Below are 56,471 nucleotides of genomic sequence, written 5' to 3'. Positions count from 1 at the left end.
TCGCGAAGGCCAGCGGCATCGAGAACAGCGCCGGGTTGTCGTAGGGGAAGAGCGGGGCGGGATTGCCCAGCGTGGTCACCCACACGGCCTTCGACAGCACCACCATGATGACCGCCGCGAGCAGGCCGACGAGGCCGCCGGCGAGCGCGCCCCAGGTGGTGGTGCCGCGCCACAGGATCGACATGGCCAGCACCGGGAAGTTGCAGCTCGCCGCCACCGCGAAGGCGAGACCGACCATGAAGGCGACGTTCTGGTTCTCGAACACGTAGCCGAGGTAGATCGCCACGATCCCGATCACCACCGCCGAGATCTTCGACAGGTTGACCTCGTGCTTCTCGGTGGTGCGCCCGCGGGCGATCACCTGGGCGTAGAGGTCGTGGCTGATCGCCGAGGCCCCGGCGAGCGTGAGCCCGGCGACGACCGCTAGGATCGTCGCGAAGGCCACCGCGGAGATGAAGCCGAGGAAGTACGGCCCGCCCACCGCGTTGGCGAGGTTCACCGCCACCATGTTGGTGCCGCCGATCATGTCCTTCAGCTTGTCGAAGGCGCCGGCCGGCCCGAGCTTGAAGTAGACCGGGTCCGACATCAGCAGCGCGATGCCGCCGAAGCCGATGATGAACGTCAGGATGTAGAAGTAGCCGATCAGGCCGGTGGCGTAGAACACCGACTTGCGGGCGGCCTGGGCGTCCGAGACCGTGAAGAACCGCATGAGGATGTGCGGCAGGCCGGCGGTGCCGAACATCAGGCCGACGCCGAGCGAGATCGCCTCGACCGGGTTCGACACCAGACCGCCCGGCGCCATGATCGCCTCGCCCTTCGGGTGGACCTGAACGGCGCTGGCGAACAGCAATTCCGGGTTGAAGCCGTACTTGTACAGAACCGCGCCGGCCATGAAGGTCGCGCCGCCGAGCAGCAGGCAGGCCTTGATCACCTGCACCCAGGTGGTCGCCTTCATGCCGCCGAAGGCGACGTAGACGATCATCAGGACGCCGACGATGATCACCGCGTAGAGGTAGGGCAGGCCGAACAGGAGCTGGATCAGCTTCCCCGCGCCGACCATCTGGGCGATCAGGTAGAAGGCCACCACCACCAGGGTGCCCACCGCCGAGATGATGCGGATCGCGGTCTGGTCGAGGCGGAAGCTCGCCACGTCGGCGAAGGTGAACTTGCCGAGGTTGCGCAGGCGCTCCGCGATCAGGAACAGCACGATCGGCCAGCCGACCAGGAAGCCCGTCGAGTAGATCAGCCCGTCGAAGCCCGAGGTGTAGACGAGGCCGGAGATGCCGAGGAACGAGGCCGCCGACATGTAGTCGCCGGCGATCGCCAGCGAGTTGGTGCCGGCCGAGATGCCGCCGCCCGCCGCGTAGAAGTCGGCGGCCGACTTGGTGCCCTTGGCCGCCCGGTAGGTGATGCCGAGCGTCAGCAGCACGAAGAACAGGAACATCAGGATGGCCGGCCAGTTCGTGGCCGATTGCGCGACGGCACCGAGATCCGGGCCGGCCGCGTAGGCGGCGCTCGCGACGATCGTGGCGAGCGTCAGGCCGAGGAGGAGGCGGTTCATCGGGCCACGCTCCGCTTCAGGGCTTCGCTCAGCGCGTCGAAGCGCGTGTTGGCCCGGGCGACGTAGACCCCCGTGAGCGCGAAGGCGAACAGGATCACGAACACGCCCGCGAACAGGCCGAGGGAGGCGGTGCCGCCGACCTTCACGGCGAGGAGCGACTTGTCGAAGGCGATCAGGCCGATGAAGCCGAAATAGACGACCAGCATCAAGATCGTCAGGATCCAGGCGAAGCGGGTGCGCTCGTGAACGAGCTGCTGGAACTCGGGGGTTCGGGCGATCCGCTCGACCTGCGGATCGGCGGCGGTCTCGCGTGGGCGTGGTCCCGGGGGCGCCGCGCGCCCTCGGGTGTTCAGTGTCGTGCCGCTCATGGGTGTTCCTCCCGCGAGGGCCTGCTCTGGCCCCCCGGTTCTTCGCGTTGAGACTCGTGGTTCTTGTTGGGAGCGGGCGCCGCCCCGGCACCCGCCCCGGTCCGAACCCGCGCCGCCGGGGCGGCGCGGGTGCGATCAGCCCCGGTTCTGCCGGTTCTCGATCAGGTCGTCGACGACGGCCGGCTCGGCGAGCGTCGAGGTGTCGCCGAGCGAACTGAAATCGTCCTCGGCGATCTTGCGCAGGATCCGGCGCATGATCTTGCCCGAGCGGGTCTTGGGCAGGCCGGGCGCGAACTGGATCAGGTCCGGCGAGGCGATCGGCCCGATATCCTTGCGGACCCAGGTCACGAGCTCCTTGCGCAGGGCGTCGTCGCCCTCCTCGCCGTCGTTCAGGGTCACGTAGGCGTAGATGCCCTGGCCCTTCACGTTGTGCGGGTAGCCCACCACCGCGGCCTCGGCCACCTTCGGGTGGGCGACCAGGGACGACTCGACCTCGGCGGTGCCCATCCGGTGGCCCGAGACGTTGATGACGTCGTCGACCCGGCCGGTGATCCAGTAGTAGCCGTCCGCATCGCGGCGGGCGCCGTCGCCGGTGAAGTACTTGCCCGGGTAGGTCGAGAAGTAGGTCTGCTCGAAGCGCTCATGGTCGCCGTAGACCGTGCGCATCTGGCCCGGCCAGGAATCGGCGATGCAGAGATTGCCCTCGCAGGCGCCCTCCAGGACCTTGCCCTCGGCGTCGACCATCTCGGGCTTCACGCCGAAGAACGGCCGGGTCGCCGAGCCCGGCTTCAGGGCGGTGGCGCCCGGCAGCGGGGTGATCAGGATGCCGCCGGTCTCGGTCTGCCACCACGTGTCGACGATCGAGCAGCGCTGGTCGCCGACGACGTTGTAGTACCACTCCCAGGCTTCCGGGTTGATCGGCTCGCCCACGGAGCCCAGCACGCGGAGCGATTGCCGCGAGGTCTTCTTCACCGGTCCCTCGCCGCCGCCCATCAGCGAGCGGATCGCGGTCGGCGCGGTGTAGAAGATATTGACCTTGTGCTTGTCGACCACTTCCCAGAACCGGGAGGTCGACGGGTAGGTCGGGATTCCCTCGAACATCAGCGTCGTGGCGCCGTTCGCGAGCGGCCCGTACACAATGTAGCTGTGGCCCGTGACCCAGCCGACATCGGCGGTGCACCAGTACACGTCGCCTTCGCGGTAATCGAAGACGTACTCGTGCGTCATCGACGCGTAGACGAGGTAGCCGCCGGTGGTGTGCACCACGCCCTTCGGCTGCCCGGTCGAGCCGGAGGTGTAGAGGATGAAGAGCGGGTGCTCGGCCTCCACCGCCACGGCGGGGCACTCGTCCGTCACCTGCTCGGCGGCCTCGTCGTAGTAGACGTCCCGGCCCGCCTCCATGGCGACGCTGCCGCCGGTGCGGCGCACGACGATCACGTGGTCGACGAGGTCGGTCCCGAGACGCTTGATCGCCTCGTCGACATTGGCCTTCAGCGGCACCTTGCGGCCTCCGCGCAGGCCCTCGTCGGCGGTGATCACCACCTTGGAGCCGCAGCCCTGGATGCGCGAGGCGAGGGAATCCGGCGAGAAGCCGCCGAACACGATGGCGTGGATCGCCCCGAGCCGCGCGCAGGCGAGCATCGCGTAGGCGGCTTCCGGGACCATCGGCATGTAGAGCGTGACGCGATCGCCCTTGCCGACGCCGCGGTTGCGCAGGACGTTGGCCATCCGGCAGACCTGCGCGTGCAGCTCGCGGTAGGTGATGTGCTTGGATTCGTCGGGGTTGTCGCCTTCCCAGATGATCGCGGTCTGGTCGCCGCGGGTCTCGAGATGGCGATCGATACAGTTATGGGCGACGTTGGTCTTGCCGTCCTCGAACCACTTGATCGAGACCTTGCCGGGCTCGAAGCTGGTGTTCTTCACCGTCGAGAACGGCTTCATCCAGTCGATGCGCTTGCCGTGCTCGGCCCAGAACGCGTTGGGATCGGCGACCGAAGCCGCGTACATCTCCCGGTACTTGGCATCGTCCACGTGCGCACCCTCGCGCCACGCGGATTGAACCTCGATCACCTTGCCTACCATGGCGTCCCATCCCTGTTTTGGCGCCCGATCGTATCGCGGTCTCCGCCGCGCAGCCAGGACTTCCAAAGTAACGTAGCCGCCAATCTACGAGGACGATATCATCGCAGTTTGGCGCGCTCCTGCGCAGCTCAATTCCCGTGAATAGATTGGGCGCAATATAAGGGTTGATTGGGGCTTCGATGCTGCGCTGTCAAGCGCGCGCGCCCGAGGCCGCTGTCACCGGCGGCCCTCTGTTTCCGCCCCGCGGGGGTGGGGGGCGCTCACCCCTAGCCGTTGGCCGCCCGCCGCGCGGGCATGATGATCTCCACGAGCGTGCCGTCTTCCGGTCGGGCGGAGAGCTGCAGGCGCCCGCCATTGGCCTCCACGAGCGCCCGCGGCAGCGCCAGCCCGTCCTCGACATCGCCCTGCGGCGCTGCCGCCCGCGGCGCGTGGCCGGCGCCGGTCTCGCGCACCCGCACGGCGATCCCCGCCCGCTCGGCGGACCCGGTGGACACGATGATCTGGCTGCCGGCCGTGGAGCGTCGGATCGCGTTCTCGATCACCAAGCTGGCCGCGCGGCTGACCGAGCGCTCGTCGGCCTCCAGGTCGCCGATATCGGTCGAGAAGCTCGTCCGCATCACGATGCGCCCCCGCGCCGCCTCCGCCTGGAGCTGGGCGACACAGCTCGCCACGACGTCGTTGAGGTCGAGGGCGCGCGGCTCCAAGTGGAGCTCGCCGGCCTCGACGGCGGCGAGGTCCAGGAGCTTCCCGACGCGCTCCAGCATCGCCTCGCCCGAGGCCTTGATCTCGGCGAGGCAGCCCCGGTAGCGCGCGTCCCCGAGGGGGCCGAACGGTTCCTTCAGCATCGCGCCGGCCAGGTCGACGATCCCGGACACGGGCTCGCGGACGGCGCAGCCGAGCCGGTCGAGGGCATCGGCGCGGCCCGGCGCGGGCTCCGGGCCGCCCTCCGCGCTCCGCGCGAGGGCCTCGTCCTCGGCTCGGGCGATCTGGGCCACGCGCCGGCCCGCCGTCGCCGCCACAGTCAACGACATCGGAGCGCCGTCGATGCGCACGATCCGCCGCCCCGGGGCGGTGCCCCTCAGGGCATCGGCGACCGTCAGGACGCTCTCCCGGTCGAAGAGCGTGACGAAGCTGCTGCCGACGATCTCGCGCGGATCGCAGCCGAACAGGCCGGCCGCCGCGCGGTTCAGCGCGACGATGCGCCCGGCCCCATCGACCGTGACGACGCCCGTCTCCAGCGCGTCCAAAGTCGCCTCGGCGCTGGCCGTCCGCTCGGTCTCAGCGGCGCGGGCGAGGCGCTCGGCCGTGAGGGCGTCGGCGACCTCGGCGTCCTCGACCGGGCGCACGACCAGGCACGTCGCGGTCGCGCCCGACCAGGGGAGGGCGCCGGCCCGGATTTCGACGGGACGGGCGCCGTCGTCGGCCGTCGCGACGGTCGTCCGGCGCGCGGACGGGTCGACCGTCTCCGCCGGGGGGAGGCCGGGCAGCAATCCCGGGAGACCGAGGCGCTCGAGGCTCGGCAGGTCGGGATGGCCGGTCAGATCGAGGAAGGCGGGGTTCGCCGCGACGATCGCTCCGTCGCGATGGACCAGCACCGGCACCGGCAATCCGCCGAGGAGATCGAATTCCGGGGACGGCGGCGCGTCGGCGACCGGCTCGGTCTCCACCGGCCCGGTCTCGACATCGGGATCCGAGGCGGTCGCGCCGGTCTCCGCCGGACCGGCCTGCGGCGCCGGGAACGGCATCACCGCCCCACCCGCGGTCCGGGGCGACCCCGATCCGGCCTCGTCACCGGCGTAGCGGGCGCCCAGCGCGCGCGCGATCTCGCGGAACGCGGCGTGCTCGTCGTTCGACAGCGGCGCGGCGACGGGATCCGCGTCGACCGCGACAGGAATCGCGACAGGGATCGCGGCGTCGCCGGTCCCGGCCTGGCCAGCAGCGGGCTTGGCAACCTCGGACGTTGCCGGCTCCGGCGTCGCGGAGGGCACGGGCTCGGGAACGCGCTCGGGAACGCGCTCGGGCATGGGCTCCGGAATCGGCTCCGGCGTCGCGACCGGTCTCGGGCTGCCGGCCGGGGCGCTGCGGATCAGGCCGAAGCCGCCGAAGCCCGAGAAGGCCGCGTCGCCCCGCCCGAGCGGGGCCCCGGACAGGTCGACCCGGAACGCCCCGGTGCCGGCATCGAGGACCGCCGGTTCCCCGCGGAAGGTGCGCCGGTCGCGCAGGGCCGCCAGCACGGCGTCGGCGCCGGAGAGGCGCCCGCTCTCGGCCAGATCCTGCCAGCGCTGCCCGACCAGCCCGGCGAGCGCCTCCGGGCCTGTGAGGGTCGTCAGGACACCCGCGGCATCGAGGCGCCAGAGGAAGCGGTCGTCGCGCCGGAGCGGCGTCGCCGGAGGCGATTGCGACTCCGGGGTAAGCGCGCGCGCCGCCACCGGATGCCCGGGGGACGCCTCGACCGACGGATCGAGCGGGCGGATCGGACGCGCGCGGCCAGACGCCACCGGCGCGGTCGGCACGACGAGGATCGCGGGCCGGCCGTCGGCCTGCGCGCCGCGCGCCAGCCAGCACAGGACCGGCGGCGCGATCCGGCGGACATCGAGGCGCAGGCGCGCGAGGCGCGGCGCGGCATCGCCCGCCACCGCGGTCGCGATCTGCCGGGTCAGGTCGGCGAGGGCCGGGCCGTCCAGAACCGCGGCGAGACCCGCCGCCGCTTCGGACGCGGACAGGATCCGGGCCTCCGACGGATCGATCACGAGATGCACGGCGTCGCGCGCGCCCAGAGCGGCCGCCAGCGCGGGCAGGCGCACCCAGGTCGCGAAGGCAGTCCCCAGCCCGGGCGGGGCTGCAGCGGCCGTCGGTGTCACTGTCGTCTCCAAAGCCCGCGACCTCGAACCCTAACGCGATCCTGACGCTCAACGGTCCCGCTTTGCCCGAGAAACGCGCGCGACCGTAGCCCTATTGTAAACTCCCCCGCGCCGCGGCGCTGGACTCTCGGCGCAACCGTCACACGTTTACGTTATGTCAACCTTAACGCCGTGAGCGCGGGTGGCATATGGCGGCGAATCAGTTATTGTGCACCGCACAAAGCGCCATCCACAGGCCAATGAAGAGAGGAGACGACGTATGAGCAACCCCCCGAACTACGAAGTTCCGGCCGAGATGCGCGACTTCGCCGAGAAGAGCGTCGAGCAGGCCCGGAAGGCGTTCGACAGCTTCATCGGCGCGGCTCGCCGCACCGCCGACACCGTGCAGGGCTCGGCCGAGCTGGCGCGCTCCAACGCGCTGGACGCGTCCTCGCGCGGCTTCGAGTATGCCGAGCAGAACGTGAACGCGGCCTTCGACCTCGCCCAGAAGCTCGTCCGCTCCCGGGACATGCAGGAGGCGATGCAGCACCAGGCCGAGTTCGTCCGCAGCCAGTTCGCCGCCATCCAGGCCCAGGCGAAGGAGTTCAGCGGCCTCGCGCAGAGCGCGATGCAGCAGGGCGCCGAGCGCGCCAAGTCGGCGATGCAGCAGGGTGCCGACGAGGCCCGCAAGGCCATGGAGCAGGGCCAGGACGCCGCGAAGCAGACGGCCCAGAACGCCCAGGACGCCGCCGAGCGCGCGTCGCACTGACGCTCGCACCGACGAACGGGGCCGCGGCCCGCTCCCGATCCGGGGGGCGGGCCGTCTCGTTTTCGCCGGTATTGCCGCCGAGAGCCGCCGGGCGGACGCGTTGGGTCCGCGCCGAGTGAAGGGTTCAGGGATGCGCCTCACTGTTTCCGGCCGATCCGGCCTGCGTGGACCTCTCCGTCTGGCGGTCGCCGCCCTGGCGCTCGCCGCCGTCGCTCCGAGTAGCGCGGCCTTCGCCCAGTACTACGACGATCCGGGCTACGACGGCGGTTACCGGCCGGTCCCGCGCCGGGCGCAGCGCGCCCCGGTCGGCTACAATTGCGACGCCGTCCAGCAGGGAATCACCGGCCCGAAGCCGTATTCCTGCCCGCTGCCGGGGCCGCGGCCCCTCGGCGTGCGCTGCTTCTGCGACATGCCGATCGCCTCGTTCAGCCCGCCGCAGACGGCCGTCGGCCGCGTCGTTCCCTGAGGCACAGCCCCGCGCAGGCGACCGCACACGCGACGGGCCGCGCCCCCGGGTGGGATGACGCGGCCCGCGCGGCACAGGCGGGCAAGGGGCGCGGGTGATCCCGCGCCGCGCGCTCAGTTCAGGACGACGACCTTGGCGCCGACCTTCACGCGCTCGTACAGGTCGGTGACGTCGTCGTTGGTCATCCGGATGCAGCCCGACGAGACCGCCTGACCGATCGTGTCCGGCTCGTTGGAGCCGTGGATGCGGTACTCGGTGCTGCCGATATACATGGCCCGGGCGCCGAGGGGGTTCTCGATGCCGCCCGCCATGTAACGCGGCAGGTCGGGACGACGGGCGATCATGGCCTTCGGGGGCGTCCACGACGGCCACTCGCGCTTGGCGGTGATCTTGTTGGTGCCGCTCCAGCTGAAGCCCGGACGGCCGACGCCGACGCCGTAGCGGATCGCCTCACCGTTGCCGAGCACGTAGTACAGGCGCCGCTCGGCGGTGGAGACCACGATCGTGCCGGGCGCGTAGGGCGCGTTGAACGCGACGATCTCGCGGGGGATCGGCTGGACCTGCGCCTGCGGCGCGGCCTGCACGCCCTGGCCGTAGCCCGGGGCGTAAGAGCCCTGGTAACCGTACTGTCCCTGATCGGAGTAGTACTCGTCGGCATTATCCGTGCCGAAGGGATCGTACGACGAAGCGGCGAGGACGGGCGTGGCGGCAAGAACAGACACGCCCAGGAGCGCGGCGAGTGCGGTGACCGTGGTCTTCATGAGTGGCCTACCTGTGCAATAACCTTTGCCATTACAAGCGTGAGCATAGGCTGGCAGTTCCATACTTCCGCCCGGAATTTGCTGTCCGGCGGAATACGCAGGCCGGCTTGGCCGTGCGGTGCGCGATATCACGAACGCGTGCGCGGCTCAGGGGGCCTCGTCCGTGTGGACGTCGAAGCGCGCGAGGTGGGCGTAGCCGAAGTTGGTCGAGATGGCGCAGTCGGTGGCGTCGCGGCCGCGGGCCATGACGATGCGGCCGATGCGGGGCCGGTTGTGGCGGGCGTCGAACGTGTACCAGCGCGGCCCCTCTGGCCCTTCGAGGAAGACCTCGAACCACGCGGAGAAATCCATCGGCGCCGGGTCCTTCGGCACGCCGATATCGCCGAGGTAGCCGGTGGCGTAGCGCGCCGGGATGTTCATGCACCGGCACAGGGTGATCGCCAGGTGCGCGAAGTCCCGGCACACGCCCTCGCGCTGCATGAAGGCGTCGTGCGCGCTCCGGGTCGCGTCGGCGCGCTGATAGTCGAAGCGGATCCGCTCGTGCGTGTAGTCGACGATCGCCTGGACGCGGGCCCAGCCCTCCGGCGTGCCGCCGAACAGGGACCACGCGGTCTGCGAGAGCTTGTCGGTGTCGCAGTAGCGCGAGCCCAGGAGGAAGATCAGGACGTCGTCGGGCAGGTCCTGGACCGGGATCTGCCGGGCGTCCGGCACGACCGGATCGGGCTCGCCCGAATCCTCGACCGTGAAGTCGGCCGCGATGGTCAGCTGACCGGGCGGCGCGACGATGCGGTGGCAGATGTTGTCGAAGCCGTCCCGGTACGTCCGCGCCTCGAGCGGCGGATCGAACCCGATCGCGTGCGGGGTCAGCACGTCGTCGATCCGCGAGGGATGGACGCTCAGCATCAGGATCATCGGTGTCGGCTGCGACAGCGTGAAAGCGATATCGAAACCGGTCCTGATCTTCATCGGGGCCACCTTGCTCTGTCGCCGTCCGCGCGGAGTCGCCACGCACGCTCGTTCCGAGTCCGGGTGCGCGCGAACTCAACGCGCCAGGGTCGTCTCCGGCCCCTGCACGGTTCGGGCCGCCGGCCCGTCGGCAGGCAGTTCCACCACGTCGACGTCGACGCGCATGCCGAGATCGTCGCTGGCGAGGCCGAAGAAGGAGCCGTGCAGCGGCACGGCCTGGGCCGGATCGCGGGTCACCGCCACGCGTATCAGGTCGCGGTTGCCCACGATGCCGTTGGTCGGGTCGAACTCGACCCAGCCGGCGCCCGGCAGGTAGACCTGCAGCCAGGCGTGGGTGGAGCCGCCGCCGACGTGACGCGCCCGGTCGTTGCGCGGGTTGTAGAGGTATCCGGAGACGAAGCGGGCGGCCATGCCGAGCGCCCGGACGCCCTCCATCATCAGCACCGCGAAGTCCCGGCACGAGCCGAGCTTCGTGCGCAGGGTCGTGAGCGGGTCCTGCACGCCCTTCTCGGAGCGGGCGAGGTAGGTGAAGTTCGCCCGCACGCTGCGCGTCATCGCGGCCAGCAGCTCCTGCGTCGGGATACGGCCCTGCGGCGGCAGGAAGCTCCGCGCCCAGGCATCGACCTCGTGCCGCGGGTCCGGCCATTGCCGCTCGATGGAGCGGGCGAGGTCCGGCATGTCCTCCGCCCCGTAGCCGAACGGGTAGTGGGTCGCGTGCGGCGCCAGGGGGAAGACCGGTGCGTGCTCCGGGGTGTGGTCGAGGGTGATGCCGCAGTCGAAGGTCAGGGTCTCGGCGCGGGTGTCGAAGGTCGCGACCGCCACGCAGTTGCCGAACACGTCGAACAGCCAGCGCAGGGCGGCCGGCTCCGGGGCAATGTCGAGGGTCGCCGCGATCAGCCGCTGATCGTAGCTGTCGCGTGGCCGGAACATGATCCGGTGCTCGCCGAAGGCGACCGGACGCCGGTACCGGTAGGCCGTGCGGTGGCGGACGGAGAGGATCGGCAAGTCGCAGGCTCCGGGCTCGCGCCGACGCGGTCACCGGCGATGCAAGGGCCGGGCCCGGCCGCGCGGAACGCCTCAGACCACCGGCGGGGCCGGGTCGGCGGCGGCGCGCTCGGCCTCGACCAGCACGTCGAGGGGGCGCCACGGCTTGGCGATGAAGACGGCCTCGGCCGGCAGCTCGGGGCGGGGAATGCCGTGGCCCGAGGTGATCACCAGGCGGGCCCGGGGCCACAGGGTCGCCACCGCGCGGGCGAGCTGGAGGCCGTCCATCTCGCCGGCCAGCCGGACGTCGGCGAAGACGAGGGCGACGTCGCCCCCGCGCGCCTGGAGGACCGACAGGGCGGCCTCGGCGCTGTCGCAGCCGACCACGTCGAGCTCGGTTTCCTCCAAGAGGGTCTCGGCGAGTGCGCGGATCTCGGGATCGTCCTCCACGACGAGCGCGAGACGCGGCGGACCGGCCTCGGCCGCCACGACGCTCGGCGCGCCCGGGGCGGCCTCGTCGCCCTCGTTCTGCCGCACGCGGCGGACCAGGGCCGCGAGGTGTTCGGGCACGCCCTCGGTGACCAGATCATCGTAGAACGACGCCAGTTTCTGACCGATCTGATCGAGCGGAATACCCGGTGACAGCGTATCGGTGAGCGGCAGGGGTGCGCTCGTCTGGTGCTTTTTCAAGGACTCCCCCCGAAGTCGACTTCCGCGCCGCCCGAGGATGCGGCGCTCGAAGGAGGAAAGTCGGCAATCCGCCGCTGGTTGCGCCGGGCGTTCGGAATCCCGCCCGGCGTCACAGAGCCGTTACTGCGTGGCGAGCCCGGCGTCGGCGTCGGCATACGCCATGATTCCAGAGACTTGGCGGACGTTCTGGTAGCGCGTCCCGCGGGTGCTCATCATCGCCTCGAACTTCTCATGCACCTGCGCGACCGACAGGCTCAGGGGCTTGCGGTGGCGGCCGCGCCCGACGAAGCGCCCGGCGGCGAAGAAGATCGAGCGGTTGGCCCGGGCCGGCCCCGGGAGCAGGGCCGCCGCGGCGGCGGCCGGCTTGTTCACGACGTTGGCGAGGAACTCCTCGGCGTCGTCCGGTCCGAGGAAGTGGGCGAGGTAGACCTCGCCGAGGGTCAGCTCGCGGCCGATGCGCAGGGCGATGCGGGCCGCGTCGCGCTTCAGCATCTCGCCGGCCATCAGCGCCGAGAGGTACGGGTCGCGGCGCAGTTCCAGCACCCGGGCGCGCTCCGCCGGATCGGTGATCACCGGCCGGTCGTTGGCGTCGGAGGTGATCAGCGCCGCGTCCTTCTCCAGCCCGTACTTGGCGCCGAAGTCGCGAACCACGCCGAGCCAGGTCCGCTCGATGAACTGGTAGAGGCCCGTCGCCGAGGAGGTCTTGGCCTGGACCGCCGTGACGAAGCTCGATTCCTTGTCGGCTACTGCCATCAGCAGCACCGGATCGGTCTGGACTGCCTGGGCCGCCCGGACGATCGTCTGCACGAGGTGGCGCCGGATCTTCATCGGGCCGAACTCGAGGATGTCGTTCGGATCGCCGACGGCGCTCTCGGACAGCAGGAAGTCGTACGACACGCGGTCGACCGTGTTGGAGCCGAGCTCGGTGTCGAGGTCGTGCACCGGGGCGAAGCTCGCGGCAGCGCGCAGCGGAGTCTGCTCCAGCGGGGTGCTGAGGGCGACGGTGTGGATGCGCGGGCGCGGCATCGGGAGCTCGGTGGCGGCCTCCGCGACCGACACGGCCGGCGACAGGCCGACCTTGGCGAGGTCCACGCCCGACCCGATCAGCGCGGCGCTGAGGCCGCCGGCGATCATCGAGACGGTGAGCAGGGAGCGGAACAGCGCGGGGCGGCTGCCATGGGCACGGCCCAGCATGGGCTGTGCGGCGATCACGTCGGCGCGGCTCGAGCCGAAATGGCCCTGCTTGCCGGTGATGGTCCTCGGCGATCCGACCGTGCGGCCCTGCATCGTTATCCCGACTCTCCACACGCCGCTGTGGCGCTACGGACTCACCATCGCTTGACAGATGTGGCGACAACACGGCCGTGCTTGTGGCCGAGTTGGGGCGTCCCGAGGAGATTTCGGGGCAGGCCGCCCGTGACTCCCGCGGCATCCCTCCTTAAGAGGGCGCCATGCGGGCGCCGGGCGGATGACGCGCGGCCGCCCTTTCCCGTCCGTCCTGCCAGAGTCAGCCCCGATGAGCGGCGTCAACGAGATCCGGTCGACCTTCCTCGACTACTTCGCCAAGGCGGGCCACGAGGTCGTGCCGTCCTCGAGCCTCGTGCCGAAGAACGACCCGACGCTGATGTTCACGAACGCCGGCATGGTGCAGTTCAAGAACGTCTTCACGGGCATCGAGAAGCGCGCCTACGACCGGGCGACGACCGCGCAGAAATGCGTGCGGGCCGGCGGCAAGCACAACGACCTCGACAATGTCGGGTACACGGCGCGCCACCACACGTTCTTCGAGATGCTCGGCAACTTCTCGTTCGGAGACTACTTCAAGGACCGCGCGATCGAGCTGGCCTGGACGCTGATCACCAAGGAGTTCGGCCTCAAGCCCGACAAGCTCCTCGTCACCGTCTACGCCGACGACGACGAGGCCGCCGGCCTGTGGAAGAAGATCGCCGGCTTCCCGGACGAGAAGATCATCCGGATCGGGACCTCCGACAATTTCTGGCAGATGGGCGATACCGGCCCGTGCGGCCCCTGCTCGGAGATCTTCATCGACCAGGGCCCGGCGCTCCAGGGCGGACCGCCCGGTTCGCCGGACGAGGACGGCGACCGCTTCCTCGAGTTCTGGAACCTCGTGTTCATGCAGTACGAGCAGCTGGAGCCGGGCGTGCGCAACCCGCTGCCGCGGCCGTCGATCGACACCGGCATGGGCCTGGAGCGCATGGCCGCGATCCTCCAGGGCGTCCACTCGAACTACGACACCGACCTGTTCCGCGCCCTGATCGATGCCGTGGCCCACGCGGTCTCGCGGGCGCCGGAGCCCGCGACGCTGGCCTCCTACCGGGTGATCGCCGACCACCTGCGCGCGGCGTCGTTCCTGGTGGCCGACGGCGTGCTGCCGGGCAACGAGGGCCGCGGCTACGTGCTGCGCCGAATCATGCGCCGCGCCATGCGCCACGCCGAGATCCTGGGCGCCCGCGAGCCGACCATGTTCCGCCTCGTGCCGACGCTGGTCCGCGAGATGGGCCAGGCATACCCCGAGCTGATGCGGGCCGAGAGCCTGATCGCCGAGACCCTGAAGCTGGAGGAGACCCGCTTCCGCCGCACCCTGGAGCGGGGTCTGTCGATCCTCGACGCCGAGAGCCGTGAGCTCAAGGAAGGCGACAAGCTCTCCGGCGACACCGCCTTCACGCTCTACGACACCTACGGCTTCCCCCTCGACCTGACACAGGATGCCCTCAAGGCCCGCGGCATCGGCGTGGACACGGACGCCTTCGCGGCCGCGATGCAGCGCCAGAAGCAGGCGGCCCGCGAGGCCTGGAAGGGCTCGGGCGAGGCGGCCACCGAGACCGTGTGGTTCGGCCTGCGCGAGCGCGTCGGCGCCACCGAGTTCCTGGGCTACGAGACCGAGACCGCCGAGGGCATCGTGACGGCGCTCCTGCGCGACGGCGCCGAGGTAAAGACCCTCGAGGCGGGCCAGACCGGGCTCGTCCTCGTCAATCAGACGCCGTTCTACGGGGAGTCGGGCGGCCAGGTCGGCGATACCGGCCTGATCCTGGCGCCGGGCGTGCGGGCGCGGGTGACCGACACCCAGAAGAAGCTCGGCGACGTGTTCGTCCATCACGTCACCGTGGAGGAGGGGACGGTGGGCCTCGACCAGCCGGTCGAGTTGAAGGTCGACAACGCCCGCCGCAGGGCGATCCGGGCCAACCACTCGGCCACCCACCTGCTCCACGAGGCCCTGCGGCAGGTGCTGGGCGACCACGTCGCCCAGAAGGGCTCGCTGGTCAGCCCCGACCGGCTGCGCTTCGACATCAGCCACCCGAAGCCGATCGAGGCCGACGAGCTCGGCCGCGTCGAGGACATCGCCAACGCGGTGCTGCTGCAGAACGCACCCGTCGTCACGAAGCTGATGGCCGTTGACGACGCGATCGCGTCGGGCGCCCGCGCGCTGTTCGGCGAGAAGTACGGCGACGAGGTGCGGGTGGTCTCGATGGGGCTTCCGGTCGACGGCGCCGCCGCGCAACCGCGCGCCAAGAACTTCTCCGTGGAGCTCTGCGGCGGCACCCACGCCGCGCGCACCGGCGATATCGGGGCGATCACCATCGTGGCCGAGAGCGCGGTGGGCGCGGGCGTGCGCCGGATCGAGGCGCTGACCGCCGACGCGGCGCGCCGTCACCGGGCCGAGGAGGCCCGGACGCTGGCGGCGCTCGCCGGCATCCTCAAGGCGCCGGTCTCAGAGGCGCCCGACCGCCTGACCGCGCTGATGGAGGACCGGCGCCGCCTGGAGCGCGAGCTGGCCGAGACCCGTCGCAAGCTCGCCATGGGTGGCGAGGGCGGCCCGGGCTCGGGCGCGCAGCAGACCGAGATTGGTGGGGTGGCCTTCCGCCGCTCCGTCATCGAGGGGCTCGACATGCGCGACCTCAAGCCGATCGTCGACGAGGAGAAGAAGCGCCTGGGCTCCGGCATCGTGGCGGTGGTCGGCGTCGGACCGGACGGCAAGGCCGGGCTGGTGGTCGGCGTCACCGACGACCTGACCGCGCGCTACGACGCGGTCGGGCTGGTCCGGGCAGGGGCCGGGGCGCTCGGCGGGAAGGGCGGCGGCGGCCGCCGCGACATGGCGCAGGCCGGCGGCCCGAACGGGGCCGGGGCCGAGGCCGCCCTCGACGCCGTCGCGCAGGCCCTCACCGAGGCCGCCTGAGGCACGACGCGCCGTGGAAGGGCCGCACCCGTGACGGGTGCGGCCCGATCGTCCTCCGCGAGACCGGCGCGGTCGCCCCGAGAGGCTCCCGCGCCCGTTCCGGCCCCGGGCGAACATCGCGGCCCCCTCGCGGGTCCTGCGCCGCTCGGGTCACCGGGGATCAGGCGAGATCACCGGCTGCCGCCGCCGCCACCGCCCTGCGGCGCGACCCGCGACGGCTGGTTGGCGTTGCCCGCTGCCGCCGAGTTGTTGGAGATCGTGTCGGCCGGCCGGCCGGTGGGCGAGTAGCTCACGGCGGCTTCGTTCCCGGTGGCGTCGATCTGCTGGCTCACCACGCCCGGCGCGCCGGGAGCGGGCGCGACGGGCCGGGCCTCGACCTGGGCGCTGGCCGGCGCGACGGTGGCGAGGGCGAGAAGGGCGGCGAGACATGTCCGGGTCATGAGAATCCTTGCTGGTTCCAGGCCCAGGCAACCTCAGTCGCGCGCGATCGATCCCGCGTTGTTGCGACGCGGCACCGCCTCGCCCCGGCGCCCGCCGCGCGCGATCACTTCACGCGCGTCCAGGTCTGCCGCTTGCAGAACACGCTCATGACGCAGCCGGAGACCTCGAGCGAGTCGGGTCCCGTGAGCTTCAGCGAACCGGAATAGGTCTTGCCGTCGTTCGGGTTGTAGAGCGACCCCGAGAAGCCGCCGCCTTCGGGCTGTCGCGCGTCGAGGATCTGGACGCCGACGACGCTGCGGCCACGCAGGGCCGGATCCGGGTTCTTCGCGTCGAGCCCCTTCCCGGGTGCGCTGATGATCGTGCCGCAGAAGCCGCCGCCGCAGGGCGCGATGCGGACCTTCGAACTGCCGGTTTCCGTCAGCCATACGCCGGCCGGATCGGCCGCCAGGGCCGGCGCGCACGCCGCGCCCGTCGCGAGCAGGGCCAGAACCGCGCGACGAAACCTCGAACCCATACCTGTTCCTCCCAACCGAGAACGCGGCTGGGTTCTACCGCGATGCCTGCGGCAGCGCACCGCCCAGATACGTCTCGACGACCTCGCAGAACGGCTGCCCGGCCCCGGTCGACAGCACGGCGTCGATCTCGAAGAGCGGATCGTCCGGTCCGGGGGTGGCGCTCCGGACCGGCGCGCGCACCTCGACGGTGCTGCGCACCGGGGCGAGGGGACGCACGACCCGGCCGAAGGGCGTGCGGGTGGTGTCCAGCGTCGCGTTCATCTCCGGCGTGAGCCGGGCCGGCACGTACCAGTTATCCGCCTCGGACAGGACGCGGTCCCCGCAGGCGAGGCGGACGCGGCGGTAGCGCACCGGCTCGTCCGGGCCGATCGCGAGACGGGCGCGCTGCGCGGCCGTCAGGGGCTTGTCGGCGACCGGCACGCGTTCCGCCACGAGGTGAGGGTCCCCGGCGAGCTTGTAGTCGGCACACCAGCTCTCGAGGGCGAAGGTCGCGCTGTGCGCCGCGAGGATACGGCTCCGCAGCGAGGCGATGAGCGCCTGCGGCCCGTCGGCGGCGGACGGCGTATCGGCCGGCTTCGGCGCCTCGGCGGCATCGCGCGCCCAACTCGGCGCCCCGGTCACCGCGCCCGATCCCAGCAGCACGGCGAGGACCAGGGGCGGTACCCGGAACGCCTGTGCGGCCGTTGCGGGCCGCGGGGCCCCGCGCGCCGCTCGATCCCGTGCCAGTAATGGCAAAATGCGGACGGCATGGCGGAAAGACTTTCCGGTGTGCCACAGCATCTCGGATCATATCCTCCCAGCTGAACCACCAGATCTTCGCCACGTGCCGCCGCATCGAGGCCCGGCAGAACGCTCCGACCGGACGGCTTCCCGGCCGAGCCGGCGACGCGGGCCGAGATCTATACAAGACGCGGCGATCCGTCGAGCCGCCGGGCGGACCGGCCCGGCGCCGACGTCGTGTCTACCGACGGGCGACTGGCGGCAGGTCGGTGCAGAGGCCGAGCCCGGCCTCCGCCGCGAGACCGATCGTCTCGCCGAGGGTCGGGTGGGGGTGGATCGTCCGGCCGATATCGGTGGCGTCGGCGCCCATCTCGATCGCCAGCGCGACCTCGCCGATCATGTCGCCGGCGCTCGGGCCGACGATGGCGCCGCCGACGACGCGCTTGGTCTGCGCGTCGAAAAGCAGCTTGGTCAGGCCGTAATCGGCGCCGTTGGCGATGGCCCGGCCCGAAGCGGCCCAGGGGAAGCGCGCCACCTCGACGGCCCGCCCGGCCGCCTTCGCGGCCGTCTCGGTGAGCCCGGCCCAGGCGATCTCCGGGTCGGTGTAGGCGACCGACGGGATCACGGCGGCGTCGAACCCGGCCTTGTGGCCGGCGGCCGCCTCGGCGGCGACGTGGCCCTGATGCACCGCCTTGTGGGCGAGCATCGGCTGGCCGACGCAATCCCCGATGGCGAAGATGTGCGGCACGTTCGTGCGCATCTGGGCGTCCACCGGCACGAAGCCGCCGTCCAGCGCCACGCCGGCCGCGTCGAGACCGAGCGTCGCCCCGTTGGGCCGGCGGCCGGCGGCCTGGAGCACGAGGTCGTAGGTTCCGGACTCGGCCTTCCCCGAGAAGGTCACGGCGATCCCGTCCGGCTTCGCCTCGGCGGAGACGACCTCGACCCCCGTCAGGACGCGGTCGAAACGGTGAGCGTTGCGCTTCGTCCAGACGCTGACGAGATCCCGGTCGACGCCCTCGAGCAGGCCGGGCAGGCGCTCGACCACGTCGACCCGCGCGCCGAGCGCGCTGTAGACCGTCGCCATCTCCAGGCCGATGATGCCGCCGCCGATCACCAGGAGCCGGCGCGGCACGGCGGGAAGTTCCAGCGCCCCGGTGGAATTCACGATCCGCGGATCGTCCGGGAGCATCGGCAGGGCCACCGGCGCGGAGCCCGCCGCCACGACGGCGCCCGTGAAGGTGACGTCCCGCGTGCCGCCGTCGTGCAGCGTCACCGAGACCGTGTCGGGCCCGGTGAAGCGGGCTGTCCCGCGGACCACCTCGACCTTGCGCTGGCGCGCCATCTGGGCGAGCCCGTCGGTGAGGCGGCGGACGGTGCCGGCCTTGAAGGTCCGCAGCTTCTCCAGATCGACCGTCGGCGCGCCGAAGCTGATCCCGTGCGCGGCCAGCCGGACGGCCTCCTCGGTGACCGCGGCCACGTGGAGCAGCGCCTTCGAGGGGATGCAGCCCACGTTGAGGCAGACGCCGCCGAGGGTCGCGTGGCGCTCGACCAGGATGACCCGCTGCCCGAGATCGGCGGCCCGGAAGGCAGCCGAGTAGCCGCCCGGTCCTCCGCCGATCACCAGGAGATCGCAGCCAGCGCCGGCCTGCGGCTTCGGCGGCGGCGCGGCGGGCGTGGGGGTCGGGGCCGAGGCAGGGGCCGGTTCGCCGCGCGCGTCGGTCGCCTCGACCGCGAGGCGGGCGACGAGGGTGCCGGCCGAGACCGTGTCGCCGAGGCCGACCAGCATCTCGACGAGGCGGCCCGCCGCGGGGGAGGGGATGTCCAGCGTCGCCTTGTCGGATTCGACCACCAGCATGGTCTGATCCTTGGCGACCGGCTGGCCGGGCGCCACCGGGATCTCGATGACGGGCACGTCGGCGTAGTCCCCGAGATCGGGGACGCGGATGTCGAGGGTCTCGGGCATGGCGGCGGTCACAGGAGGGCGCGGCGCAGGTCCGACAGGACCGAGGCCACGTGGCCGAGGAAGCGGGCGGCGGCGACGCCGTCCACGACGCGATGGTCCCAGGACAGGCTGAGCGGCAGGATCAGGCGCGGCTGGAAGGCCTTGCCGTCCCACACCGCCTCGGTGCGCGAGCGCGCCGCGCCCAGGATCGCGACCTCGGGGGCGTTGATGATCGGGGTGAAGCCGTCGCCGCCGATGCCGCCGAGCGACGAGACCGAGAAGCAGCCGCCCTGCATGTCGGAACCCGGGAGGGTTCCGGCCCGGGCCTTCTCGGCCATCGCGGCCATCTCGGTGGCGATCTCGATGAGGCCCTTGCGGTCGCAGTCGCGCACCACCGGCACCATCAGGCCCTTCGGCGTGTCCACCGCGAAGCCGACATGGACGTAGTCCTTCAGGACGAGGTCGCTGCCCTCCAGGGAGGAATTGAAGCGCGGATAGGCGCGCAGCGCCGATGCCGCCGCCTTGATCAGGAAGGCCACCATGGTGACCCGGGCGGGCGGCGTGCGCGTCTCCGTGTTGAGGCCGACCCGGAACGACTCGATCTCGGTGACGTCGGCCCGGTCGAAGTTGGTGACGTGCGGGATCGTCAGCCAGTTGCGGCTGAGATTGGCCCCCGAGAGGCTCTGGATTCGCGACAGCGGCTCGCGCCGCACCGGCCCGTACTTGGCGAAGTCGACCTCCGGCCAGGGCGGCAGGCCGGCGCCGATGCCGGACGCGGCGGCGGGCGCCTGGGCCGGCGCGTTGAGGGCCGCCTTGACGAAGGCGTGCACGTCCTCCCGCAGGATCCGCCCCTTCGGGCCGGTGGCGGCGACGCGGTCGAGCCCGACGCCCAGCTCGCGCGCGAGCTGGCGGACCGACGGGCTGGCATGCACGTCGCCGCTTGTCGCCTGGATCGGGTCGGCCCGCGTCGGCTCCGGCGAGGCGCGACCGGCTCCCCCTCCCGTGCGGGCGAGGGCTGGGGTGAAGGGGTGGCCGTCTCCGGACAACCCGGATCCTTCACCCTGTCCCTCTCCCGCACGGGAGCGGGGACCCGCGCCCTGCCCGGAAGCCGACGGCGCTGCGGCCGCGGCAGGCGGTGCCGCCGGGGTCTCGACCCCGCCGCCCTCGGCAGGCTCCACCGTGAGGATCGGCGTGCCCTCGGACACTTTCGTCCCCACCGACACCAGCAACTCGCGCACGATGCCGGCGACCGGGGAGGGGACCTCCATGGTGGCCTTGTCGGACTCGATGCTGAGGATCAGGTCGTCCACCGCGAGGCGGTCGCCGGGCTTCACCAGAAGCTCGATGACCGGCACGTCCCGGTAGTCGCCGATATCCGGGAGGGCGATCTGCAGCGCGGCGCTCATGCGGTCGGATGTCCGTGGCTCGGGCGTTCGAAAAGGGGGTGGGGGCGGGCTGCGCCCCGCGACGGGGCGCCCGGCCTCAGATCGTCCAGGGCGCGGGCGCGTCGGCCGCGACGCCGTAGCGGCGGATCGCGTCCGCCACCGCGGCGCGCGGCACCGTGCCGGCCTCGGCCAGAGCGTGCAGGGCGGCGATGACCACGTGCTGCCGGTCGACCTCGAAGAACCGGCGGAGCGCGTTGCGGGTGTCGCTGCGCCCGAACCCGTCGGTGCCGAGGGTGACGAAGCGCGCGCCGACGTAGGAGGCGATCAGCTGCGGGTAGGCCCGGACGTAGTCGCTCGCCGCGACGATGGGCGCCGTGCCCGGCAGCAGCGCCGCCACGTGGCTGACCGGCGCCTCGGCCTCCGGGTTGAGCATCGCCTGCCGCTCGGCCTCGCGGGCATCGCGGGCCAGCTCGCTGAAGCTCGTCACGCTGAACACCTCGGCCGCGACGCCGAAATCCTGCGCGAGCAGCGCCGCCGCCGCGATCACCTCCGGCAGGATCGCCCCGGAGCCGAGGAGCCGCACAGCGGCGCCCGTCCCTTGTCCGGCCTCCGGCCCCGACAGGCGGTACATGCCCTTCAGGATCCCGGCCTCCGCCCCCTGCGGCATGGACGGCTGGGCGTAGTTCTCGTTCATCGCCGTGAGGTAGTAGAAGGCGTCCTCGCCTTCCTCCATCATCGCCCGGGCGCCCCGGTCGACGATCACCGCCATCTCGTACGCGAAGGCCGGATCGTAGGCCCGGCAGTTCGGGATCGCGGCCGCCTGCATGTGGCTCGAACCGTCCTGGTGCTGCAGGCCCTCGCCGCCGAGCGTCGTGCGGCCCGCCGTGGCACCGATCAGGAAGCCGCGGGCCCGCTGGTCGGCCGCCGCCCAGATCAGGTCGCCGACCCGCTGGAAGCCGAACATCGAGTAGTAGATGTAGAACGGCAGCATCGACAGGCCGTGGACGCTGTAGGACGTGGCCGCCGCCGTCCAGGACGAGATCGCCCCGGCCTCGGTGATGCCCTCCTCGAGGAGCTGCCCGTCCCGGGCCTCGCGGTAGTAGAGCATCGAGCCCGCATCCTCCGGCTCGTAGAGCTGCCCCTGCGGCGCGTAGATCCCGACCTGCCGGAACAGGTTGGCCATGCCGAAGGTCCGCGCCTCGTCGGCGACGATCGGCACGATGCGCGGCCCGAGATCCTTGTGCTTCAGCAGGTTGCCGAACAGGCGCACCACCGCGGTGGTGGTCGACATCTCCTTGCCGCCGGCCTCGAGGGCGAAGCCCGCGTAGGTCGAGAGTGCCGGGACCGGAACGGTCGGCGCCGTCCGGCGGCGGGCCGGCAGGACGCCTCCGAGCATCTCGCGCCGCTCGCGCAGGTAGCGCATCTCGGCGCCGTCTTCGGCCGGCTTGTAGAAGGCCAGGCCCTCCACCTGCGCGTCCGACAGCGGCAGCGCGAACCGGTCGCGGAACGCCCGCAGCGCGTCGACGTCCAGCTTCTTGGCCTGGTGGGCGGTCATGCGCGACTCGCCCGCGCCGCCCATGCCGTAGCCCTTCTTGGTCTTGGCCAGGATCACCGTCGGCCGGCCCTTGGTGGCCTTGGCAGCCGCGAAGGCCGCGTAGAGCTTGCGGAAGTCGTGGCCGCCGCGCTTCAGCCGGTCGACGTCGGCATCCGACATGTGGGCGACGAGCTCGCGCACCTCCGGATCCTCGCCGAAGAAGTGGGCGAGGTTGTAGGCGCCGTCCTTGGCACCGAGCGTCTGGTACTTGCCGTCGACGGTCTCGGCGAAGCGGCGCAGCAGGGCGTGGTTGGTGTCGCGGGCGAAGATCCCGTCCCACTCCGAGCCCCACAGCACCTTGATGACGTTCCAGCCGGCGCCGCGGAACAGGCTCTCCAACTCCTGGATGATCTGGCCGTTGCCGCGCACCGGCCCGTCGAGCCGCTGCAGGTTGCAGTTGATGACGAAAGTCAGGTTGTCGAGATTCTCGCGCGCGGCGAGCGCCAGGCCGCCGATCGACTCGGGCTCGTCCATCTCGCCGTCGCCGAACACGCCCCAGACGTGCCGGCCGGTGGTGTCGGCGAGGCCCCGGTCGCCGAGGTAGCGCATGAACCGGGCCTGATAGACCGCGTGGATCGGGCCGATGCCCATGGAGCCGGTGGGGACCTGCCAGAAATCCGGCATCAGCCAGGGATGCGGGTAGGAGCAGAGCCCGTCGCCGGCGATCTCCTGGCGGTAATGCTTCAGCTGCTCCTCGGACAGCCGGCCCTCGAGGAAGGCCCGCGCGTAGACGCCCGGCGCCGAGTGTGGCTGGAAATAGACGAGGTCGCCGTCCGTGCCGCCCTTGAAGAAGTGGTTGAAGCCGACCTCGAACAGCTCCGCCGCCGAGGCGTAGCTCGCCACGTGGCCGCCGAGCTCGCCGTAGGCCATGTTGGCACGCACCACCATGGCCAGCGCGTTCCAGCGCATGATCGAGGTCAGGCGCTCCTCGATGTCGAGGTCGCCGGGGTAGCGCGGCTGCTTCTCCAGCGCGATCGTGTTCCGGTAGGGCGAGTAGGGCAGGGCCTCGTCGAGGATGCCGATCTCCTTCGAGCGGCGCTCCAGGCGATCGAGGATGAAGCGCGCCCGGGCCGCGCCCTCGGTGCGGAAGACGGATTCCAGCGCGGCGAGCCAGTCCTGGGTCTCGGCCGGATCGTGATCCACCTCGGCGGACCGCGCGATCGTGGCTTTCGGCGGTATGGCGTTCATCGGCGCGGCCTCCCTGGTCGGCGCGATCATACGAGGATCGCGGCGGCGGGACATGCCGGATATTTGCCGCGATGCCGGCGCTCACGGATTGATATTCCGAAATGCGGGCTGTAGGCGGCAAAACATGCCGCATCCTGCGCCCCAGACCGCGCACGCGGCTCCCGACCGGAGACCGATCGCATGCCCGCCCGACCGGCCGCCCTCGACGCCGCGAGCCTGCGCATCCTCGAGTGCCTGCAGCAGGACAGCGAGATCAGCATCGCGGATCTCGCGGAGCGAGTCGGCCTGTCGACGTCGCCGTGCTGGCGACGCGTCAACGACCTGAAGGAGGCGGGGGTGATCCGCGGCTGCGTGGCGGTGGTCGACCCGCTGAGCCTCGGGCTCGCGGTCAACGTCTTCGTCCACGTGTCGCTTGAGAAGCAGACCCAGGCCGCGCTCCAGGCCTTCGACGAGGCGGTGCGCAGCCGCCCGGAGGTGATGGAGTGCTACCTGATGAGCGGCGAGGCCGACTACATGCTGCGCGTCGTCGTCGAGGATCTGGGCCAGTACCAGAAGCTCGTCCTCGACCACCTCACGCGGATCCCCGGCGTGGCCAACATCCGCTCGAGCTTCGCCCTGGGGCAGGTGAAGTACACGACCGCGCTGCCGCTCGGTCACCTGACCCGCTGAGCCGGATTGATACAGCGAGGAGTCCCGATGCGGGCCTGGTCGGCCGGGACGGGTTCCGCCTGAACCCCTCGGGCGATCTCCTCTCCGCCATCACGAGCAACGCGTGGTGACTCAGGACCGCGCGACCTCAGTCGTCGCGCCGACGGGATCGCTTCGCTGCGCGCGCAGGGACGGTGCTGTGGGGATCTGCCTGACGGCGCGGAAGGCCGGGACGGCCGCGTCGCGCACGCGAGGAATGGTGGAGCCTAACGGGATCGAACCGATGACCTCTTCCATGCCATGGAAGCGCTCTCCCAGCTGAGCTAAGGCCCCATATTTTTAAACGCGGTCCGCGTCCCCGACAGGGCCGCGTCGCGCGAGGGTGGGATGGTGGAGCCTAACGGGATCGAACCGATGACCTCTTCCATGCCATGGAAGCGCTCTCCCAGCTGAGCTAAGGCCCCACTTTTTACATCCACCGCGGTTTGGGTACCGCGGGGTCTCGCCGGTCCGGGTCGCGGTCGGCGAGGCCGGTTCTATAGGCGGCTCGCATCGCGGACTCAACCCCTTTTTCGCTGCCGCCGGGGGTTTTTGGTCGGGAGAGACGGAGGCCGCCTCAGCCCTCCTCGTCGTTCTCGATATCGCCGTCGATCAGGTCGGAGACGTCGTCGTCGCCGGAATCCTCTTCCTCCAAGAAGGTATCGTCGTCGGAGGATTCCCCGTCCTCGACCGAGTCGTCCTCGGGCGTCGGATCCGCGTCGTCCTCGGCGGCCTCGACCTCGTCGAGGGAGACCATCTCCGGGCCCTTCTCGTCCGTCTCGTCCTCATCGTCGGTGTTGGCCGGGCCCCGCGACAGCGCCGGGGGGGCCGCACGGCTGGAGGTGGCCACCGCCTGATAGACCGCGCCGCATTTCGGGCAGACCGCGGGATCGCGGGCGAGGTCGTAGAACTTCGCGCCGCAGCTCATGCACTGGCGCTTCAAGCCAAGTTCCGGTCGGGCCACGGGCGGACACCTCGTCGTCAGTACTGTCTCGGGGGAGGCGCCCCGTTAGTCGCGGTGAAAGCGCCTGTCAATCGAGCCCGCGCAGGGCGTTTCGGGCGGCGCGCCCCCGCGTGCGGCGCCCGGGATCGGCGCGGGCAGCGGATGGATGACGGCGGGCGGTGCCCGTGTTAACGGCGCGGCGATTTCACCGTCCGATTGCAGCGCCGCGGCAGGGCCGCGCGACGCGCCGGATCCAGGCCCACGTCTCAGAGCCCGAACGGACGTCCCGTGTCGCACGATTCGACCCCCCAGCCCCTCACCGCCGCGCCGGGCGCCCCGCTGCGCGGACGCCTGCGCCCGCCCGGCGACAAGTCGATCTCGCACCGGTCGATGATCCTCGGCCTGCTCAGCCAGGGCGAGACGCGGGTCGAAGGCCTGCTGGAGGGCGACGACGTCCTGCGCACCGCCGCCGCCGCGAAGGCGCTCGGGGCAGGGGTCGAGCGCCTCGGGGCCGGGAGCTGGCGGGTCCGGGGCGTCGGGATCGGCGGCCTCGGCGACCCGGCCGAGGTTCTCGATTTCGGCAATGCCGGCACCGGTTCGCGGCTGATGATGGGCGTGGTCGGTGGGCAGCCGGTGACCGCGACCTTCGACGGCGACGCCTCCCTGCGCTCGCGGCCGATGCGCCGCATCCTCGACCCGCTCACCCGGATGGGCACGCAGGTCCTGGCCGAGGCCGAGGGCGGACGCGTGCCCCTGACCCTGCGGGGTCCCAGGGAGGCGATCCCGATCACCTACGAGACCCCGGCGGCGTCCGCGCAGATCAAGTCGGCGGTCCTGCTGGCCGGCCTCAACGCCCCCGGCGTCACGACCGTGATCGAGGCGGCTGCGACCCGCGACCACACCGAGCGGATGCTGCGCCTGTTCGGCGCCGCGGTCAGCGTCGAGCCGCACGGTCCGGGCGGCCACGGCCGCAGGGTCGCGCTGACGGGCCAGCCGACCCTGCGCGGCACCGACGTGGTGGTGCCGGCCGACCCCTCCTCGGCGGCGTTCCCGCTGGTGGCGGCGCTGATCGTGCCCGGCTCCGACGTGGTGATCGAGGGCGTGATGATGAACCCGCTGCGCATCGGGCTGATCACGACGCTCCTGGAGATGGGCGCGCAGATCGAGCGCGTGGCCGAGCGGGAGGAGGGCGGCGAGACCGTGGCCGACCTGCGCGTGCGCGCGAGCCGCCTGACCGGCGTCGACGTCCCGGCCGAGCGGGCGCCCGCGATGATCGACGAGTACCCGGTGCTGGCGGTGGCGGCGAGCTTCGCCGAGGGCCGGACCCGGATGAACGGCCTGCACGAGCTGCGGGTGAAGGAATCGGACCGCCTCGCGGCCGTGGCGGCCGGGCTCGCCGCGAACGGCGTCCGCTACGCGGTCGAGGGCGACGATCTCGTGGTCGAGGGCGACGGCACCGCGGCGCCGGGCGGCGGGACGGTGGCGACCCACCTCGACCACCGCATCGCCATGGCGTTCCTGGTGATGGGGCTCGCGGCGCGGAACCCGGTCACGGTGGATGACGGCGCGATGATCGCCACGAGCTTCCCGAGCTTCCTTCCGACCATGCAGGCCCTCGGCGGCCAGATCGGGGCGTGACCGCCATGCCGCTCGTCATCGCGATCGACGGACCGGCCGCGTCCGGCAAGGGTACCCTCGCCAAGCGTCTGGCCGACCATTACGGCCTGCCGCATCTCGACACCGGGCTCCTCTACCGGGCGGTGGCGCTTGCCCTGATCGACGCCGGTCTGTCGCTGGACGATGCCGCCGCCGCGGCGCGGGCGGCCCAGGCCCTCGACGCCGGTCGGCTCGACGATTCGCGCCTGCGCGAGCGGGCAATGGGCGAGGCGGCCTCCCGTGTCTCGTCGGTGCCGGAGGTCCGCGCCGGACTGCTCGCGTGGCAGCGCCGCTTCGCCGCCGACCCGCAGGGGGCGGTGCTCGACGGGCGCGACATCGGCACGGTCGTGTGCCCCGAGGCCGCGGTGAAGCTGTTCATCACCGCCTCGTCCGAGGAGCGCGCCCGCCGCCGCCACCGCGAACTGGCCGGCCGCGGCGAGGCGGCGACCTTCGCGGCGATCCTGGCCGACATCGAGGCCCGCGACGCCCGGGACGCGTCGCGCAGCGCCGCGCCCCTGCGCATGGCCGACGACGCGGTCCGGCTCGACACCACCGAGCTCGACGCGGACGCGGCCTTCGACGAGGCCCGGGACATCGTCGAGCGGACCCGCGGCGACGCGGCCTGAGGGTTGTCCACCTCCGTCGTGTTGACCCCCCGGTCCCGCTCACCTATTGCGGACGCGCCGTCCCCGACGGGCCGCCGCGCGGCCCGGGACGCGAGCGCGTAGCTCAGCTGGTAGAGCAACGGACTTTTAATCTGTAGGTCCTGGGTTCGAGTCCCAGCGCGCTCACCACATCCTCGATCCTCACTTTTGACATCCGGCGCGGTCGGCGCACTGCCCACACGAAAATCGGAACCCCTGGTTGCGCTTTGGGTTGGGGTCCCAACGCAACTGCGAAGGAGTCACCGATGCGCAAGCTCGCTCTCATCTCCGCCGTCACCCTGTCCCTCGGCGCGCTCGGCGCCACCGGCGCCCAGGCGCAGGGTTATGGCTACGGCTACGGCGGCCACCACGGCTACGGCTACGGCCGCGGCTACGATCGCGGCTACGGCCACCGGCGCGATTTCGGCTACCGCCGTCACCGCGGCCTGTCGACCGGGGCCGCCATCGGTCTCGGCATCGCGGGCGCGGCCGCCGGCGCCGCCGCGGCGGGCGCCTTCGACCGGGGCCCGGGCTATTACGGCCGCGGTTACTGAGCCGCCGCGCACCTGAGGGAGCAGAGCCCCGCCGCCACCGCGGCGGGGCTCTCGCTTTCTGAAGCGGCCGGCCTCAGCGCAGCCAGCGCCGGATCCGCTCCCGGAGCGTCAGGCGGACGGCCCGCCGCGCGCGCGCCGCCGCGAAGCGATCGATGCGGATCCGGTCGTTCGGCACCTGCCGCAGGAACCGCTCGGCGATCTCGAAGACGACGATGTCGGGCCGGACGTCCTCGACGTAGGCCCAGTCGATGTTCGCCGACCAGATCGCGTGCACCTCGGCGAAGGTCTCCGCCAGCATCGCCGTGAGCCGGGCGCCCGGGCTGTAGATGTAAGAATCGCCGAACAGCACCACTCGGCGCCGATCTGCAGCCTCCGGGTTCCTCAGGACGACGCGGGATCCGACGAACAATCCGCGCGGCCGCACCGCCCGGCCGGATTCCCGCACGGCTACCAGGGCGTTCGCGTCGATCCGAGCCGCGCGGCGCGCGAAATCGTAGGCGACGTACGCCTCGTCGACCGGCGGGACGAGCTTCTCGCCGAGGTCGAAGGTGAAGCGCTCGGTCGCGCCGGTCCCCGCGAAGACGTGCGCCGCCACCGGCGCGTCCAGGGCCTCGCAGAGCGCGCGGTACGCCGTCAGGTAGCCGCGGTAGGTCCAATGCGTGTCCGTCCGCAGGTAGACGGGCTCCTCGACTCGCGCCGCCAGGAGCGGTGTCTGCAGGTCGACCATCGGGGCCCCGCTGTCCCCGGCGACCAGCCGGGCGAGCCGAACCCCGGGCGGATCGTCGAGCCCCGGGAAGGGGCGGCCGAGCAGGTCCGGATAGATCGCGAGCTTGTCGGGGACGACGGTGTGCACGTGCCGGATCCCGAGGTCGTCGAGGCGCCGCGCGCGCCGCCCGATGAGCCGCGTCCAGCGCTTCAGGATCCGCCGCGAGGTCGCGGTGTCGCCGTAGAAGGCTTCGACCTCGCGGGCGCGTCCGACCCAGTACAGCCAGCCATCGTGTCCGACGGCCACGCCGTTGCCGCTCGTCTTCAAAGCTTCCGGCCTCCCGCCGTCCGCGACAATCCCGTCGATGACGCTGGGCTCCCGCCTCGACGGATCCGCGCGGGATTGCAACCCCTTCGTCCCCGGGAGAGGCGGGAGCGCGCCGGCGGCTTTCCCGGCGCGCCGCCGCTTTCGCCCGCGTATCCGCGCCGCGGTGAAACTTTATGGCCGCGCCGCGGGTACTCCCGTCAGGCGCATCACACGGCGCGGCGTTGCGAAGAAGGGTCGACCCATGTCCGCGCTTGTCACGTTCGTCGGCTGCGGCCTGGTCCTGTCCGGGTTCGCGGCCGAGAAGTTCGCCGAGCGTCGCTGGCTCGCGGCGAGCCGGCCCGCACCCCTCGACCCCCTCGCGGTCCTGGCGCTGGCGCTGCCGGCCGTCGGGCTCACGCTGATGGCGACGCTCGCGGTCTGAGCCCGCAGGGTCGACCTCTCACACGGCCTCGCCGCAGAACAGGACGCCGACCGTCCGCTCCTTCCGCCAGACGAGCTGGACCGCGTAGCGCATCTCGGCGCTCGCCAGCACGAGGTCGAACACGTCCTCCAGCAGCACCGTGTGCGAGCCTAGGAATTCCAGCATCGCGCCGCGATCGGAGATGTTCATGACCTGGCAGGGATAGCGCGCGCCGTCCCGTTGCTGGGCGAAGGCCAGCAGGGCGGTGGGTCTCCGCTCGGTCGCCCGGCGTTCCACGACGGCGGCAGGGGTGCTGGCGTTGCGGGACACGGCCGAAGTTCCTGCCCTGGTCGGCCGGTATGGCGCGATATCAGTAAAAATGCGCCGGATTCGCTAACATGTTATTGATGAACTACGTCCGCGCGTCAGAATAGAAAGTCGCGCCCTGTCTATCGGACCGGTCTCCGGTAATCACCGCCGGTCTCGTCTCGGCGGCCCTTCGCCGGCCTTGATGAACCGGCCGATCAGGAGGCCGAGCGGGATCGACACCAGGAACCAATTGCGCAGGAATCGCAGGGCGGTCATCGGCTCGCTCCCATGGCGCGGCGGGTGCCGCATCCGCGGGCGCCCGTGGCCGGCGTCGCCGATGCGATGCTGTAACCTATCTGGTCCCGCGGGCGGGTTCTGCCAGTGCGATCCTGGGCGAGGCCGCGCCGAGAGGATATCCGGAGACGATCATGCGCATCCGCCCCGGCACCGCCCTGATGGCGTGCTTCGCGATCGGCGTTCCGACGGTCGCGGCCGCCGAGGCGCCCGGACAGCCGCCGCGCGCCGCGCCGGCGACGGATCCGGCGTCCGCACCGCAGCCGTGGCCGCCGAATTTCTCCCGCAGCGTGCAGGGGACCGGGGTGATGGGCCTCGATGGCGGCCACGTCTTCCTCTGGAACCGGCCGCAAGGCTTCGATCCGGTCTCGACGCTGCGGGTCGACCGGCACGTGCCGGAGGGGTCGGGCGAGGCCACCCACACCTACAAGGCGCTCTGGGCGCTCGGATCCACCGGCCCGCACAACGCTGGCTACGAGTGGACGATCACGGGCGAGCTGCACAACCGCGCCCTCGCGAGCACCGGCGCGCAGAACGTCGCGGTCAACGGCACGATCTTCAAGGAGCCCAACGGGCTGGGGCCGGTCGGGCCCTCCTGGGCCGGCAATTTCAACTGTGTCGACATGACCGACGAGGCCGATCCGGTCGCCTCCTGCATCGGCGCCGAGATCGACGTCTCGGCGCAGTCGCCGACCACCGACCGCAACCGCCAGCGGGTCGGACTGCAGATCTCCACCGGCGGCGTTCCGGGCGCCCATACCGGCTACGGGATCCTGATGGGCAACCTCACCGGCTCCATCACCGACCGGGCGATCTCGTTCCAGGGGGAGGGGACCTACGGCATCGGCATCGACGCCGCCGCCGCGCGCTTCACCGGCGTCCCGATGCTGCTCGCGGCCGGGCAGGCGATCGGGCTCGACGGCAACCGCGAGGGCGGCTTCTCCCGCAGCCTCGGCTTCGACGGGCGCGATCTGGTCTACGGCACGGCGGCCGGGCCGGTCATGCGCGTGAGCGACAGCGGGCAGATCGAGGCCGCTTCCCTCCGCGAGAGCCTGCCGCGGCCGCCCGCGAGCAGCCGCGCGCCCTGCACACCCGGCGACCACGCCTGGGACGAGGCTTACGAGTACCGCTGCGTCGCGCCCGACCGCTGGAAGCGCGCGGTGCTCAGCGACTGGTGAGCGCCGCCGCCGGCCGTCAGCGGTCCAGGATGCGCACCACCGCGCGGGTGTCGGGATCGACGACCACGATCTTGTCGCCCGGCGCCACGAAGTAGCCGAAGCGGCGCAGGCGCGGGTTCGGGGCCTCCGTGAAGGGCGCGAGCCGCACGTCGGGCGGCACGATGCTGCCGGGCCGCAGCGGGATCGATCCGACGATCGGGCCCGGACCCACCGGCCGGCGCACGATGTAGTCGCGCACCACCACGTCGTCGTCGGGGCCGAACTCGTCGGGCGTGACGATCACCGCCTGCGCGAGGGCGGAGCCGGTGAAGAGCGCGGCGAATCCGAGGGCTGCGGCGAGGCTGGCGCGGGTCGACATGGCGGACTCCCGTGGGGCCCCGGCGGAGTGCCCGGGCCGCCGGAAACATCGGGGTCGGCGTTCGGGTTCCCGGACGGGCCGGTCAGCGGCCGATCTGCCCGGCCTCCGCGAGGGGAACCGGCGACCAGCGGGTCAGCTGGACGTACCCGTCGAGGGCCGCCACCACGACGTGGCGGCGGTGGCGGTGCACCACCGCTCCGGGCGTGTGCGCGTGGCGCTCCTGCCACCCTTGCGCCTCCGCCACGTAGACCCGGGCATCGCCGAGCCGCGCGATCGTCTCGACCGTGCCGAAGGCCCGCACCCGGCGCAGGACCGTCTCGACGTCCTGCCGGAAGTCGAGTGTCCGGTCGGCGTCGGTCGCGCGCGGCCAGTAGGAGCCGTCCCCCTGCGGCTCGGAGCGCCGCCAGCGGTTGGGCAGGTCGCGGCCGAGGGGGCCCGCGGCGAGGCGGCGCGCCGCCATCTGGCACTTGGCGAGCAGCGTCTCGTGGCTCTCGCGGGGGCTCAGGGCGAAGATCTCCTGCGCCAGGATATCGCCGGTGTCGAATCCGTCGGCGAGCACGTGCGCGGTGACGCCCCAGGTCTCGTAGCGGTCGAGGACCGCCCGGAACAGCGGGTAGGGGCCGCGGCCCGTCGGGAGCGGGGAGGGGTGGAAGTTGAGGCCGTAGGCGGCGCGGCCCTTCCAGCCCTTGATGAGCCAGGGATAGCCCGCGACCACGAGTGCCCAGTCGCGCCCGTGCTCGGCCTGGAGCGCCTCGATGTCCCGCTCGCGGATCCGCGAGAGCTGGATCGGCAGCCGCAAGGACCGGGCGCGGGCCACGACGACCTCGTTGTGGTCGTAGACCCCGTCGCAGGGGCGCGTGAACAGCTTCACCGGCGTCCAGCCGGCGTCCAGCAGACCCTCGAAGACCCCGCCGAGGAAGTCGATGCCGGCGAACGCGAACTTCATGTTTGCCGCCTGCGACCTTGTGCACGTGGAGGGCGCGGGTCCGCCGCCTGCCCGGCCGCGTCCCCGGGCCTACCTTGATTGGGCCGGCGGCGGTGGCAAGGGGGAACGGCGTGGTTCGGGTGATCTTCGACGGCGGGACCGGAGGGTTCGGCCGCGCCGCGGATGGCGAACGCTCCGCTCCGGACGGGAAGGTCTAGGCATGGCCGGGAAACGCCGCGCCGCGCCGTCCGGAACCCTGCGCTTCGTCCTCGGCGATCAGCTGACCCGCCGGGTGTCGAGCCTCGTCGACCTCGACGCCGAGCGCGACGTCGTCCTGATCGTCGAGGTCCGCGACGAGGCGACGTATGTCCGCCACCACAAGCAGAAGATCGCCTTCCTGTTCGCCGCCATGCGCCACTTCGCGGCCGAGCTGGAGGCGGAGGGCATCACGGTCGCGTACGTGCGCCTGACCGACGCGGGCAACACCGGCAGCTTCACCGGCGAGCTGGAGCGCGCCGTGGCGCGCCACCGGCCGGAGCGGGTCGTGGTGACCGAGCCGGGCGAGTGGCGCGTCTGGGAGATGATGCAGGACTGGCGCGAGACCCTGGCGATTCCGGTCGAGATCCGTGCCGACAACCGCTTCCTGTGCCCGCGCGAGGATTTTGCCCGCTGGGCAGAGGGCCGGCATCACCTGCGGATGGAGACCTTCTACAGGGGCATGCGGCGCCGGACAGGCCTCCTGATGGACGACGGCGAGCCCGCGGGCGGCCGCTGGAACTACGACCCCGAGAACCGCAAGCGCCTGCCCAGGGGGCATCGTCCACCGGACCGGATCGGCTTCCAGCCCGATTCCGTCACGCGCGCGGTCATCGCCCTCGTGGAGGCCGAGTTCGGAGACCATTTCGGTGATCTCACCGGCTTCTCCTGGCCGGTGACCCGGGCCGACGCCCTCGCGGCGCTCCGGCACTTCCTGGCCGACGCCCTGCCGACCTTCGGCGACTATCAGGACGCGATGAAGACCGGCGCGCCGTTCCTGTACCACGCGCTCCTGTCGCCCGCCCTCAACGCCGGGCTGCTCACCGCCGAGGAGGTGTGCTGGGCCGCCGAGCGCGCCTACCGCGACGGCGCGGCGCCGCTCCACTGCGTCGAGGGCTTCATCCGGCAGATCCTCGGCTGGCGGGAATACGTGCGCGGCCTCTACTGGGCCCGGATGCCCGCCTACCGCGACAGCAACGCCCTCGGCGCGGACCGCGACCTGCCGTGGTTCTACTGGTCCGGCGAGACGGCGCTGAACTGCGTCGCGCAGGTCGTCGCCGAGACGCGTGCCCACGCCTACGCCCACCACATCCAGCGCCTGATGGTGACCGGCAACTTCGCCCTCATCGCCGGCCTCGACCCGGCTCAGGTTGAGGAATGGTACCTGATCGTGTTCGCGGACGCCTACGAGTGGGTCGAGCTGCCCAACGTCCACGGCATGGTGCTGTGGGCCGACGGCGGCGTCATGGGCTCCAAGCCCTACGCGGCCTCGGGCGCCTATATCGACCGGATGTCCGATTACTGCGCGTCCTGCGCGTACGACGTGAAGGTCAAGGCCGGGCCGGAGGCGTGCCCGTTCAACTATCTCTACTGGAACTTCCTCATCGAGAACGAGGACCGGCTGGCGGGCAATCAGCGGATGGCCATGCCGTACCGGACACTCCGCGGGCTGGGCGACAGGCGCCGCGCCGAGATCCGCCGCGACGCGGCCGCGTTCCTCGACACCCTCGAGGCCCGGCCGAGCGCCGATCAGAGGGGCGACCAGACCGACAGGCTCAGGTAGGGGCAGGCGCGGCCCCGGCCGCTCTCGGACTGGAGGCCCGCCGACGCGCGAAAGCTGTACCGGCCGAGGGCGAAGTCGGTCCCGTGCAGCCCGACGCTCCACTTCGCGTAGCCGGTCCTGTCCGTGTAGAGGGCGGCCTCGGGACCCAGATAGGTCTCCCAGAGCCGGTAGCCCCAGGCGAGGCGCGCCCACAGGCTGCCGCGGGCCGACCCGGCGACGGCACTCGCCTGGAGCAGCGTCGCCTCGCTCGGGCGCGCCCAGACCTCGCCGTGGAGCCGGAGCCCGAAGCGCGTCGGCAGGGCGTCGAAGAGCGGCCCCGCGATCAGCATCTCCCGCGCGATCTCGGGCCCGGCAAAGGCCGCGACCGCGCCCCAGTCGAAGACCCACTGGTACCCGGCCAGGGCGGCGGCGGCGACCGTGTAGCGCGTGCGGGGGCCGTCCGGACCGGTCTCCGCGCGCCGCCCGCCACCGACGCTCGCCAGCGCGGTGAAACCGTCCTGTGCGAGGGAGGTGAGGCCGGCCTTCGCCCCGACGGTCAGGAAGGTGTCGCCGCCGGCATCGAGGCTGCCGAACAGCAGCGTGTCGATCTCGCTGCCGCCGGCGGGATGCGAGACGGCCGCCTGTCCCGCGAGCAGAACCGCGAGAACGGGCGCGCGTCCAGCGATCTTCGGGCGAGGGCGCTGGTTCGGCACAGTCGAGCCTCCGACGTCTGCGGAGGACGGTAAGAGAAAATTAACTACGTTTCATCGCGATCCGCTCGTGATCCCCCGGAATTGTCGGATTCGCGCGCCGATCTTCGTGTCGCAGGGACGAGGTTGCTTCGGAAAGGTGCGTCGGCGCGCGCGCTGTGCTTGCCGGGACTTCGCGGGCCGTCCGCCGCGCGTCCGCCCGCGGGACGCCATCGCGCTGTCGCGAATCTGCCGTGCTTGGCGTGCCAGATGTTCTCGGCTAGAGCCCCCGCGGGAAAGCGAAGGTTGGCAGATCCTTGACCTCCGGTGCACGAACGTCGGACGTCCTCACCGTGCTGGCGAGCCAGGAGGGCGAGCGCCTCACCGTGGGCGACATCGTCGCGGTCCTGAGGGACCGTGCCTTCGCGCTGCTCGTGGTCCTGCTCGGGCTGCCGAACTGCCTGCCCATGCCGCCGCCGATCCCGCTGATCTGCGGCCTGCTCCTGCTCCTCGTGGCGATCCAGATCGCCGCCGGGATGTCGGCGCCGTGGCTGCCGCGGATGCTCCTCGGCCGCTCGATCGCCCTGACGGATGTCCGGCGCGCCGTCACCCGCGCGGTGCCGATCCTGCGCCGCCTGGAGCGCTGGTCGCGCCCCCGCGTCAGCGTGTTCGAGACCGCGCTCGGCATGCGCGGCATGGGGATCGTCCTGCTCGCCCTGGCGCTGGCGCTGATCGTGGCCGCGCCCATCGTCGGGCAGATCCCGCTGGGTCTCGCCGTCTGCCTGGTCGGGCTCGGTCTCGTCGAGCGCGACGGTCTGGTCGTGCTGGGCGGTCTCGTGATCGGGATGTTCGGCGTCGCCATCAACGCCGGCTTCGCCTACGCGGTGATCGCCGGGATCATCGGCCTGCTGAACCTCTGAGGACGCGCCTCAGAGGCGGTAGCGGATCTGATCGGTCCAGAAGCGCTCCAGGCGGGTGAGGGCCTGGTTCAGGCGAATGAAATCCTCCTCCGAGATCCCGCCGATCGGCGTGATCGTCCGGGCATGCTTGTCGTAGAGCCCCTGGATGATCTCGTGGACCTGGCGGCCCTTGTCGGTCAGGCTGATCCGGACGGAGCGCCGGTCGGTCTTCGAGCGGGCGTGGTGGAGGTAGCCGGCCTCGACAAGCTTCTTCACGTTGTACGAGACGTTGGAGCCCAGGTAGTAGCCCTTGGTCCGCAGCTCGCTCGCGGTCAGCTCCTTGTCGCCGATGTTGTACAGGAGCAGCGCCTGGACGCTGTTGACGTCTTCGCGGCCGCGGCGCTCGAACTCGTCCTTGATCACGTCGAGCAGCCGGCGATGCAGCCGCTCCACGAGGTGCAGCGCCTCGAGGTAGGAGCCCTTGGTGGAGGCGGCTTCCTCGGGGGCCTCGATCTGCGCGACTCGGGCGTTCTGGGTCTTCATCTCTGCCTCGCCATCCGATGATCCGGCACCCGTTGGATGCGGCGCCGTTGATGATGGCTAAGCTAGGGCTCGGGAATGAAAGGCGATTTAAGCGACAGGATGAATTCGCGATTTACTCTTCGCGGTAAAGACAAACTGAATGAAGACAAGAACGGTTCGTTCACCGTGCTTCCTGCGCGGCCAGCCAGGACAGCAGGAAGTACAACGTCACGACACAGCCTCCGAATACGAGCAGCGGCACCGATAACGGCAAGAGTTGCGGTGTCAGGACAGCGAGCGTCATCGCCGACGTGACGGCGAGCAACCAGATCACGCCGCCCCAGGCGCTCGTCAGCCACAATCCGATCGCCGCCGCGGCGTCGATCACCGCGAAGTAGACGATCGCGGATTGGCGGCCGAACGGCTCGGCCTCGAAGGGGCGCACGCCCGGCAGGACGTCGAGGATGGTCGCCCAGGCGAAGACGCTCTTCAGCAGCCAGACGAGGGCCGTGAGCCGCATGAACCAGATCAGCACTGTGTCCCACGTGCCGGACGCGGGGCCCTGGGCCCGCTCGATGCGGTCGCTCGGGATGCCGCCCGGCCGCGGCGTCCTGCGCCGGATCGGAAAGTAGCTGGGCACTATCGAGCGCTCGCGGATGGTGGGGGCCGGTTCATGGCGAAGGGCCGGGATCCTGATCGATCGGGCGGGGGTCGCCGGGTTGAAGCGGTTCCGCCGTCCGGCGTCAACGGTCGGGTTTCGTTGCGCCGGCCCGGTGTGGTAGTCGATCGCCTCCGGCGCACGGGCGCCGCGCGATCCGCGGCGTGGTCCGCGCGAACGGTAGCGAAGCCGCATGTCAGACACCCTGCCAGAGCCGCGCCCTCTCGCCGTGGAGGCCGCCCGCGAGGGCGCCCGCGTGGAGGGTCTGAAGATCACCCAGCGCCCGCGCCGGAACCGGAAGGCCGACTGGTCGCGCCGCCTCGTCCGCGAGCACACCCTGACGGTCGACGACCTGATCTGGCCGATGTTCGTGATCGACGGCGAGGGCCGCCGCGAGCCGGTCGCCTCGATGCCGGGCGTCGAGCGCCTCTCGGTGGACGAGATCGTCCGCGACGCGGAGCGCGCCGCGAAGCTCGGCATCCCGGCGGTGTCGTTCTTCCCCTACACGGAGGTGTCGCTGCGCGACCCGACCGGCTCGGAGGCGCTGAACGCCAACAACCTCGTCTGCCGGGCGGTCCGCGCCGTGAAGCGGGCCGTGCCCGAGATCGGGATCATGACCGACGTGGCGCTCGATCCCTACACGAGCCACGGCCACGACGGCCTGATGCGGGACGGAGCGATCCTCAACGACGAGACGGTCGCGGTCCTCGTCGAGCAGAGCCTGATCCAGGCCGAGGCCGGGACCGACATCATCGCGCCCTCCGACATGATGGACGGGCGCGTCGGCGCGATCCGCGCGGGCCTCGACAAGGCCGGCTTCCTCGACGTGCAGATCATGGCCTACGCGGCGAAATACGCCAGCGCCTTCTACGGGCCGTTCCGGGACGCGATCGGCACCAAGGCGGCGCTGGTCGGCGACAAGCGCACCTACCAGATGGATCCCGGCAACTCGGCCGAGGCCCTGCGCGAGGTCCGGCTCGACCTCGACGAGGGCGCGGATTCGGTGATGGTGAAGCCGGGCCTGCCCTATCTCGACATCATCCGCCGGGTGCGGGACGAGTTCCAGGTGCCGACCTTCGCCTACCAGGTGTCGGGCGAGTACGCGATGATCGAGGCGGCCGCCCGCAACGGCTGGCTCGACGGCGACCGCGCGATGGTCGAGGCGCTCCTCGCCTTCAAGCGCGCCGGGGCCGACGGCGTCCTCACCTATCACGCGCCGCGGGTCGCGGAGCGCCTGCGCAACCATCCGTGAGGCGCGGGCACCGCTGGCTCCTCGGGGCCGCGGTCGTGGTCGGCTTCCTCGGGGGGCTCGTCGCCTGCCAGGACACCCTGCGCCGGGAACGCGTCGCCACCTGCCGCCGGGCGCTCCCGGCGGTCGCGCCGCAGGACGGGATCCGGCTCCTGCGCGCGGCGCCGGGGCCGACGGCGAATTCGGTTCGCGTCGACTACGCCGACGGGAACCGGCAGCACTGGCTGACCTGCCGCTTCGATGCCGGCACGACCCTGGTCGCCCTCGCCACCGAGGCGAGCACCCTGTCGGGCCCGTCCCTCTACATGCTCAAGCGCTTCTACCTCGACACGCCCGACGCCGCGGCCGGAGACCCGGCCGGGCGCTGAGGCGCGCCCACGCCCGCGTCTCCTCGCGGATCCCCTTGCGGCATCCGGCGCGCGCACCCACCTTCACGTCCGCAGCCTCGCTTGCAGGACGCGACACCATGCAGAACCCACAACCCGGATACGCGCAGCGCTTCGAAGCGCCCGGCTACGCCACCGCGTTGCCGATCCCGTTCGTGCGGGCGAGCCTGGGTGGCCGGACGGTCGCCTATCTCCTCGACATCCTGTTCATCTTCGGCTTCACGGCCCTGCTGACCCTCGCGATCACCGTGATCGGCGTGGTCACCTTCGGCCTCGGCTGGACGCTGTTCGCGGTCCTTCCGGCGAGCGGCATCATCTACAGCGCGATCACGGTGGGCGGGTCGAAGCAGAGCACGATCGGCCAGCGGATGATGGGCCTGCGGACCGTCGCGCCCGAGAGCGGCGCGCGGGTCGACGTCATCACGGCCGCGGTCCACGCGCTGCTGTTCTACGTGGCGATCTCGACCTTCCTGCTCTGGTGCGTCGACATCGCGTTCGGGCTCATGCGCTCCGACCGCCGCCTCGGGCACGACCTGCTCCTCGGCCTTGCCGTCGTCCACGCGCGCTGAGCCGCGATTCCCCTGATGAAAATCTGACGGTGCGACCGGCCGGGCCATTGAGCCCCGGCCGGTCGCCTGTACACTGTCACGCCGGCGCCGCGAGGATGAACCCGGCGCAGGGTCTGTGAGAAGCGTGACCAGCCACCCGCGCGACACACCGCAATTCTACCTCACCGCCCCCTCGCCGTGCCCCTATCTGCCGGGGCAGGAGGAGCGGAAGGTCTTCACCCACCTGGTCGGACGGCGCGCCCGCGACCTGAACGAGATCCTGACGCAGGGCGGCTTCCGCCGCTCCCAGACCATCGCGTACCGGCCGGCCTGCGAGACCTGCCGGGCCTGCGTCTCGGTCCGCGTGGTGGTCGACGAGTTCGAGCCGAGCGCCAGCCAGCGGCGCATCCTGGCCCGCAGCGCCGACTGGGTCGGCACGCCGGAGCCGAACCGGCCCGCCTCCGAACAGTACGCCCTGTTCCGCCGCTACCTCGACGCCCGGCACGGCGACGGCGGCATGGTCGACATGACCGTGCTCGACTACGCCATGATGGTCGAGGACAGCCACGTCGACACGCACCTCGTGTCGTATCGCCGGCACGGGCCGGACACGGCGATCACCGGCCGCGGCTCCGGACCGCCGCTCGCGTTCTGCCTGACGGACGTCCTCTCGGACGGCCTGTCGATGGTCTACTCGTTCTACGATCCCGCGGAGGCCGCGCGCTCCCCCGGGACCTTCATGATCCTCGACCATATCCGCCGGGCTCGCGGGCTCGGGCTGCCGTACCTCTATCTCGGCTACTGGGTCGAGGGCTCGCGCAAGATGGACTACAAGTCCCGCTTCCGGCCGCAGGAACGGCTGATGGGCCAGGGCTGGGTGCGGATCGACTGAGCCCGGCGCGGCGCGCGTTTCACGTCGGTTGCCGTCCCGGCATGCCCGATGCGCATTGAGCGGCCGGCCCGGCGCATGCTACCGGCCACGCACGCAATCCGGACCGTGCCGAGGCCCCCATGATCCCCCGCTATAGCCGCCCCGCGATGACGGCGATCTGGTCGCCCGAGAGCCGCTTCCGGATCTGGTTCGAGATCGAGGCCCACGCCACCACGGCGCTCGCCGAGATCGGCGTCGTGCCGAAGGCGGCGGCCGAGACGATCTGGACCAAGGGCAAGGACGCGGTCTTCGACGTCGCCCGCATCGACGCGATCGAGGCGGTGACGAAGCACGACGTCATCGCCTTCCTGACCCACCTCGCCGAGATCGTCGGTCCCGAGGCGCGCTTCGTCCACCAGGGCATGACCTCCTCGGACGTGCTCGACACCTGCCTCAACGTGCAGTTGGTGCGGGCCGCCGATATCCTGATCGCCGACGTCGACTCGCTGCTCTCCGCCCTGAAGACCCGGGCCCTGGAGCACAAGCTCACCCCGACCATCGGCCGGTCGCACGGCATCCACGCCGAGCCGGTCACCTTCGGTCTGAAGCTCGCCCAGGCCTACGCTGAGTTCGAGCGCAACCGCCGCCGCCTCGTCGCGGCCCGCGAGGAGGTCGCCACCTGCGCGATCTCGGGCGCGGTCGGCACGTTCGCCAACATCGACCCGCGGGTGGAGCAGTACGTCGCCGAGAAGATGGGCCTGACCGCCGAGCCGGTCTCGACCCAGGTGATCCCGCGCGACCGGCACGCGATGTTCTTCGCGACCCTCGGCGTCGTCGCCTCGTCGCTGGAGCGGCTGGCGATCGAGATCCGGCACCTCCAGCGCACCGAGGTCCTCGAGGCGGAGGAGTTCTTCTCCGAGGGGCAGAAGGGCTCCTCGGCGATGCCGCACAAGCGCAACCCGGTCCTCACCGAGAACATCACGGGCCTCGCCCGGATGGTGCGCGGCTACGTCACCCCGGCCCTGGAGAACGTCGCCCTCTGGCACGAGCGCGACATCTCCCACTCGTCGGTGGAGCGGATGATCGGCCCCGACGCCACCGTCACCCTCGACTTCGCCCTGGCGCGGATGACCGGGGTGATGGAGAAGCTGCTGGTCTACCCGGCCAACATGCAGAAGAACCTCGACCGGCTCGGCGGCCTGATCCACTCGCAGCGCGTGCTGCTGGCGCTGACCCAGGCCGGGGTCTCCCGCGAGGATTCCTACCGGCTGGTCCAGCGCAACGCGATGCCGGTCTGGCGCGGCGAGGGCGATTTCCTGGCACTGCTCAAGGCGGACCCGGAGGTCGCCGCGGCGCTCCCGGCCGAGCAGATCGAGGCGTGCTTCGATCTCGGCTACCACTTCAAGCACGTGGACACGATCTTCGGGCGGGTCTTCGGCGACCGCTGAGACTCCGCACGATTCCTGCTTCGACCCGCGCTCGCGGGCCCGCGTTTCCGGGCCCGCGCCGAACACAGGACAGCTCCCCGTGACCGCTCCCCGCATCGTCTACCTCAACGGCCAGTTCCTCCCCTACGAGGAGGCGCGCGTGCCGATCATGGACCGCGGCTTCCTGTTCGCCGACGGCATCTACGAGGTCTCGGCGATCATCGACGGCAAGCTCGTCGACAACGCCGCGCACCTCGCGCGCCTCGACCGCTCGCTCGGCGAGATCGGCATCCGCAACCCGCACGACGCGGCGGGCTGGGAGCGCCTGCAGACCGAGCTCGTCGCCCGCAACGGCGTCACCGAGGGGCTCGTCTACATGCAGGTGACCCGCGGGGTGGCCGAGCGCGACTTCGCCTTCCCGAAGGCCGGCACCGAGCCCACCGTGGTGATGTTCACGCAGGCCAAGACCGTGCTCGCTAACCCGCTCGCCGAGAGCGGCGCCCGGGTGATCACCGTCGAGGACCTGCGCTGGAAGCGGCGGGACATCAAGTCGGTGGCCCTGCTGGCGCAGGTGCTCGCCAAGCAGCAGGCGGCCGAGGCCGGCGTCGCCGAGGCCTGGATGGTCGAGGACGGCGCGGTCACCGAGGGCTCCTCCTCGACTGCGTTCATCATCAGCCGCGACCGCGTGCTCGTGACCCGGCCGCTCTCCACGGCGCTCCTGCCGGGCATCACCCGGGCCTCGGTGTTGCGCCTCGCGCAGGAGGCCGACCTGCGGATCGAGGAGCGGCTGATCCCGGTGAACGAGGTCTACGCGGCGCAGGAGGCCTTCTACACCAGCGCCTCGGCCTTCGTGATGCCGGTGGTCGAGATCGACGGGCGCGCGATCGGCGAGGGGCGGCCGGGCGCGCTGACCCGGCGCCTGCGCGAGCTCTACATCGAGGCCGCCCGCCAGGGTTGAGGCCGCTCTATCCCGTCCACAGGACGGGACGTCGGACCCCGCCGCGGACAGGAACGGATCCCGTTCCCGGCTGTTCCTCCCCGAATTCGTGTCTCGAATCGGGGAGGCCCTCGTGCCGAACAAGACCCTGCTCGCCGCCCTCGCGACGACCTTGGCGGCGACCGTCGCGGCAGTACCCGCCGGCGCCCAGACGACCAGTCCGGCCCCGGCGCCGCCCGAGCGCGTTCGCCCGAACGCGGACGCGCCGCCGCAGGACCAGTCGCTCAGCGACAAGCTCCAGAAGAACGACGGCGTGATCAAGCCGCCGGATTCCGGCACGACCGGCACTGTGGTGAAGCCCGATCAGTCCGGCTCCATGCCGGTGATCAAGCCGCACGAACTGCCCGGTCGCGACCCCGGTACCGAGGCCAAGTAAGCCGGTCGTGACCGGCTCCGGCCGACCGCCATGCGGTCCGAACATGCGGCCCCTTGCTTGATTTCGTTGCCCGGATCGCGGAAACGGCTCACGACGTACGTTGCCTGCACCCGTGGGCGGCGCCGTCCCGGTTTCCGTCGCGGGTAAGCAGGCAGGCATGGCCAACGTCGTCGTTGTGGGCGCCCAGTGGGGCGACGAGGGCAAGGGCAAGATCGTCGACTGGCTCTCCGAGCAGGCCGACATCGTGGTCCGTTTCCAGGGCGGCCATAACGCCGGCCACACGCTCGTCATCGACGGCGTGACCTACAAGCTGGCGCTGCTGCCGTCGGGCGTCGTCCGCGGCGGCAAGCTCTCGGTCATCGGCAACGGTGTCGTGGTCGATCCCTGGCACCTGATCGACGAGATCGAGCGGATCAAGGCGCAGGGCGTGGACGTCTCGCCGTCTTCCCTGCGGATCGCCGACAACGCGACGCTGATCCTGCCGCTCCACCGCGAGCTGGATCATTTCCGCGAGACGGCCAATGCCGGACTGAAGATCGGCACGACCAAGCGCGGCATCGGGCCGGCCTACGAGGACAAGGTCGGCCGCCGCGCGATCCGGGTCGTCGACCTCGCCGACCCCGACGCGCTGCCGGCCAAGATCGAGCGCGTGCTGACCCACCACAACGCCCTTCGGCGCGGCCTCGGGATCGACGAGGTGAATGCCGAGGCGCTGCTGACCGAGCTGAAGGCGATCGCGCCGAAGATCCTGCCCTTCGCCGACACCGTGTGGTCGCTGCTCGACGAGGAGCGCCGGGCCGGCAAGCGCATCCTGTTCGAGGGCGCGCAGGGTGCGCTGCTCGACGTCGACCACGGCACCTACCCGTTCGTGACCTCCTCCAACATCGTGGCCGCGCAGGCGGCGACGGGCTCGGGCCTCGGCCCGGGCGCGATCGGCTACGTCCTGGGCATCGCCAAGGCGTACACGACCCGCGTCGGCGAGGGACCGTTCCCCACCGAGCTGTTCGACGAGATCGGCGAGACCATCGGCAGCCGCGGGCGCGAGTTCGGCGTCAATACCGGGCGCAAGCGCCGCTGCGGCTGGTTCGACGCCGTGCTGGTGCGCCAGACGGTCCGGACCTCCGGCATCCACGGCATCGCGCTGACCAAGCTCGACATCCTCGACGGCTTCGAAGAGATCCGCGTCTGCACCGGCTACATGCTGGACGGCCAGCCGATCGACCATCTGCCGGCGAGCCAGGCCGCGCAGGCCCGGATCGAGCCGGTCTACGAGGTGATCCCGGGCTGGTCGGAGACGACCGCGGGGGCCCGGTCCTGGGCGGATCTGCCCGCGCAGGCGATCAAGTACGTGCGCCGGATCGAGGAGCTGATCGGGGCGCCGGTGGCGCTGCTGTCGACCTCGCCCGAGCGCGACGACACGATCCTCATGCACAACCCGTTCGAGGATTGACCCTTCGCGCGCTATCCCGTTGACGACGCGTGTTTTCGGCGGCCCTGCCTGTATCCAGTCCGCGCGGGCTTGATCTAGAACGGGCTGGCGGCCGGGCGGTCCGTATCGCGATCCGCCCGCCGTCTCGAAGGCAACCGGCGCGCGGGCCCTGATCCCGCGCGGCGGGATACGACAAACCGGCCGACGGCCGCGACCGGACCTGTCGGGCGGGCGCGGACCTCGGTCCCCGGCCTCCGACCGGCGTTGCCGGACGGCGGCCGAAGGGGCGGACCAGAGTATCATGGCCGATTACTACCCGCTTCTGGCCCGCGCGCTCGACGCGCTGCCGGACCGAACGCCCGCCCTGCGCAAGGCGGTCTACGACCGCGCGCGCAACGCCCTGATCAGCCAGTTGCGCTCCCTCGATCCGCCGCTGTCGGAGGCCGATATCGATCTCGAGCGCCGGGCGCTCGACGCCGCGATCGAGCGGCTCGAGGTCGATCACGGCGGCCTCCCGGCCCCCGCCAACGATGCCGCGCAGGCGCCCGGGACGCCCGCTCCGGCCACGGTTTCGGCGCCGCCACCAGCACCGGCCGTGCCCGCACCCGCCGCGCCAGAACCCGCCGTCCCAGAGCCGATCGTCCCCGCGGCGACGGAGCCGGAGATCCCGGAGCCGTCCCCGCCGGAGCCGGGATCCGGTCCCGCGCTGGCGCCCATCCTCCCGTCGGCGAAGCCGCCCTTCGCGGTGGCGGCCCGCGACGGGGATCGGGAGGCCGAGGACGGGCCGCGCGAGGCACCGATCCCGATCGCGCCGCCGCGCCCGGGCACGCCGCAGACGGCCGCGCCCGACACGGCCCCGCCGGTTGCCGAGACGTCCGGCGCTGGGACGTTTGCCGCCGAGGCGCCCGCCGTCGACGACCCTGACGCCGAGGCGGCCGAGGGCGCGGGCGGGCGTCAGCGTCCGCGGATCGAGGTGGTCCCCCCGCGCACCGGTCGGTCGCGCGTGCTGCGCAACGTCTTCGTGGGCGGTGTCCTGGCTGTGGTGATCGGCCTGATCGCCGTCGCGGCCTTCCTGCTGCGCGACCGGCCGCAGAACCTGCCGTCGAGCGGCACGGAGACCGCGGACACGCAGCAGCCGGAAGGCGAGACCAAGTTCGGCGATCGGGTCGGCGGCGACGCCGCCCCGGCCCCCAAGGCCCCGACGCGCGTCGAGAACGGCGCGCCGGCACGGGCCGCGGCCACGCCCGCACCGGCCGACGCGGGCGTCGCGGTCGCGCAGAGGGCGGAACTCGTCGAGGAGGCGACGGGGGCCGAGGGCGGTCAGCCGACCGTGACGCCGGGGCGGGTGACGTGGCGGCTCGAGACCGTCAACGGGGATCAGGGGCAGCCGGTCCAGAACGCCGTCGTCGCCACCGTGACCATTCCGGATGCCGGCCTGACGCTGGTGATGACCATCCAGCGCAATCTCGACGCGACCCTGCCGGCTTCCCACACGGTGAGCTTGGCCTTCAGCCAGAGCGGCAGCAACGCCGCGTCCAGAACCGTCCAGGATGTCGGGTTGCTCCAGGCCAAGGACGAGCAGAGCGCCCGCGGCTCGCCGGTCTCGGGCCTGCCGGTTCGGGTCCGCGACAACCTGTTCCTGATCGGCCTGTCGTCGCTGCAGAACGACGTCGAGCGCAACACCGACCTGCTCCTCCACCGGAACTGGTTCGACATCGCGCTGCGCTACACGTCCGGCCGCCGGGCGGTGCTGACCTTCGAGAAGGGCGCCGCCGGCGCCCAGGTGATGCAGAACGCCTTCGACGCCTGGCAGTGATCGGTCGACGGCGCCCGCCGTCCGAGCCCCGACCCGAACCGGCGGGCTCGGCGCGTCGCGCGCCGGGCGCGCGGCTCAGCGGGCCTCGATGCCGGTCCGGGGCAGCTCGCGGCTCGCGATGTTGCGCTTGACCGCTTCCTGCACCTTCTCGAAGGCGCGGACCTCAATCTGCCGGACGCGTTCGCGAGACACGCCGAACTCGCCGGAGAGATCCTCCAGGGTGATCGGGTCCTCGGCGAGGCGCCGGGCCTCGAAGATGCGGCGCTCGCGCGGATTGAGCACACCGAGGGCGTCCTTGAGCGCGGAGAGGCGGTTCTGACCCTCCTGCTCCCGCGCCAGCACGGTCTCCTGGCTCGGGCTGTTGTCCACGAGCCAGTCCTGCCACTCGCCCTCGCCCTCCTCGCGCAGGGGCGCGTTGAGCGACGTGTCGCCGGACAGGCGCCGGTTCATGTCGATCACGTCCTGCTCGGGCACGCCGAGACGGGTGGCGATCTGCTTCACCTGATCGGGCTTGAGGTCACCCTCGTCGAGGGCCGAGATCTTGCCCTTGGCCTTGCGCAGGTTGAAGAACAGCTTCTTCTGGTTCGCGGTCGTGCCCATCTTCACGAGCGACCACGAGCGCAGGATGTATTCCTGGATCGCCGCCTTGATCCACCACATCGCGTAGGTGGCCAGACGGAAGCCCTTGTCGGGATCGAAGCGCTTGACCGCCTGCATGAGGCCGACATTGCCCTCCGACACGACTTCGCCGATGGGCAGGCCGTAGCCGCGGTAGCCCATGGCGATCTTGGCGACCAGGCGCAGGTGCGACGTCACGAGGCGGTGCGCGGCCTCGCGGTCGCCGGCGTCGCGCCAGGCCTTCGCCAGCGTGAACTCTTCCGACGGCTCCAGCATCGGGAACTTGCGAATCTCGTCGAGGTAGCGCGAGAGGCCACCTTCGTTGGCGAGCACGGGCAGCGTACCGGCCATGGCATTCTCCTGGACCTTATGTCCCCCTGTCGGGCGGACGCGACGGACAACAGTGCCGTCCACTCGGGCCGCTCTTGAGCCGACCCTGCCGGCCCCCCATCTCGTACGGGACGCCGGGGAGCCGGTCGCGGTCGATGACACCCACGTCGTCAACAACGCGCCACCGGCGATTTTGGTCGTACCATGTCACGATGTGACGCGGTACGGCGTGATCTTTCGCACGCCGCGACGCGGCGGTTACGGGCGCGGCGGCCCGTCCTCTTCCGCCCTCAGCGCCTGCACCAGCGCGGCCATATCGGGCGGTAGCGGGCTCTCGAACCGCAGCGTCGCGTCGGTCCGCGGGTGGCTGAAGCCGAGCAGTTCCGCGTGGAGTGCCTGGCGCCCGAGCGCCGCGAGGGCGGCGCGGGCCTCCGGCGTCAGGCGGGCCGCCTTGGTCCGGAAGGCGCCGCCGTAGACCGTGTCCCCGAGCAGGGGGTGTCCGCGATGGGCGAGATGCACGCGGATCTGGTGGGTGCGGCCCGTCTCCAGGCGGCACCTTACGAGGGCGGCCTCGCGATACGCCTCGGCCACGGCGTAGTGGGTGACGGCGTGGCGCCCGCTCGCGTCCGAGACGACGGCGATCTTCTCCCGGTGGAAGCGCGACCGCGCGAGGCTTGCCTGGATCGTCCCGGCCCGCGGCTGGGGCAGGCCCCAGACGACGGCGGCGTAGGCGCGTTCCAGCGGTCCGGACCGGCCGTGATCGGCGAACTGGGCGGTGAGGCCCTGGTGGGCCACGTCGTTCTTGGCGACGACGATCAGGCCGCTCGTGTCCTTGTCGAGGCGGTGGACGATGCCGGGCCGGCGGACGCCGCCGATGCCCGACAGGCTGGCCCCGCAATGGGCGATCAGGGCGTTGACCAGCGTGCCGCTCTCGTGGCCCGGGGCGGGATGGACCACGAGGCCGGCGGGCTTGTCGATGACGATCAGGTCGTCGTCCTCGTGGACGATCGGCAGATCCGCGGCCTCGGCCACCGGCTCCGCCGGGGCTGCCGGGGGCACCGTGAGCACGATGCGCGCGCCCGCGGCGACCTTGGCGGCCGGGTCGAGCGCCGGGAGACCGTCCCGCTGAACCTGGCCGGTGCGGATCAGATCCTGCAGCCGGGCCCGGGACAGATCCGGGAACAGCGCGACCAGCGCCCGGTCGAGCCGCACGCCTCCCTCGGCCACGATCCCGGCCCGCTCGTCCTGCACGTTGTCCACCACGACCGCTATTCGCCCCCGATCTGACCCGCTGCGGCGGATTTCCTGACGAAGGCACTTGCTCCCCCGCCGAGTGGTGGCTATAGCAGCCCCGCGCCGCCGGAAAGCTCCCATCGTCTAGCGGTCTAGGACGTCGCCCTCTCACGGCGAAAACAGGGGTTCGATTCCCCTTGGGAGCGCCAGCGCGCTGGCAGTCACCAGAATCTGCGAACTTTCTCCGAGAAACCTGATCGCGCGGAAAGCCCGTCTCGTTCCGTGCGCGCTCCGCGCCCTCGAGGCACGCGCGTCGTCCAGCCGCTGAGCTTCTTTACAGGCAATGGTTTGCGCCGGCCCAGTCGCGACCTCCCGAGGGCTAGGAAGCTCCGGCGGGACGGGGCCGGGTGTCCCGCCTCACCAGAACCAGATGGCGCGTCCGGCCACCGCGTAGATGACGAACCAGAGGCCGATGGCGAGGGTGACAGCCGCCACGACAAGGGCCGGATGAGGCCTCATGCGGGTGCGGCCGGGACTAGCGTTGGCGATCTGATCCATGAGCGAGGCGGACGGCATCTCCGGCCGAACGCATGCCCGAAGGCTGCTCGCCCGGGGCGCTCGGGGCCCCGTGAATGCGGTCGGCGACAACGGTGCCTTACGACCAACATCCGCCGTCGCTGTCCTCATCAAAAGATGCCTTCGCGCCGATCGGATTGCCTGCTCAGCGCGTCGTGCGAATCTCCGATCGATCGCTGCCGAACGTCGCAGCCTGTGATCGGCGGGGATATCGGGGATGGAACGCGATCCCCCCGACATAGGATGTTGCGCGGCGCAACCCATTAACACGGCGCGACTTTCCGCCGGGCATGATCGCACGATGCCTCAGCCTGCGAGTTCGCGATGCATTTCAGGATCCAAGCCACCGGACAGCATCTCTGGACCTGGGTGCTCCTCGACGAGACCGAGATGACGGTGGCCGAATCCGACCGGTCGTTTCCCTCCCGGACGCAGGCCTCGGCGGCGGCTCTGGCCTTCGCGAAGCTGGTCGCGCGCGCCAGCCGCTCGCTGAACGGGGGCGCGTCGAGCGGCCTGCTGTAGGTGATCGCGTCCGCTGAATCTCCGCTGCGGGTTCTCGCGCCGCGGCCGCGACCGATAAGCGCCAGCGCTCCTTCATGCAAGCGAGCAGATGGACGGTCCGCATGCATCCCTCGCGATCCGACTGGGTGCGCGCGTTGCCCATGCAGGCATCCATTCCCAGGCGCAACAATTGACGATCGACGTCCATCGTGCGGGCGCAGGAGAAGATCGGCTGAAAGCCCTCGAACCGGCTGACCTGCCAGAAGATCGCGACGAACGCCGTCAAGCAGAAGCCGAAGACCATTAGTCGGCTATCGTAGAACCCGTGCCTACGCTCTCGGTTGTCGACGCCGCGCACGCGCATCCCTGTCCTCATCGCGCAGTCGTATGCCATCGTATCACGGACGGTTCCGCCCTGGCACAGGCGGGCCCCGCCACTCGGCGGGTGGCGTCGCGCGGGAAACACGCGGAAAACGGGATCTGGACTATGCGCCGCGGTCACCTCATCGCCCTGTGCCTCGCGCTGAATGCAGCTCGCGCATGGGCCCTGGATGCGCGAACGGCTCCTCCCGCGCACGAACCGGAGCGGCCTCGTCCTGCCGAGAATGGCAGACAGTGGCGCAATTCGAGCGACGCGCGATCCGACGCGAATGCGGCGGCGACCCTGCCGAGCGGCAGCGTCGCGAGTCTCGACCAGCTGGCGGACCCGGTCGACAGCCCGCTCGTCGCCAAGTTCAGGGCCGTCCTGGCGACATACGATGATTTCGCCGCCCACGGTGATGGCAAGGCGTGGACAGAATCCGCGGACGTGTGTCCCGCCATCAACGCCGCGTCGGCCTTCCTTGACGCCCGCGGAGGCGGGACCCTGGTCCTGCCTCCCGGCGTCGCCCGATGCGCGACGTCGCTGCGCGCGCCCAACATGTCCCGCATCAAGATCATCGGCCAGGGCGCAGGCGCCTTCTCCATCGCGGGAACCGAGCTGAAATGGGTCGGAGCGCTCGGTCTCGCGATGCTCGATCTTCGGAGCATGACACCCCAGACACCGGTGACCGCCGTGACGCTCTCGGACCTGACGCTGAACGGGAATGGACGAGCGAAGACCGGACTGCTGGTGCGCGGGCTGAAGAACTCCAGGGTCGACATCATGGTGCGGGACACGACCGGTCCGGGCGTCGATATCGACGTCGACGAGGCTCGTGGTCCCCTCACCAAGGGCCTCCTCACGGGATCCGTCTGGGCGGCGTTCACACCCGGTTCCGGCGGCCGGAGCGGGACCTACTCCGGTGTTTCCCTGGTCAGCGCCGGCATCGACACAGGAGAGGGCGCCAAAGCGACGATCACGGTCAAGGACGGGTCCGTGTCCACCATCGACGTTACGGAAGGTGGATCGAATTACGTGTTGGGCGATGTCCTGACTGTCCGGCCTTCCGACATCGGTGGGACGCGGGACGTGACCATCACCGTCGCCAACTCCGGCAACGCCGCGTCCTCGTTCCTCGATACGTCGCAGAACGAGTGGAAGCTGCGCGTGACGCAGCAGGGCAGAGCGAGCCTGCGCGCGCAGGGCGTCCGCATCGGCCCTGGATCGCCTTGGCTCGACACCAACTCGAGTCAGTGGATCAACGTTCTGACGCTGACCCAAGAGGGAACAGGGTTCGAGATCGGCAACGCCGATACCAACGAGTTCATCTTCATCCGCGCCGATCGCGAAGGACGGACCGGAATCGGGATCGACCTGAAGGCCGGAGCCTGGACGTCGCCGTCCGCCGCGCGGGCCAATCGCTTCGGTACGATCTCCGCCACGGGTGGCCTGGTCGCGCGCGGGGGCGCTCGGCCGAGCGTCAGAAATGTCGTGGCCAAGTACAATACCGAGAGCGGTGAGGCGCCGCCGAAATGGGAAGATGGTGCGGGCGTCAATATTACCGATGACAGCGGCCAGCCCATCGGGAATACGGGCTTTACGACGAACCTCGCGCGAACCGTCTACACGCCCGTCGTCGCCCGCGGTGGTACAGCCGCCGCGACTGTTTCGGCAACGGCCGATTACCGCCGATTTGGTCGCGAGATCCTCGGCATCCGGCTCGACGTCAAGGTGGTCGGCGGCTCGGGCTACATCACCGCATCGCTTCCCTGCCTGCCGTTCAAGGATACGGTCCTGACAGGATTCGACCGGGCGACCGGTCGATCCGTGCAGGGACGGATCGGTTTCGCCGATCCGAAAGTCTACATCTACAGCATGGACGGGACGGTGCCGGCGACCGCCAATGCCCAGCCTCTGCTCACCGGCGATCTGGAATGCAAGGATTGACGCCCAAGCCAGCTTCCATGATCGCGGTCTGAAGTCGGCCGCAAAGCTCGCTTCCTGCGAGCGGGGAAGACCCGTCGATCAGATCTTACGCCCCGGAGGCAGGACAGTTCGGGCCAGTTCCTCGCCATCCGCGCTGCGGCGAAGCACGATGGTCTGCTCCACGTCTTTGCGCAGCGGTGGAAAGAACGCGTATGTGAAGCCGTGATGCGCGTTGCCGATACCCGCCTCGCGTAGATCCGGACGAAATTTGCCCGCGATGACCGTATTGATGGTTGATTGATTGACGACGATGGCGATCACGGTCGGTGAGTGAGGGGTGGACGGCGTGAAGGCCCAGCCGCGGATCCGGCTGTGGTCGGCCTCGTCGATGAAGCCCTGCAGCGATACGGGATCATGCCCTCCCGGCGACGCGGGCGTGCCGTGAGCCGGTGCAGATCCGGTCTGTGTCACCGCACCCATCGACAAGGCGGCGCGGGCGAAACCGCTTCGTCCTTCGGCAAGACCGTTCTGCAGAAAGTGGAGCAGCGGATTCTGTTCCGCAACAGCAACGTCCGGGTTCGCGGCCAGATAGCCTGTCGTGCTGAAACCTGGGCTCGGGTCACGCCCTTCCTTCCAGCCATGTTCGAGGAAGTGTTTCAGCGGATCCAGGCCGGCTTCGCGGACATCGGGGTTGCGATCAAGGTAGTAGGCCGGGTCGAAGCCGGGGAGCGGGTTGCCGAACAGGGGGCGGCGCTGATTGGATGAGAGGGGCAATCGGAACTTCATGGGCCATCCGAGCACGTCAGGGCTCGTGCTCGGTCTACCATTGCGGGTGAGGCCGCAAGCCCGGCGAACCGATTTCGAGCTGGCACGAAAGTCTCAGCGTCAGATGTGTCGCTGGCTCGCGGCGCGAGTTCGATCTTGAACCCCGCAGCTTCCGCGGGCTTCCGCGCTACGTCGATAGCTCCGCGTGTCGGTGGCTCGCTCCAGCCGCGCGCGTTGATCGTTCGCGGGGGACCGGATCCGATCCTCGCCATGCGCGATGGAGTGGAGGCGCGGTATTGCGAAGCGTCCGCCGCAGGCCATCGCGCATCGAGGCTGGTGGGTGCCGGGCCATCACCGGATCGAGACGTGATCTACATGCCTGTCCGCGGTGCGTTTTCCGGTTGACGTCTGGCTACGATATGGAAGCCGAGTTCCGGATTGGCGTGTGCGTCCCAGTCGTAGGCGCGGGGATTGCCCGAACCACGCGGATAGTCGCGAAGCTGGAACGGGCTCTGGACCGGGTCAAGTCCTGACGCCGCGAAGGCGGTCTCCCACCAAGTGCGATCGCGGATCGTCGCGTGAAACTCGTGACCCGCCGCGTCGCAATCCGCGAAGGTCGCGATGGAGGCCACCACGACTCCGCCCGGTCTCAGGTGCTGGTGGATCGAATGCAGCAGTGTGGGCAGGTCCGATTCCGGTATGTGCTCGAACAACTCCCAGGCCGTCACCAGATCGAACTGCTGGACCGCGCCGGCGCCGTCCTCGACGCGAAACGGGAAACGTACGTCGGCAGTGAACAGCCGGTCCGGAATGGTGCGCCACTCGGCGCGCTGCTCCTTCCGCGACCAGTCCGAGCCCTCGATCCCGATCGAGAAATGTCCGCGCCGTGTGAAATCCCAGACGAGCCCTCCGCCAGCCGAACCGATATCGAGGTGACGCAAGGGGAAACCGAAATAGGTTTCGCACGCCGCGACGAAGCGGGGCGAGCGCGTGTTGTCAGCGGCTGTGCCTCGCGGAAACAGATGGTCGGGCGTGTCGCCGGCAAGCGGGTTCGCTGTCGCGACACGCAAGTCGACTGGTTCGACCGCGCTTCCTCTGATCAAGGTCTCCAAGATATCTCGCTGCCGATCCTCGCATTCGAGGACGAATCGATCGAATCGAGCCTTAAAGTTATTCCAATTGATCGAGTCATAATAGCAGTGTGTCTGCAGCGCCGAGATGCGTCCCAAGAGATCGTCGAGCTTGGCGTCGATGGCCGCGACCCGATCGGAGAGTGGGAGGTCGGGCTGCTCGATAGTCGTCGCGCGAGCCGCGTCGCTGTTGTCCACCAACCCACTCCGTTAACGCGCACGAGCCCAACAGAACGACAGGCGTGATCGCGCATCTCCACTGTTCAGAGATATCCTAAGCCAAGCGGAGAGAGAAATACATTCATGTGAGGATTTCGTCGGAGCCGCCTGTGGACGAATCGCTGTATAATTGGGAAATTTCGCGCAGAAGTTAGTGTTTCAGATCGGACTCTTATATTATGAGGCTGCTGACAACAACTCCGAGTTGATTTATGTCCGGGTTGCGCGGGGATGCTGTCATTGTGATTGGGCGCGCCGGATGGCCGACGGCATGGGACATCGGCGACGTATCCATTACCGGCCCGGGCGAAGGCGCCGCTGAGATCCGATAGGCTTTCGATCAGACTGCGCGGTGCGTGGCGCGCGAGGTCCCGTCAGTCGACACGTGCAGGCTCACGAGATTGTGCCTCTCCGCGTGCGCCAGATCTCGCGATCCGAGCGCTCGACCGCGTTCCGATCGCTGGATGAACCATCGACCAGCTACCGCGCGAGACGGATTTCGGCGCCCTGTGTTCGCTCTTCACGCGGGATACTCGATCCGTCGGTCGCTCGAGTAGCGTTAATTTCAGCCCGTCCCGTCGAACGCGCACCGATTGTCAGGACGTTCTTGCGGACCGGAGTTTTGCCGTATACCCCACATCGGAGAGCCAACGCGCGATCGAGGGCCGGGGGGATGCCGCTGGTTGTCATCTTAGCCGCCCTGTGCGGCGGACTGGCTGTGCTTGCCTTTGGCTGGCAAACTTTCGGCTTCTACACGGTAATACTCGCGTCCTGTGTCGCCAGTGCAGCCGCCGTACTGGTGGGTGGCGGACTCGCGCTCCTGAAGGTCGCGAGGTCCCGGACTTCGCAGGATCCGGCGAAGATCTTCGACATCGACAGGCTCACGAGCGGCGACCGCAGCGACTTTCGGCTCGTTCCGCGGCGCCTCTACTTCGATATCGAGCACGGTCGCGAGATCATCAAGGACGAGATCGGCATCGAGGCCACGAGCATCGACCAGGCGCTCGACGACGCCCGGAGCGTGATCCGGGACATGGTCCAGGAGCTCGCCGACGAGGGCTACGCGGAGGACTGGGTGCTGGTGGTGCGCGATGCCAGAGGGGCTTCGGTCGCGCGCCTGCCCATCGAGCGGACGCCCGCGCAGACACGGCCCGACCGCCGCTCCGCCTGATCGATCGGGGGCGGCGTTCGCGTCCCCGCGATTGCTGGCTCGCGACCATGGCCCAGCATCCTGCGCTGGCCACCGGAGTCGCGCGTGTGTCAGCGCTCGCCCAGCTCGTGAAGCAGGCGGTCGCGGGCGCGGCTGACCCGGCTCTTCACCGTGCCCGGCGGGCACCCGATCACGGAGGCCGCGGCCTCGTAGGCAAGACCGTCGACGGCCACGAGGATCAGCGCCTCGCGATAGGCCGGGTCGAGCCGGTCGATCGCGGCCCGGACCTCCTTCAGACCCATGCTGTGCTCCTGGGCGGCCGGTTCGGAGAGGGTGACGGCGTGCGCGCCGTCGGGATCGGGGACCTCGAAGCGTCGCTTGCGTCGTCCGTTGATGAAGCCGTTGCGCAAGATCGTGAACAGCCAGGCCACCAGGCTCGTGCCGGGCTGGAAGCGCTGCCGGTGCTCCCACGCCTGGAGCAGCGTGAACTGCACGAGATCGTCGGCCTCGACACCGTCGAACGTCAGCGACAGGGCGTAGCGGCGCAGGCGCGGCACCAGGGCGATCAGATCGTCCTTGAAAGCACCGGGAACCTGCCGTTCGGACTCGGCGGCATCCAGGGCCGCGGACAGGCGGCCCAGCACGCCGGCCAGCCGTGAGCTCATTTCGATCGGTGCAACTTCTGAATAGTACTGGCGCAGCCGATGACCGAGTTGCGCCTGGATATACGAGATGACGGGATCGGACGCGACGGCCGGATCGCGCTCTTCGACAGCGGGCTTCACGGTGAAGCTCTGGGCTCGATGGGGTGGAGACAGCGTCGCGACGGGCACGACATCTCTCGGGAGGGCTGCGAACTTATCTCTGGTTGATCTCGACGACGTCAATGATGCAGGTATACCAGTGAAAATCGCGGATCGGGCGGAACCTGCTTGCGCGCAACCCGTTTGTGCCCCGCTGCGACGGGCGCGGCGTCGAGGCGGCGGGGACCGGACGGATCGTGACGGCGGGTGTCGACAGGCATGAGCTCCGGCAGATCATCGCCGGCCTGAGCGAGGGCGTGATCCTGGTCGAGCCCGACCAGACCATCGCCTACGCCAACGCGGCCGCCCTGGCGATGCACGGTGCCGAGAGCCTCGACGAGCTCGGCCCCACCGTCGACGCCTATCGCGACCGCTTCTGCCTCCGCTACCGCAACCACATCACGTCCAACCAGTACCCGATCGAGCGCGTGATCGCTGGCGAGCGCTTCCACGACGTGGTGGTCGAGGTGCGGCGGGCCGACAAGCCCGACATGGACTTCGTGCACTCGCTGCGCAGCCTCGTGGCCACGGACCGCGACGGCAACCCGAGCTGCCTCGCGCTGATCCTGAAGGACGTCTCCGACCAGTTCGAGGCCGAGGAGCGGTTCGAGCGCACCTTCAACGCCAACCCGGCCCCGGCCGTGATCACGCGGCTGTCCGACCTGCGCCACGTCAGGGTCAATCTCGGCTTCCTGGAGATGACCGGCCACACCCGCGACGCCGTCATCGGCCGCAGCGTCTACGAA

General features: G+C 70.8%; 54 protein-coding genes and 4 tRNA genes (1 of these 58 running past the window's edge). 27 read left to right on the top strand and 31 right to left on the bottom strand.

Features of this window, described 5'->3' with window-relative positions:
* The 4 genes from BM419_RS04885 to BM419_RS04870 form a co-directional block, all read right to left on the bottom strand.
* A protein-coding gene (locus BM419_RS04885) for a cation acetate symporter (protein WP_091925090.1) crosses the window boundary here: on the bottom strand, positions 1-1,561 show its 5' portion. The gene continues 122 nt to the left of window position 1, outside the view; the window shows 1,561 of its 1,683 coding nt (coding positions 1-1,561); its start codon is at positions 1,559-1,561; its stop codon lies beyond the left edge, outside the window.
* The gene (locus BM419_RS04880) at positions 1,558-1,929 is read right to left on the bottom strand and encodes a DUF485 domain-containing protein (RefSeq protein WP_020092883.1); all 372 of its coding nucleotides are present in this window, start codon (positions 1,927-1,929) and stop codon (positions 1,558-1,560) included. The genes BM419_RS04885 and BM419_RS04880 overlap by 4 nt, the downstream gene beginning before the upstream one ends.
* 135 nt (positions 1,930-2,064) lie before the next feature.
* Positions 2,065-4,011, bottom strand: coding sequence for an acetate--CoA ligase (acs, locus tag BM419_RS04875; protein WP_020092882.1), 1,947 nt, complete (start codon positions 4,009-4,011; stop codon positions 2,065-2,067).
* A 266-nt stretch (positions 4,012-4,277) separates the two neighbouring features.
* The gene (locus BM419_RS04870) at positions 4,278-6,872 is read right to left on the bottom strand and encodes a PAS domain-containing protein (RefSeq protein WP_244540698.1); all 2,595 of its coding nucleotides are present in this window, start codon (positions 6,870-6,872) and stop codon (positions 4,278-4,280) included.
* Between the two features lie 259 nt (positions 6,873-7,131).
* Here BM419_RS04870 and BM419_RS04865 point away from each other — a divergent pair, with 259 nt between their 5' ends.
* Positions 7,132-7,620 (top strand): phasin, encoded by a 489-nt coding sequence (locus BM419_RS04865; protein WP_012322487.1) that lies wholly within the window; start codon positions 7,132-7,134, stop codon positions 7,618-7,620.
* 130 nt (positions 7,621-7,750) lie between these two features.
* Entirely contained in the window at positions 7,751-8,086 is a 336-nt protein-coding gene (locus BM419_RS04860) for a hypothetical protein (RefSeq protein ID WP_020092880.1), read from the top strand.
* A 113-nt stretch (positions 8,087-8,199) separates the two neighbouring features.
* Here the strand turns inward: BM419_RS04860 and BM419_RS04855 are convergent, their stop codons facing one another.
* From BM419_RS04855 to BM419_RS04835, 5 genes are all read right to left on the bottom strand, one after another.
* Positions 8,200-8,847 carry a L,D-transpeptidase gene (locus BM419_RS04855; protein ID WP_091925084.1) on the bottom strand — a complete coding sequence of 216 codons (648 nt, stop codon included), beginning with the start codon at positions 8,845-8,847 and terminating at the stop codon, positions 8,200-8,202.
* Positions 8,848-8,994: 147 nt separating this feature from the next.
* Positions 8,995-9,813 (bottom strand): transglutaminase-like domain-containing protein, encoded by an 819-nt coding sequence (locus BM419_RS04850; protein ID WP_042672245.1) that lies wholly within the window; start codon positions 9,811-9,813, stop codon positions 8,995-8,997.
* Positions 9,814-9,888: 75 nt separating this feature from the next.
* A complete protein-coding gene (locus tag BM419_RS04845) occupies positions 9,889-10,818 on the bottom strand; it encodes a transglutaminase family protein (RefSeq protein ID WP_091925081.1) in 930 nt (309 codons plus the stop codon).
* A 72-nt stretch (positions 10,819-10,890) separates the two neighbouring features.
* Positions 10,891-11,487 (bottom strand): NepR family anti-sigma factor, encoded by a 597-nt coding sequence (locus BM419_RS04840; RefSeq protein WP_082558049.1) that lies wholly within the window; start codon positions 11,485-11,487, stop codon positions 10,891-10,893.
* A 120-nt stretch (positions 11,488-11,607) separates the two neighbouring features.
* The gene (locus BM419_RS04835) at positions 11,608-12,774 is read right to left on the bottom strand and encodes a transglycosylase SLT domain-containing protein (protein WP_091925077.1); all 1,167 of its coding nucleotides are present in this window, start codon (positions 12,772-12,774) and stop codon (positions 11,608-11,610) included.
* 229 nt (positions 12,775-13,003) lie between these two features.
* On the opposite strand from BM419_RS04835, the gene alaS reads away from it, so the two are divergent.
* On the top strand, positions 13,004-15,682 hold the full coding sequence (alaS, locus tag BM419_RS04830) for an alanine--tRNA ligase (protein ID WP_091925074.1): 2,679 nt from the start codon (positions 13,004-13,006) through the stop codon (positions 15,680-15,682).
* Positions 15,683-15,852: 170 nt separating this feature from the next.
* On the opposite strand, the gene BM419_RS04825 is transcribed toward alaS, so the two are convergent.
* The 6 genes from BM419_RS04825 to mdeB all read right to left on the bottom strand — a co-directional run bounded on the left by BM419_RS04825 (position 15,853) and on the right by mdeB (position 23,467).
* The gene (locus BM419_RS04825; protein WP_012322495.1) at positions 15,853-16,122 is read right to left on the bottom strand and encodes a hypothetical protein; all 270 of its coding nucleotides are present in this window, start codon (positions 16,120-16,122) and stop codon (positions 15,853-15,855) included.
* Positions 16,123-16,226: 104 nt separating this feature from the next.
* Complete coding sequence (locus BM419_RS04820) at positions 16,227-16,637, bottom strand: DUF2147 domain-containing protein (protein WP_020092873.1); 411 nt, start codon at positions 16,635-16,637, stop codon at positions 16,227-16,229.
* A gap of 34 nt (positions 16,638-16,671) precedes the next feature.
* The gene (locus BM419_RS04815) at positions 16,672-17,280 is read right to left on the bottom strand and encodes a hypothetical protein (protein ID WP_091925071.1); all 609 of its coding nucleotides are present in this window, start codon (positions 17,278-17,280) and stop codon (positions 16,672-16,674) included.
* A gap of 319 nt (positions 17,281-17,599) precedes the next feature.
* Complete coding sequence (gene lpdA, locus BM419_RS04810; RefSeq protein WP_091925579.1) at positions 17,600-19,321, bottom strand: dihydrolipoyl dehydrogenase; 1,722 nt, start codon at positions 19,319-19,321, stop codon at positions 17,600-17,602.
* An 8-nt stretch (positions 19,322-19,329) separates the two neighbouring features.
* Complete coding sequence (locus tag BM419_RS04805; protein ID WP_091925068.1) at positions 19,330-20,706, bottom strand: 2-oxo acid dehydrogenase subunit E2; 1,377 nt, start codon at positions 20,704-20,706, stop codon at positions 19,330-19,332.
* 76 nt (positions 20,707-20,782) lie between these two features.
* A complete protein-coding gene (gene mdeB, locus BM419_RS04800) occupies positions 20,783-23,467 on the bottom strand; it encodes an alpha-ketoglutarate dehydrogenase (RefSeq protein WP_091925575.1) in 2,685 nt (894 codons plus the stop codon).
* 180 nt (positions 23,468-23,647) lie between these two features.
* Here mdeB and BM419_RS04795 point away from each other — a divergent pair, with 180 nt between their 5' ends.
* Positions 23,648-24,136: an Lrp/AsnC family transcriptional regulator gene (locus BM419_RS04795; RefSeq protein ID WP_020092868.1), complete on the top strand. Its 489-nt coding sequence runs from the start codon at positions 23,648-23,650 to the stop codon at positions 24,134-24,136.
* Positions 24,137-24,372: 236 nt separating this feature from the next.
* Here BM419_RS04795 and BM419_RS04790 read toward each other — a convergent pair.
* The 3 genes from BM419_RS04790 to BM419_RS04780 form a co-directional block, all read right to left on the bottom strand.
* Positions 24,373-24,448 (bottom strand) — tRNA-Ala (locus BM419_RS04790).
* Between the two features lie 55 nt (positions 24,449-24,503).
* Positions 24,504-24,579: transfer RNA gene (locus tag BM419_RS04785), tRNA-Ala, on the bottom strand.
* 152 nt (positions 24,580-24,731) lie between these two features.
* Positions 24,732-25,118 carry a TIGR02300 family protein gene (locus BM419_RS04780; RefSeq protein ID WP_026604880.1) on the bottom strand — a complete coding sequence of 129 codons (387 nt, stop codon included), beginning with the start codon at positions 25,116-25,118 and terminating at the stop codon, positions 24,732-24,734.
* Positions 25,119-25,385: 267 nt separating this feature from the next.
* Between BM419_RS04780 and aroA the strand changes: the two genes are divergently transcribed.
* The 4 genes from aroA to BM419_RS04760 all read left to right on the top strand — a co-directional run bounded on the left by aroA (position 25,386) and on the right by BM419_RS04760 (position 27,951).
* Positions 25,386-26,735: a 3-phosphoshikimate 1-carboxyvinyltransferase gene (aroA, locus tag BM419_RS04775; RefSeq protein ID WP_091925065.1), complete on the top strand. Its 1,350-nt coding sequence runs from the start codon at positions 25,386-25,388 to the stop codon at positions 26,733-26,735.
* 5 nt (positions 26,736-26,740) lie between these two features.
* Entirely contained in the window at positions 26,741-27,379 is a 639-nt protein-coding gene (gene cmk, locus BM419_RS04770; RefSeq protein WP_091925572.1) for a (d)CMP kinase, read from the top strand.
* Positions 27,380-27,471: 92 nt separating this feature from the next.
* Positions 27,472-27,547: transfer RNA gene (locus BM419_RS04765), tRNA-Lys, on the top strand.
* A 116-nt stretch (positions 27,548-27,663) separates the two neighbouring features.
* On the top strand, positions 27,664-27,951 hold the full coding sequence (locus tag BM419_RS04760) for a hypothetical protein (protein ID WP_012322505.1): 288 nt from the start codon (positions 27,664-27,666) through the stop codon (positions 27,949-27,951).
* 73 nt (positions 27,952-28,024) lie between these two features.
* Here the strand turns inward: BM419_RS04760 and BM419_RS04755 are convergent, their stop codons facing one another.
* The gene (locus BM419_RS04755) at positions 28,025-28,963 is read right to left on the bottom strand and encodes an alginate O-acetyltransferase AlgX-related protein (protein WP_244540697.1); all 939 of its coding nucleotides are present in this window, start codon (positions 28,961-28,963) and stop codon (positions 28,025-28,027) included.
* Positions 28,964-29,225: 262 nt separating this feature from the next.
* Here BM419_RS04755 and BM419_RS04750 point away from each other — a divergent pair, with 262 nt between their 5' ends.
* On the top strand, positions 29,226-29,405 hold the full coding sequence (locus BM419_RS04750; protein WP_091925059.1) for a hypothetical protein: 180 nt from the start codon (positions 29,226-29,228) through the stop codon (positions 29,403-29,405).
* A gap of 18 nt (positions 29,406-29,423) precedes the next feature.
* Here BM419_RS04750 and BM419_RS04745 read toward each other — a convergent pair whose 3' ends face one another.
* A complete protein-coding gene (locus tag BM419_RS04745) occupies positions 29,424-29,714 on the bottom strand; it encodes a PilZ domain-containing protein (RefSeq protein WP_091925054.1) in 291 nt (96 codons plus the stop codon).
* A 407-nt stretch (positions 29,715-30,121) separates the two neighbouring features.
* Here BM419_RS04745 and BM419_RS04740 point away from each other — a divergent pair, with 407 nt between their 5' ends.
* Complete coding sequence (locus BM419_RS04740) at positions 30,122-31,165, top strand: hypothetical protein (RefSeq protein ID WP_091925052.1); 1,044 nt, start codon at positions 30,122-30,124, stop codon at positions 31,163-31,165.
* A gap of 16 nt (positions 31,166-31,181) precedes the next feature.
* Here the strand turns inward: BM419_RS04740 and BM419_RS04735 are convergent, their stop codons facing one another.
* A complete protein-coding gene (locus tag BM419_RS04735; protein WP_020092859.1) occupies positions 31,182-31,523 on the bottom strand; it encodes a hypothetical protein in 342 nt (113 codons plus the stop codon).
* Between the two features lie 82 nt (positions 31,524-31,605).
* Entirely contained in the window at positions 31,606-32,469 is an 864-nt protein-coding gene (locus BM419_RS04730; RefSeq protein ID WP_091681999.1) for a formyltransferase family protein, read from the bottom strand.
* 199 nt (positions 32,470-32,668) lie between these two features.
* On the opposite strand from BM419_RS04730, the gene BM419_RS04725 reads away from it, so the two are divergent.
* On the top strand, positions 32,669-34,267 hold the full coding sequence (locus tag BM419_RS04725; RefSeq protein WP_091925049.1) for a cryptochrome/photolyase family protein: 1,599 nt from the start codon (positions 32,669-32,671) through the stop codon (positions 34,265-34,267).
* On the opposite strand, the gene bcsS is transcribed toward BM419_RS04725, so the two are convergent.
* Positions 34,234-34,959 (bottom strand): cellulose biosynthesis protein BcsS, encoded by a 726-nt coding sequence (gene bcsS / locus BM419_RS04720; protein WP_091925046.1) that lies wholly within the window; start codon positions 34,957-34,959, stop codon positions 34,234-34,236. The genes BM419_RS04725 and bcsS overlap by 34 nt on opposite strands.
* A gap of 293 nt (positions 34,960-35,252) precedes the next feature.
* Here bcsS and BM419_RS04715 point away from each other — a divergent pair, with 293 nt between their 5' ends.
* Positions 35,253-35,855, top strand: a complete 603-nt coding sequence (locus tag BM419_RS04715; RefSeq protein WP_267965786.1) for an exopolysaccharide biosynthesis protein — start codon at positions 35,253-35,255, stop codon at positions 35,853-35,855.
* A 9-nt stretch (positions 35,856-35,864) separates the two neighbouring features.
* Here the strand turns inward: BM419_RS04715 and BM419_RS04710 are convergent, their stop codons facing one another.
* Both BM419_RS04710 and BM419_RS33355 read right to left on the bottom strand, forming a co-directional pair.
* On the bottom strand, positions 35,865-36,377 hold the full coding sequence (locus tag BM419_RS04710; RefSeq protein ID WP_056527383.1) for a transcriptional regulator LdtR: 513 nt from the start codon (positions 36,375-36,377) through the stop codon (positions 35,865-35,867).
* A gap of 160 nt (positions 36,378-36,537) precedes the next feature.
* The gene (locus BM419_RS33355; RefSeq protein WP_042672025.1) at positions 36,538-36,948 is read right to left on the bottom strand and encodes a DUF6163 family protein; all 411 of its coding nucleotides are present in this window, start codon (positions 36,946-36,948) and stop codon (positions 36,538-36,540) included.
* A 259-nt stretch (positions 36,949-37,207) separates the two neighbouring features.
* Here BM419_RS33355 and hemB point away from each other — a divergent pair, with 259 nt between their 5' ends.
* The 9 genes from hemB to BM419_RS04660 all read left to right on the top strand — a co-directional run bounded on the left by hemB (position 37,208) and on the right by BM419_RS04660 (position 46,113).
* Complete coding sequence (gene hemB, locus BM419_RS04700; RefSeq protein ID WP_026604877.1) at positions 37,208-38,266, top strand: porphobilinogen synthase; 1,059 nt, start codon at positions 37,208-37,210, stop codon at positions 38,264-38,266.
* Positions 38,263-38,631 carry a hypothetical protein gene (locus tag BM419_RS04695; RefSeq protein WP_091925043.1) on the top strand — a complete coding sequence of 123 codons (369 nt, stop codon included), beginning with the start codon at positions 38,263-38,265 and terminating at the stop codon, positions 38,629-38,631. Before hemB ends, BM419_RS04695 begins: the two co-directional genes overlap by 4 nt.
* Positions 38,632-38,729: 98 nt before the next feature.
* Positions 38,730-39,218 carry an RDD family protein gene (locus BM419_RS04690; RefSeq protein WP_091925040.1) on the top strand — a complete coding sequence of 163 codons (489 nt, stop codon included), beginning with the start codon at positions 38,730-38,732 and terminating at the stop codon, positions 39,216-39,218.
* 124 nt (positions 39,219-39,342) lie between these two features.
* Positions 39,343-40,089 (top strand): arginyltransferase, encoded by a 747-nt coding sequence (locus BM419_RS04685; protein WP_091925038.1) that lies wholly within the window; start codon positions 39,343-39,345, stop codon positions 40,087-40,089.
* Positions 40,090-40,208: 119 nt separating this feature from the next.
* Positions 40,209-41,516 carry an adenylosuccinate lyase gene (purB, locus tag BM419_RS04680; protein WP_026604876.1) on the top strand — a complete coding sequence of 436 codons (1,308 nt, stop codon included), beginning with the start codon at positions 40,209-40,211 and terminating at the stop codon, positions 41,514-41,516.
* 79 nt (positions 41,517-41,595) lie between these two features.
* The gene (locus BM419_RS04675; RefSeq protein ID WP_091925035.1) at positions 41,596-42,453 is read left to right on the top strand and encodes a D-amino-acid transaminase; all 858 of its coding nucleotides are present in this window, start codon (positions 41,596-41,598) and stop codon (positions 42,451-42,453) included.
* A 112-nt stretch (positions 42,454-42,565) separates the two neighbouring features.
* The gene (locus tag BM419_RS04670) at positions 42,566-42,868 is read left to right on the top strand and encodes a hypothetical protein (RefSeq protein ID WP_020092845.1); all 303 of its coding nucleotides are present in this window, start codon (positions 42,566-42,568) and stop codon (positions 42,866-42,868) included.
* A 157-nt stretch (positions 42,869-43,025) separates the two neighbouring features.
* Positions 43,026-44,318: an adenylosuccinate synthase gene (locus BM419_RS04665; protein WP_091925032.1), complete on the top strand. Its 1,293-nt coding sequence runs from the start codon at positions 43,026-43,028 to the stop codon at positions 44,316-44,318.
* Between the two features lie 280 nt (positions 44,319-44,598).
* On the top strand, positions 44,599-46,113 hold the full coding sequence (locus BM419_RS04660; protein ID WP_091925029.1) for a histidine kinase: 1,515 nt from the start codon (positions 44,599-44,601) through the stop codon (positions 46,111-46,113).
* A gap of 75 nt (positions 46,114-46,188) precedes the next feature.
* On the opposite strand, the gene rpoH is transcribed toward BM419_RS04660, so the two are convergent.
* Both rpoH and BM419_RS04650 read right to left on the bottom strand, forming a co-directional pair.
* On the bottom strand, positions 46,189-47,082 hold the full coding sequence (gene rpoH / locus BM419_RS04655; protein ID WP_042672026.1) for an RNA polymerase sigma factor RpoH: 894 nt from the start codon (positions 47,080-47,082) through the stop codon (positions 46,189-46,191).
* Positions 47,083-47,319: 237 nt separating this feature from the next.
* Complete coding sequence (locus BM419_RS04650) at positions 47,320-48,324, bottom strand: RluA family pseudouridine synthase (protein WP_175556270.1); 1,005 nt, start codon at positions 48,322-48,324, stop codon at positions 47,320-47,322.
* 103 nt (positions 48,325-48,427) lie between these two features.
* Here BM419_RS04650 and BM419_RS04645 point away from each other — a divergent pair.
* Positions 48,428-48,503, top strand: a tRNA-Glu gene (locus BM419_RS04645).
* Between the two features lie 208 nt (positions 48,504-48,711).
* Here BM419_RS04645 and BM419_RS32275 read toward each other — a convergent pair.
* A complete protein-coding gene (locus BM419_RS32275; RefSeq protein WP_175556269.1) occupies positions 48,712-48,852 on the bottom strand; it encodes a hypothetical protein in 141 nt (46 codons plus the stop codon).
* A 342-nt stretch (positions 48,853-49,194) separates the two neighbouring features.
* Here BM419_RS32275 and BM419_RS04640 point away from each other — a divergent pair, with 342 nt between their 5' ends.
* The 3 genes from BM419_RS04640 to BM419_RS04630 all read left to right on the top strand — a co-directional run bounded on the left by BM419_RS04640 (position 49,195) and on the right by BM419_RS04630 (position 51,679).
* The gene (locus tag BM419_RS04640) at positions 49,195-49,392 is read left to right on the top strand and encodes a hypothetical protein (protein ID WP_020096365.1); all 198 of its coding nucleotides are present in this window, start codon (positions 49,195-49,197) and stop codon (positions 49,390-49,392) included.
* Positions 49,393-49,480: 88 nt separating this feature from the next.
* Entirely contained in the window at positions 49,481-49,678 is a 198-nt protein-coding gene (locus BM419_RS32270; RefSeq protein WP_175556268.1) for a hypothetical protein, read from the top strand.
* Positions 49,679-49,858: 180 nt separating this feature from the next.
* The gene (locus tag BM419_RS04630) at positions 49,859-51,679 is read left to right on the top strand and encodes a hypothetical protein (protein ID WP_091925025.1); all 1,821 of its coding nucleotides are present in this window, start codon (positions 49,859-49,861) and stop codon (positions 51,677-51,679) included.
* 78 nt (positions 51,680-51,757) lie between these two features.
* Here the strand turns inward: BM419_RS04630 and BM419_RS33350 are convergent, their stop codons facing one another.
* Together BM419_RS33350 and BM419_RS04620 are read right to left on the bottom strand one after the other, a co-directional pair.
* Positions 51,758-52,444 carry a hypothetical protein gene (locus BM419_RS33350; protein ID WP_175556267.1) on the bottom strand — a complete coding sequence of 229 codons (687 nt, stop codon included), beginning with the start codon at positions 52,442-52,444 and terminating at the stop codon, positions 51,758-51,760.
* Positions 52,445-52,794: 350 nt separating this feature from the next.
* Complete coding sequence (locus BM419_RS04620; RefSeq protein ID WP_175556266.1) at positions 52,795-53,751, bottom strand: class I SAM-dependent methyltransferase; 957 nt, start codon at positions 53,749-53,751, stop codon at positions 52,795-52,797.
* A gap of 694 nt (positions 53,752-54,445) precedes the next feature.
* Between BM419_RS04620 and BM419_RS04615 the strand changes: the two genes are divergently transcribed.
* On the top strand, positions 54,446-54,943 hold the full coding sequence (locus BM419_RS04615; RefSeq protein ID WP_082557884.1) for a DUF6894 family protein: 498 nt from the start codon (positions 54,446-54,448) through the stop codon (positions 54,941-54,943).
* A gap of 89 nt (positions 54,944-55,032) precedes the next feature.
* On the opposite strand, the gene BM419_RS04610 is transcribed toward BM419_RS04615, so the two are convergent.
* Positions 55,033-55,755, bottom strand: coding sequence for a sigma-70 family RNA polymerase sigma factor (locus BM419_RS04610; protein ID WP_244540696.1), 723 nt, complete (start codon positions 55,753-55,755; stop codon positions 55,033-55,035).
* Between the two features lie 167 nt (positions 55,756-55,922).
* Between BM419_RS04610 and BM419_RS04605 the strand changes: the two genes are divergently transcribed.
* On the top strand, positions 55,923-56,471 hold a 549-nt coding region (locus BM419_RS04605; RefSeq protein WP_139257047.1), incomplete at its 3' end, for a PAS domain-containing protein.

The sequence above is a fragment of the Methylobacterium sp. yr668 genome (assembly GCF_900116245.1).
Classification (GTDB): domain Bacteria; phylum Pseudomonadota; class Alphaproteobacteria; order Rhizobiales; family Beijerinckiaceae; genus Methylobacterium.
This window is presented reverse-complemented; position numbering and strand designations above follow the sequence as displayed.

Bases quoted from the DNA above. Each gene is read 5' to 3' on its own strand.
- BM419_RS04660 (WP_091925029.1), top strand. From the start codon at position 44,599: ATGGCCGATTACTACCCGCTTCTGGCCCGCGCGCTCGACGCGCTGCCG.
- mdeB (WP_091925575.1), bottom strand. From the start codon at position 23,467: ATGAACGCCATACCGCCGAAAGCCACGATCGCGCGGTCCGCCGAGGTG.
- BM419_RS33350 (WP_175556267.1), bottom strand. From the start codon at position 52,444: ATGAAGTTCCGATTGCCCCTCTCATCCAATCAGCGCCGCCCCCTGTTC.
- BM419_RS04850 (WP_042672245.1), bottom strand. From the start codon at position 9,813: ATGAAGATCAGGACCGGTTTCGATATCGCTTTCACGCTGTCGCAGCCG.
- BM419_RS04730 (WP_091681999.1), bottom strand. From the start codon at position 32,469: ATGAAGTTCGCGTTCGCCGGCATCGACTTCCTCGGCGGGGTCTTCGAG.
- BM419_RS04615 (WP_082557884.1), top strand. From the start codon at position 54,446: ATGCCGCTGGTTGTCATCTTAGCCGCCCTGTGCGGCGGACTGGCTGTG.
- BM419_RS04630 (WP_091925025.1), top strand. From the start codon at position 49,859: ATGCGCCGCGGTCACCTCATCGCCCTGTGCCTCGCGCTGAATGCAGCT.
- BM419_RS04835 (WP_091925077.1), bottom strand. From the start codon at position 12,774: ATGCAGGGCCGCACGGTCGGATCGCCGAGGACCATCACCGGCAAGCAG.
- alaS (WP_091925074.1), top strand. From the start codon at position 13,004: ATGAGCGGCGTCAACGAGATCCGGTCGACCTTCCTCGACTACTTCGCC.
- BM419_RS04750 (WP_091925059.1), top strand. From the start codon at position 29,226: ATGTCCGCGCTTGTCACGTTCGTCGGCTGCGGCCTGGTCCTGTCCGGG.
- BM419_RS04665 (WP_091925032.1), top strand. From the start codon at position 43,026: ATGGCCAACGTCGTCGTTGTGGGCGCCCAGTGGGGCGACGAGGGCAAG.
- BM419_RS04735 (WP_020092859.1), bottom strand. From the start codon at position 31,523: ATGTCGACCCGCGCCAGCCTCGCCGCAGCCCTCGGATTCGCCGCGCTC.
- BM419_RS04725 (WP_091925049.1), top strand. From the start codon at position 32,669: ATGGCCGGGAAACGCCGCGCCGCGCCGTCCGGAACCCTGCGCTTCGTC.
- BM419_RS04820 (WP_020092873.1), bottom strand. From the start codon at position 16,637: ATGGGTTCGAGGTTTCGTCGCGCGGTTCTGGCCCTGCTCGCGACGGGC.
- BM419_RS04710 (WP_056527383.1), bottom strand. From the start codon at position 36,377: ATGAAGACCCAGAACGCCCGAGTCGCGCAGATCGAGGCCCCCGAGGAA.
- BM419_RS32275 (WP_175556269.1), bottom strand. From the start codon at position 48,852: ATGGATCAGATCGCCAACGCTAGTCCCGGCCGCACCCGCATGAGGCCT.
- BM419_RS32270 (WP_175556268.1), top strand. From the start codon at position 49,481: ATGGACGGTCCGCATGCATCCCTCGCGATCCGACTGGGTGCGCGCGTT.
- BM419_RS04760 (WP_012322505.1), top strand. From the start codon at position 27,664: ATGCGCAAGCTCGCTCTCATCTCCGCCGTCACCCTGTCCCTCGGCGCG.
- acs (WP_020092882.1), bottom strand. From the start codon at position 4,011: ATGGTAGGCAAGGTGATCGAGGTTCAATCCGCGTGGCGCGAGGGTGCG.
- lpdA (WP_091925579.1), bottom strand. From the start codon at position 19,321: ATGCCCGAGACCCTCGACATCCGCGTCCCCGATCTCGGGGACTACGCC.
- hemB (WP_026604877.1), top strand. From the start codon at position 37,208: ATGTCAGACACCCTGCCAGAGCCGCGCCCTCTCGCCGTGGAGGCCGCC.
- BM419_RS04825 (WP_012322495.1), bottom strand. From the start codon at position 16,122: ATGACCCGGACATGTCTCGCCGCCCTTCTCGCCCTCGCCACCGTCGCG.
- BM419_RS04740 (WP_091925052.1), top strand. From the start codon at position 30,122: ATGCGCATCCGCCCCGGCACCGCCCTGATGGCGTGCTTCGCGATCGGC.
- BM419_RS04855 (WP_091925084.1), bottom strand. From the start codon at position 8,847: ATGAAGACCACGGTCACCGCACTCGCCGCGCTCCTGGGCGTGTCTGTT.
- rpoH (WP_042672026.1), bottom strand. From the start codon at position 47,082: ATGGCCGGTACGCTGCCCGTGCTCGCCAACGAAGGTGGCCTCTCGCGC.
- BM419_RS04795 (WP_020092868.1), top strand. From the start codon at position 23,648: ATGCCCGCCCGACCGGCCGCCCTCGACGCCGCGAGCCTGCGCATCCTC.
- BM419_RS04860 (WP_020092880.1), top strand. From the start codon at position 7,751: ATGCGCCTCACTGTTTCCGGCCGATCCGGCCTGCGTGGACCTCTCCGT.
- BM419_RS04880 (WP_020092883.1), bottom strand. From the start codon at position 1,929: ATGAGCGGCACGACACTGAACACCCGAGGGCGCGCGGCGCCCCCGGGA.
- BM419_RS04640 (WP_020096365.1), top strand. From the start codon at position 49,195: ATGCATTTCAGGATCCAAGCCACCGGACAGCATCTCTGGACCTGGGTG.
- BM419_RS04805 (WP_091925068.1), bottom strand. From the start codon at position 20,706: ATGAGCGCCGCGCTGCAGATCGCCCTCCCGGATATCGGCGACTACCGG.
- BM419_RS04690 (WP_091925040.1), top strand. From the start codon at position 38,730: ATGCAGAACCCACAACCCGGATACGCGCAGCGCTTCGAAGCGCCCGGC.
- purB (WP_026604876.1), top strand. From the start codon at position 40,209: ATGATCCCCCGCTATAGCCGCCCCGCGATGACGGCGATCTGGTCGCCC.
- cmk (WP_091925572.1), top strand. From the start codon at position 26,741: ATGCCGCTCGTCATCGCGATCGACGGACCGGCCGCGTCCGGCAAGGGT.
- BM419_RS04865 (WP_012322487.1), top strand. From the start codon at position 7,132: ATGAGCAACCCCCCGAACTACGAAGTTCCGGCCGAGATGCGCGACTTC.